39 protein-coding genes and 1 tRNA gene are annotated in these 48,945 nt (G+C 59.6%); 11 read left to right on the forward strand and 29 right to left on the reverse strand.

Annotated elements, in window-relative coordinates; genetic code table 11:
- Positions 1-154: 154 nt before the first annotated feature.
- From HMPREF2878_RS11080 to infC, 22 genes are all read right to left on the reverse strand, one after another.
- On the reverse strand, positions 155-529 hold the full coding sequence (locus tag HMPREF2878_RS11080) for a hypothetical protein (protein ID WP_126108062.1): 375 nt from the start codon (positions 527-529) through the stop codon (positions 155-157).
- A 244-nt stretch (positions 530-773) separates the two neighbouring features.
- A complete protein-coding gene (gene tyrS / locus HMPREF2878_RS00010; protein WP_070652650.1) occupies positions 774-2,078 on the reverse strand; it encodes a tyrosine--tRNA ligase in 1,305 nt (434 codons plus the stop codon).
- A gap of 12 nt (positions 2,079-2,090) precedes the next feature.
- Positions 2,091-2,741, reverse strand: a complete 651-nt coding sequence (locus HMPREF2878_RS00015; RefSeq protein ID WP_070652651.1) for a DNA-3-methyladenine glycosylase — start codon at positions 2,739-2,741, stop codon at positions 2,091-2,093.
- Entirely contained in the window at positions 2,742-2,915 is a 174-nt protein-coding gene (locus tag HMPREF2878_RS00020) for a Trm112 family protein (protein ID WP_016422889.1), read from the reverse strand. It abuts the gene before it with no gap.
- A complete protein-coding gene (locus HMPREF2878_RS00025) occupies positions 2,905-3,552 on the reverse strand; it encodes a hypothetical protein (protein WP_049189983.1) in 648 nt (215 codons plus the stop codon). The genes HMPREF2878_RS00020 and HMPREF2878_RS00025 overlap by 11 nt, the downstream gene beginning before the upstream one ends.
- On the reverse strand, positions 3,539-5,170 hold the full coding sequence (locus HMPREF2878_RS00030; protein WP_083229242.1) for a VWA domain-containing protein: 1,632 nt from the start codon (positions 5,168-5,170) through the stop codon (positions 3,539-3,541). Before HMPREF2878_RS00030 ends, HMPREF2878_RS00025 begins: the two co-directional genes overlap by 14 nt.
- Before the next feature lie 6 nt (positions 5,171-5,176).
- A complete protein-coding gene (locus HMPREF2878_RS00035; protein WP_069359382.1) occupies positions 5,177-6,328 on the reverse strand; it encodes a hypothetical protein in 1,152 nt (383 codons plus the stop codon).
- 516 nt (positions 6,329-6,844) lie between these two features.
- Positions 6,845-8,284, reverse strand: coding sequence for an argininosuccinate lyase (gene argH, locus HMPREF2878_RS00040; RefSeq protein WP_016422893.1), 1,440 nt, complete (start codon positions 8,282-8,284; stop codon positions 6,845-6,847).
- 45 nt (positions 8,285-8,329) lie between these two features.
- Positions 8,330-9,529 carry an argininosuccinate synthase gene (locus tag HMPREF2878_RS00045; protein WP_070652652.1) on the reverse strand — a complete coding sequence of 400 codons (1,200 nt, stop codon included), beginning with the start codon at positions 9,527-9,529 and terminating at the stop codon, positions 8,330-8,332.
- Between the two features lie 49 nt (positions 9,530-9,578).
- On the reverse strand, positions 9,579-10,061 hold the full coding sequence (locus HMPREF2878_RS00050; protein WP_005511719.1) for an arginine repressor: 483 nt from the start codon (positions 10,059-10,061) through the stop codon (positions 9,579-9,581).
- Between the two features lie 4 nt (positions 10,062-10,065).
- Entirely contained in the window at positions 10,066-11,007 is a 942-nt protein-coding gene (gene argF / locus HMPREF2878_RS11350; protein WP_070560044.1) for an ornithine carbamoyltransferase, read from the reverse strand.
- 6 nt (positions 11,008-11,013) lie between these two features.
- Entirely contained in the window at positions 11,014-12,219 is a 1,206-nt protein-coding gene (locus HMPREF2878_RS11355) for an acetylornithine transaminase (RefSeq protein ID WP_070560046.1), read from the reverse strand.
- A gap of 59 nt (positions 12,220-12,278) precedes the next feature.
- Positions 12,279-13,172, reverse strand: coding sequence for an acetylglutamate kinase (gene argB / locus HMPREF2878_RS00065; protein ID WP_005511727.1), 894 nt, complete (start codon positions 13,170-13,172; stop codon positions 12,279-12,281).
- A gap of 21 nt (positions 13,173-13,193) precedes the next feature.
- Positions 13,194-14,402: a bifunctional glutamate N-acetyltransferase/amino-acid acetyltransferase ArgJ gene (gene argJ, locus HMPREF2878_RS00070; protein ID WP_070560048.1), complete on the reverse strand. Its 1,209-nt coding sequence runs from the start codon at positions 14,400-14,402 to the stop codon at positions 13,194-13,196.
- The gene (argC, locus tag HMPREF2878_RS00075) at positions 14,399-15,439 is read right to left on the reverse strand and encodes an N-acetyl-gamma-glutamyl-phosphate reductase (protein WP_187406563.1); all 1,041 of its coding nucleotides are present in this window, start codon (positions 15,437-15,439) and stop codon (positions 14,399-14,401) included. The genes argJ and argC overlap by 4 nt, the downstream gene beginning before the upstream one ends.
- Positions 15,440-15,588: 149 nt before the next feature.
- A complete protein-coding gene (locus tag HMPREF2878_RS00080) occupies positions 15,589-16,428 on the reverse strand; it encodes a trypsin-like serine protease (protein WP_070652654.1) in 840 nt (279 codons plus the stop codon).
- 27 nt (positions 16,429-16,455) lie between these two features.
- Positions 16,456-18,948 (reverse strand): phenylalanine--tRNA ligase subunit beta, encoded by a 2,493-nt coding sequence (gene pheT, locus HMPREF2878_RS00085; protein ID WP_070652655.1) that lies wholly within the window; start codon positions 18,946-18,948, stop codon positions 16,456-16,458.
- 32 nt (positions 18,949-18,980) lie between these two features.
- The gene (pheS, locus tag HMPREF2878_RS00090; protein ID WP_049170371.1) at positions 18,981-20,030 is read right to left on the reverse strand and encodes a phenylalanine--tRNA ligase subunit alpha; all 1,050 of its coding nucleotides are present in this window, start codon (positions 20,028-20,030) and stop codon (positions 18,981-18,983) included.
- Between the two features lie 98 nt (positions 20,031-20,128).
- A complete protein-coding gene (locus HMPREF2878_RS00095; protein WP_016422903.1) occupies positions 20,129-20,959 on the reverse strand; it encodes a TrmH family RNA methyltransferase in 831 nt (276 codons plus the stop codon).
- Between the two features lie 183 nt (positions 20,960-21,142).
- Positions 21,143-21,526, reverse strand: a complete 384-nt coding sequence (gene rplT, locus HMPREF2878_RS00100) for a 50S ribosomal protein L20 (RefSeq protein ID WP_016422904.1) — start codon at positions 21,524-21,526, stop codon at positions 21,143-21,145.
- A 77-nt stretch (positions 21,527-21,603) separates the two neighbouring features.
- Positions 21,604-21,798 carry a 50S ribosomal protein L35 gene (rpmI, locus tag HMPREF2878_RS00105; protein WP_005511726.1) on the reverse strand — a complete coding sequence of 65 codons (195 nt, stop codon included), beginning with the start codon at positions 21,796-21,798 and terminating at the stop codon, positions 21,604-21,606.
- Positions 21,799-21,874: 76 nt separating this feature from the next.
- Complete coding sequence (infC, locus tag HMPREF2878_RS00110; RefSeq protein WP_172954614.1) at positions 21,875-22,426, reverse strand: translation initiation factor IF-3; 552 nt, start codon at positions 22,424-22,426, stop codon at positions 21,875-21,877.
- A gap of 411 nt (positions 22,427-22,837) precedes the next feature.
- Between infC and HMPREF2878_RS00115 the strand changes: the two genes are divergently transcribed.
- Positions 22,838-25,291, forward strand: coding sequence for a DUF2339 domain-containing protein (locus HMPREF2878_RS00115; RefSeq protein ID WP_070652656.1), 2,454 nt, complete (start codon positions 22,838-22,840; stop codon positions 25,289-25,291).
- A 1-nt stretch (position 25,292) separates the two neighbouring features.
- On the opposite strand, the gene uvrA is transcribed toward HMPREF2878_RS00115, so the two are convergent.
- Positions 25,293-28,145 (reverse strand): excinuclease ABC subunit UvrA, encoded by a 2,853-nt coding sequence (gene uvrA, locus HMPREF2878_RS00120; RefSeq protein ID WP_070437626.1) that lies wholly within the window; start codon positions 28,143-28,145, stop codon positions 25,293-25,295.
- Between the two features lie 139 nt (positions 28,146-28,284).
- Between uvrA and HMPREF2878_RS00125 the strand changes: the two genes are divergently transcribed.
- The 4 genes from HMPREF2878_RS00125 (at position 28,285) to HMPREF2878_RS00140 (ending at position 33,815) form a co-directional block, all read left to right on the forward strand.
- A complete protein-coding gene (locus tag HMPREF2878_RS00125; RefSeq protein ID WP_083295677.1) occupies positions 28,285-28,992 on the forward strand; it encodes an MBL fold metallo-hydrolase in 708 nt (235 codons plus the stop codon).
- 189 nt (positions 28,993-29,181) lie between these two features.
- Complete coding sequence (locus HMPREF2878_RS00130) at positions 29,182-30,051, forward strand: DoxX family protein (protein WP_016422909.1); 870 nt, start codon at positions 29,182-29,184, stop codon at positions 30,049-30,051.
- Positions 30,052-30,184: 133 nt separating this feature from the next.
- Positions 30,185-32,686, forward strand: coding sequence for a HelD family protein (locus tag HMPREF2878_RS00135; protein ID WP_070652657.1), 2,502 nt, complete (start codon positions 30,185-30,187; stop codon positions 32,684-32,686).
- Positions 32,687-32,720: 34 nt separating this feature from the next.
- Complete coding sequence (locus HMPREF2878_RS00140; RefSeq protein WP_065421639.1) at positions 32,721-33,815, forward strand: DNA glycosylase AlkZ-like family protein; 1,095 nt, start codon at positions 32,721-32,723, stop codon at positions 33,813-33,815.
- An 84-nt stretch (positions 33,816-33,899) separates the two neighbouring features.
- Here HMPREF2878_RS00140 and HMPREF2878_RS00145 read toward each other — a convergent pair whose 3' ends face one another.
- Both HMPREF2878_RS00145 and uvrB read right to left on the reverse strand, forming a co-directional pair.
- Positions 33,900-34,340 (reverse strand): universal stress protein, encoded by a 441-nt coding sequence (locus HMPREF2878_RS00145; RefSeq protein ID WP_005511992.1) that lies wholly within the window; start codon positions 34,338-34,340, stop codon positions 33,900-33,902.
- A gap of 132 nt (positions 34,341-34,472) precedes the next feature.
- A complete protein-coding gene (gene uvrB, locus HMPREF2878_RS00150; RefSeq protein ID WP_049193953.1) occupies positions 34,473-36,605 on the reverse strand; it encodes an excinuclease ABC subunit UvrB in 2,133 nt (710 codons plus the stop codon).
- Between the two features lie 397 nt (positions 36,606-37,002).
- On the opposite strand from uvrB, the gene HMPREF2878_RS00155 reads away from it, so the two are divergent.
- From HMPREF2878_RS00155 to HMPREF2878_RS00165, 3 genes are all read left to right on the forward strand, one after another.
- Positions 37,003-37,887: a DUF559 domain-containing protein gene (locus HMPREF2878_RS00155; RefSeq protein ID WP_049193954.1), complete on the forward strand. Its 885-nt coding sequence runs from the start codon at positions 37,003-37,005 to the stop codon at positions 37,885-37,887.
- 94 nt (positions 37,888-37,981) lie between these two features.
- The gene (locus HMPREF2878_RS00160; RefSeq protein ID WP_246821804.1) at positions 37,982-38,671 is read left to right on the forward strand and encodes a hypothetical protein; all 690 of its coding nucleotides are present in this window, start codon (positions 37,982-37,984) and stop codon (positions 38,669-38,671) included.
- A 104-nt stretch (positions 38,672-38,775) separates the two neighbouring features.
- Positions 38,776-39,990, forward strand: a complete 1,215-nt coding sequence (locus HMPREF2878_RS00165) for an aminotransferase class I/II-fold pyridoxal phosphate-dependent enzyme (protein WP_070652659.1) — start codon at positions 38,776-38,778, stop codon at positions 39,988-39,990.
- On the opposite strand, the gene coaE is transcribed toward HMPREF2878_RS00165, so the two are convergent.
- From coaE to polA, 4 genes are all read right to left on the reverse strand, one after another.
- Positions 39,923-40,564, reverse strand: a complete 642-nt coding sequence (gene coaE, locus HMPREF2878_RS00170) for a dephospho-CoA kinase (RefSeq protein ID WP_069359775.1) — start codon at positions 40,562-40,564, stop codon at positions 39,923-39,925. The two genes, HMPREF2878_RS00165 and coaE, sit on opposite strands and share 68 nt — an antisense overlap.
- Before the next feature lie 33 nt (positions 40,565-40,597).
- On the reverse strand, positions 40,598-41,707 hold the full coding sequence (locus tag HMPREF2878_RS00175) for a glutathione S-transferase family protein (RefSeq protein ID WP_371326175.1): 1,110 nt from the start codon (positions 41,705-41,707) through the stop codon (positions 40,598-40,600).
- Positions 41,708-42,085: 378 nt separating this feature from the next.
- Positions 42,086-43,549, reverse strand: coding sequence for a 30S ribosomal protein S1 (gene rpsA / locus HMPREF2878_RS00180; protein WP_005510285.1), 1,464 nt, complete (start codon positions 43,547-43,549; stop codon positions 42,086-42,088).
- 282 nt (positions 43,550-43,831) lie between these two features.
- Positions 43,832-46,462: a DNA polymerase I gene (gene polA, locus HMPREF2878_RS00185; RefSeq protein ID WP_070652663.1), complete on the reverse strand. Its 2,631-nt coding sequence runs from the start codon at positions 46,460-46,462 to the stop codon at positions 43,832-43,834.
- Between the two features lie 459 nt (positions 46,463-46,921).
- Between polA and HMPREF2878_RS00190 the strand changes: the two genes are divergently transcribed.
- The 3 genes from HMPREF2878_RS00190 to HMPREF2878_RS00200 all read left to right on the forward strand — a co-directional run bounded on the left by HMPREF2878_RS00190 (position 46,922) and on the right by HMPREF2878_RS00200 (position 48,823).
- Positions 46,922-47,512 carry a TetR/AcrR family transcriptional regulator gene (locus HMPREF2878_RS00190; RefSeq protein ID WP_070652661.1) on the forward strand — a complete coding sequence of 197 codons (591 nt, stop codon included), beginning with the start codon at positions 46,922-46,924 and terminating at the stop codon, positions 47,510-47,512.
- 209 nt (positions 47,513-47,721) lie between these two features.
- Positions 47,722-48,699: a DUF368 domain-containing protein gene (locus tag HMPREF2878_RS00195; protein ID WP_070652662.1), complete on the forward strand. Its 978-nt coding sequence runs from the start codon at positions 47,722-47,724 to the stop codon at positions 48,697-48,699.
- A gap of 50 nt (positions 48,700-48,749) precedes the next feature.
- Positions 48,750-48,823: transfer RNA gene (locus HMPREF2878_RS00200), tRNA-Leu, on the forward strand.
- Positions 48,824-48,945: the final 122 nt, after the last annotated feature.

The following is a 48,945-nucleotide window of genomic DNA, read 5'->3' on the forward strand; positions in this document are numbered from 1 at the left end:
TGGCCACGCTGACCTCCGAATACATTACACACACACCACCCAAAGACACAAAACCCCAGGTAGATAGATCTGATCTAGGGTTTTCCTGTGCAGTAGAGCGACTTACCAGAAGCTGCCAGTCCTCTCCTTTGATGAAACCCAAGAAGAGCTACAGCTACTGTCCACGAAGTCTTCGGTGATAATCCTCGAAGGCTTCTCTGGAAGAATGTATTCGCTCCTTTCGCTGACTGTCCGTGGTTTTCCTGACAATGACTTCACGGTCGTAAAAATTCCGCTGGAATTCATCCTCCAGTCCGACCATGTCGGAAAGGCCACCGATGAAGGCATCATATTCACGGATAACGATTTCGTTTTGCCTATCTTCAACGGTGTAGAACACATTTGGGTTTTCAACCGTCAATCGGCCTGGCGTGCTCTGCGGGCTCACCCGCCGAGAAGCAACCTCACCCTGAAAATCGTGGGCTTGTTCGGAGCCCGTTTCTGACGCACGCTGAGACTTCTTCGAGAAACGCGCGATAATCCGACCCATCAACGAGCCTCCCCGTCCAGCACGGTTTTCATGTCTTGGACTCATCGCTACCACCTTTGCTTCGGCTTCTACGCTCCCTTTAAAACAACTAAGGCTCCGGAGTGACCAGGAGTCAATGATTCTGAAATCATCAATCCCCTAGACTGCCCAGAGCCCTAGCCCAGCTACCTAAAAGGAATCAAGCTGCATAAACACCAATTGATCTAGAGATCAGCAGCGCGCCTACACAAAGACCAACCAGCGCCTACACGAACTTCACACCGGCGAAGTTCTTCTTACCGCGGCGCAGCACAATCCACTTGCCGTGCAGCAGGTCCTCGGCAGCCGGCTCCCACGCTTCGTCCTCGATGCGCTGGTTATTGGCGTACGCGCCACCTTCCTTAATGGTGCGGCGTGCCTCGCCCTTCGACTTGGCAAGACCCGCGGCGACGAGAAGGTCGACAACAGTACGCGGCTCGCCCTCAGCAATCTCCGCAACCTCAGTCTCCGAGACGGCACCTGCCAGGGTGGCCTCGTCCAGCTCGGTCAGCTCAGCACGCCCAAACAGGGCCTGCGCTGCCAGCTCAACTGCCTTGGTGGCCTCTTCGCCGTGAACCAGGTTGGTCATCTCCTGAGCCAGACGACGCTGCGCCTCACGCTTGAACGGACGCTCCGCAACAGCGACCTCGTACTCAGCAATCTCTTCCTGAGACAGGAAGGTGAACCAACGCAGGTAGTCAATAACAACCGAGTCACCAGCGTTGAGGAAGTACTGGTACCAGGAGTACGGCGAGGTCTTTTCAGCATCCAGCCACAGTTTGCCGCCACCGGTAGACTTACCGAACTTCTGACCCTGCGCATCGGTCACCAGCGGCACGGTCAGGCCGTGCACCTTGGCGCCGTCGATACGCCTGTTCAAATCGACACCAGAGACGATGTTGCCCCACTGATCACCGCCGCCAATCTGCAGCACGCAATCGTAGTTGCGGCGCAGCTGCACGTAGTCGTTGGACTGCAGCAGCATGTAGGAAAACTCGGTGTAGGAGATACCGTCAGACTCGAGGCGACGCTTCACAGTGTCGCGATCGAGCATGGTGTTGAGGGAGAAGTTCTTGCCGACATCGCGAAGGAAGTCAATGACGGACATGTTCATAGTCCAGTCCGCATTATTGACCATTGTCGCCGGGGCATCGCCCTCAAAGTCAATGAAACGACGCAGCTGGCCCTTGATGGCCTCCAGGTTGTGCTCGATGGCTTCCTGGCTGAGCATCGAACGCTCACCGACATCACGCGGATCGCCGATGAAGCCCGTAGCACCGCCTGCCAGTGCAATTGGGTGGTGACCGGCAAGCTGGAAACGACGCAACATGATCATCGGAACCAGGTGGCCCGCGTGCAGCGAATCGCCCGTTGGGTCAAAACCGCAATACAGAGTAATGGGGTTTTCGCACGCCTCGCGCAGCGCGTCAACATCGGTGGACTGATTAATCAGGCCACGCCACTGTAGTTCGTCGATAATGTTCTGTTCAGTCACGTCCACTATCGTAACGTTTCGCTTGCCGACGTTCACCGCGAGGGTGACCTAGAACTCCTCAACGGCCTTCTTGTGGCGACGATAGGCCGAGACGGAATCGTCTGGGAGCCACAGCCGCCACGGCCGATTCGCCGCTCGCCGAACGCCCACGCGCGGGCCTGCGTGGATATCTCTAACCGAATCGGCGTTCACTGGCTGCGCCACAAACACGCGTGACGACGGATCCAGCGCATCTGCCCCATAGTCATTTAAGTCAAGGCCAAGCGCCTGACCAACATTGCCTGGACCACGTCCGAGACCCGCAACTGCTGGCTTTTCACCGCGGCGACGGCGCACCGCATCCAGGCCCTGCTCAATGCGTACGGAGCGGACTAATACTCCCCCGCCCGTGCCGTCCGTAGCGCTGGTGATGTTGGCGCAAAAGTGGATGCCATAGGAGCGGTAGATATACCAATGCCCCGCCGGGCCAAACATGGCGCGATTGCGTGCGGTTGGCCCCATGAAGCAGTGCGCGGCCGGGTCAGGATAGCGCTGGTCAACTGGGCCACCATAGGCCTCGACCTCCGTGATGGTGGCGATAACATGCTCGGCGGGGATGACAATTACGCAGCCGAGCAGCGTCTTCGCAGCCTCAATCGGAGCTCCCGACAGCACAGTGCGGTCGAGGACGCTGTAGCCGTCGGGAAGCGGGAAAGGCAATTACTTGTCCCAGGCGATAGCTTCGTCGGAAAGCATGACCGGAATGCCTTCGTCGATGCGGTAGGCGATCTTTAGGCGAGGATTGACCAGCACCTGCTCGTCTTCGAGGTATTCAAGCGGCCCCTTGTCACGCGGGCAAGCGAGGATTTCAAGGAGTTTCGGATCAAGGCTCATAGTCCACTACCTTACCGAACTGAATTGCCAGGGTGTCACGCTGACCTTCCAAAGCAATCAGGTTGTCCTGACCGATTGCATCCTGGATCTTCTGAACCGCGGAATGCAACAGGTCGATGGACTCCCGCGCCGGATTCTCGGCCTTGTGACGCAGACGCTCCGGGACCGCGAGGTAGGAGTTGACTGTCTGCGGCAAGTACTCCTGGATAATGCCGCCGATGACCACCTTCTGCTCGGGATAATCTTTGAGGTACTTCCACTCGCTCAGGACGGATTCCAGCGTCGCACCCAGGTCATTTGCGGCGTTGCCAAGAGCTTCGCCAGGCTGGGCATCGAAAAGCCTGCCCAATGTCCGGTGAAGATTCCTACGCAGCTCAGATGGATTGAGCGGGCGACGCTGTGGGACCTCAGGCTTCGGCGCCGAGCTAACGGACTTCTGAGCCCCTTTGCTCTGCCTCGGCAACAAAGCAACCGACGCGCCCCAGGCGGCAATCGCAACAACCGGCCACAGGAAACCAAGCCCCACGGTCAGGTGCAGCAGCACGACGGCGATGGCAAGGATGAGCCCGACAATGTTGGCGGGACTGTTGAGAAAGCCACCGCCAGAAGAAGTGCCGGAGGATTTACTGGTAGCCACGAATCTCCTTGAACACATCAGCAAGCTCGGTCTCACGGGATTCAAAGACCTTACCACCAGTCAGGTTCGCAAGTTCCTGCATTTCTCCCGGATCCGCCTCTCCATAGCGGATGACGAATACCGGCGGCAGATTCCCGCCCTTGGACTGGTAGAAATCACGGAATTCCGCAAAGCTCTTGCCCGACGTCACCTGACCATCGGTCAACACCACGATAGACGGGATGGAGTTCTTATCCGAGCTGCCGAGAAGGTCGAAGGCCTGAATCAGTGCGTCGTAAAGCGCCGTCTCGCCCTCTGCGTACAGACCATCGACGGCGGCGGTGAGCTGCGCGCGCGATTCCGGGCCGTCAATTGTCGTGGTCGTGGGCTCGCCGACGCTCGTACTGAACGGCAGGATCGTCGCGATCTCACGGTTTCGCAATCCCACGCTTCCCGTTTCGGTGCGTGCACTGCCGTCGACGATTGCGCGCATTGTCGCCTGTAGATCAGCGATGCGCTCCCCGAACATTGAACCGGAAGTGTCGAGAACAAAGACCGACTCTCCGGGCACGCGCAGGTCATTGTCGTACGCCTCGATGAGACGATCCGTGACTGCGCGATCACCCGGGAACGGCAGCTCGATAATGACGCTGTTGGTCATGCTTTCCGGCAGGTTGGCGTCATCGGAGACCGGGCGAAGGAAGTGGTCGGCGAGAACCTGCGAGTTCGCTTCCAGCCACTGCCCGAGTGCCTCCGTCTGCCGCGCGGCAAGGTCGTTAGCCGGCTGAGCTAGTGGCGTCAGCGGGTAATCCGCACTGATGACACCGTCGCTCGGAACAACAACTTCCAGGTCAGCGCCCTCTTTATTCATCTGCTGCAACACAGCTTCATAGTTGATGAGCGCGTCGACGGAGTCCGGCTCATCCAGGAACTTGTCGCGCAGCCACCCCGACGAACCCGAGGTCATCTTCTGCCCCTCGAAGAACTTCTGCAGTTCAGGCGTGGTGCGGTTGATATCCCCCGTAGTCAGCGCCGATCCGGTGTCGGCGAACGCGGTCGCAACCGACACCACACCGGAAAAGCCCGAGTTCGATTCCGCGGGGTTGGTCATGCCGTAGGCCAATTTGCCTGACGACGCAGCCTCCGCGATCTCAGCCCACGTCGGCTGCTTGGTATCCCAACCGAGCTCCCGAGCCTTCGCCGAATGGATACCGAACGCTACGGGTGAGGTGGCGACTTTCTTGGCTTCGCCCAGCTTGTCAGCCCCACCGAGCAGATCAACGTACCGGTTGGTAGCAAACCAAGTGGCGTCAAATTGGTTGTCGAATTCGCCTGAGACAAGCGCGTGGCTGTTCTTCACGGTGCCGTCGAGAAGCTCAAGGTTAATAGTAAAACCGAGGTCGTCGGAGGCCTTTTGCATCAGTGGCTGGAGCTCTGCAAGCTCCGTGGCCCCGGCGATGCGCATAGTCGAGCCCTTGAGGTCAGAATCGACGTCGACTTTGTTGGTCTTCTCCCCGTCGGAGCCCAGCGGCAGGTTCAGGCCACCGTCGGAGCAGGCCGCGGCAGCGAAGATGCCGAGCACACCGACGAGGCCAAGAAGCATTTTGCGGAGGGCAGTTAGTGCCTTATCCATGTTCATTCGGCTTTACCCCTCTTCTGTTTCCGGCCTCGGTGGGCTCTGGTATCCACGGGACACACCCTCAATAAGCTGCTCGAGGATGTCGAAACTCGGCGGATCAATGGAGTCCACAAAATCGGTGGAGACCTCCTGGCCCGTCTTCAACTGCGTCTGGAATTCCTCCATCGCCTCAGGCTGGCTGGAGCGGTAACCGTGCTTGGCCGCCAGCTTCTGAAGCTCAGGGTCTTCGGCGAGGAGCCGTGCGACCGCAGCTCCATTGTCGTTAAAACCCAGCGCCACGTGAGTACTCAGAATCGTCGGCGATGGATACGCCAGGCGCATTTCCGACTTCAACCGGCTGTTCGGGGCACTGTTCTCCCCCAGGAACTGCGACTCGTAAACCATCACCATTGGCTTCGAACCGACACCCTGCGAGAGGTAGTCCGAAAATGGACCAGCCGACGAGGATTCCGTGTACCCCTGGCCGGTGAACAGAGGGGTGAGCTCCGGCAAGACCGCATTGACCTGCCCATTGTCAGACACAATCCGGCCTTCATTGGTAATCCAAGACATGAGCGACAAGTACATTGCGGCCGAGTTCGACGAACGAATGTCCGTTGTGGACATCTGCACCGTGCGCGGCGACGGATAATCGCTCTCCGCGAAGTCACGCCAGCGGACATTGTCGTGCTGCATCGTGGCCAGCGCTGCCATATCTACCTGCCACGTAGTGCCCTGTTGGCGAGCAACATTTTCCCGCGCCAATGCCTGCAAGATGTTGTCGAAAGTAGCGATCGCCATCGGTGTGTAGAAGACGTCGTACCGCTCAGCGCCACTCATTTTCTCGGCAATTTTCTCCGCTGCCGGTGCCGACGACGGGAATGCCAAGTCGAAGGAATCCAGATCCACATCCGTGGCCATCCGACGCGAACCCGCCGTCTTTACTTCCACCACATAGCCGTGAGAGGCAAGAGCCTTCTGGACCTCTTTGTCTTCGAAGAAGGGCTTTTTCTCAGAGCCAACAATCGCCTTGACGACGGTCTTTTCACCACCGAAGAAATCACGGTTTCCTCCGGAGCTGCCACCAGAAAAACCTGGAATACTACCGCCGCGACCGACATAGACTGCAACAGCCGCGATGACAATCAAAATGACTGCAAGAATTGCCCCCGGGCCCATGCACCCTTTCTTGCTACCACTCTGATTTTTATTTTTATCTCGTGAGCTGCGATTTCCACCGCTCGACCGCGTACTTTCCGCCATGAAATTATGGTAAGAGACCCGGCCAAACCTGGCAACAGATATAGAAATAATCAGTAATCTGCGTCACTTCGGGGGGGGGCACCCTGGCATTACAAGGTTACTGGTGGCGTCGGATCGATCCGAGTTACTGACTGCGTTTATGACTGGCGGCGGCGGGTCGAGCCGAGTTACTGACTACGTTTATGACAAAAATGGCCTGAAAAATGGCCTGAAAGTGTCATAAACTTACACAGTTTCACATTTGCAGCCCGTATTCGCACGTGGAGCCCGTAATTTTTCGGGTTGCTAGTTACCGGGTCATCAGTTGTCGGGTTGCTGGTTTTTCTACTCTCCCCCCCCCGGGCTGTAAAAAATCGGCGTGCGGTCGATTGACCGCACACCGATTAATTAGCCGCTTTAGCTGAGCTAGCAGGTTTGCTAGCTCTAGCAGCTTTAGCCGCGAACCGGCTTTTCAGCCCACTGCTTCAGCTCGGTATTCTTCTCGTCAACGCGAGCGAGCTGCTCTGCAACACGGACACCCGCGGTGCCGCCGCGAGTATCGCGGGAAGCGACAGCGCCGTCAATAGTAAGCACTTCACGGACCTTCGGAGTCAGTGCCGGGTGGACACCGGCGAGGTCCTCGTCGGAAAGCTCGTCCAGACCGATACCGCCCTTGGACTCTGCGATGCGGACACACTGGCCGGATGCCTCGTGAGCGTCGCGGAACGGTACGCCCTCGCGGACCAGCCACTCAGCCAAGTCCGTGGCCAGGGTGTAGCCCGCCGGAGCGAGCTCGCGCAGACGGTCTTCGTGGAAGGTCAGCGTTGCCACCAGGCCGGTCAGGGCCGGCAGCAGCAAGGTTAGCTGCTCAACCGAGTCCACCAAAGGCTCCTTGTCCTCCTGGAGGTCACGGTTGTAGGCCAGCGGCTGCGCTTTCAGCGTGGCCATAAGACCAGCGAGGTTACCGATCAGGCGACCGGTCTTACCGCGGGTCAGCTCTGCCACGTCCGGGTTCTTCTTCTGCGGCATGATGGAGGATCCAGTCGACCAGGCATCAGCCAGAGTGACGTAGCCGTACTCCGGGGTGGCCCAGTAGATGATTTCCTCTGCCAGGCGAGACATGTCCACAGCAATCTGGGCGAAGACAAAAGCCGCCTCAGAGGCGAAGTCACGCGAAGAAGTGCCGTCAATGGAGTTGTCCGTGGCAGAGTCGAAGCCGAGCTCCTCCGCGATGGCCTCCGGATCCAGGTGCAGCGAAGATCCCGCGAGCGCACCGGAACCGTACGGGGACACAGCCAGTCGACGGTCGAGATCGCGGATGCGGTCCAGATCGCGCAGCAGCGGATGCGCGTGAGCCAGCAACTGGTGGGCCAGCAATACCGGCTGCGCTGCCTGGGAGTGGGTCTTGCCCGGCATGATGGCATCCGGATGTGCCTTGGACTGAGCCACCAGGGCGGCAACCAGGTCAGTGACATCCAGTGCAACGCCGCGCACGGCATCGCGCAGCCACATGCGGAACAGAGTTGCCACCTGGTCATTGCGGGAACGACCAGCGCGCAGGCGACCGCCGACCTCCGGGCCGACGCGATCAATCAGACCGCGCTCCATGGCACCGTGGACGTCCTCATCTGTCGGCTCTGGACCAAATTCGCCGGAGGCAACGTCGCGACCGAGCTGATCAAGGCCTTCGATCATGGTGTCAAAGTCGGCATCGCTGAGCAGCCCACGGGCATGCAGCACTCGGGCGTGGGCCTTGGACGCAAGAACGTCGTAAGGCGCGAGCACCCAGTCAAAATGGGTGGACTTGCTCAATGCGGCCATCGCCTCGGACGGGCCACCGGCAAAGCGGCCGCCCCACAGGGAGCCTTCGTTGGTACCGTGCTTTTCGACCATTGTCTTTTCCAATAGGCCTTTCGCTCTAGTCGCTCTGGAGAATCTTTACAGTTTGAAGTCGCGCTTTGCGGCCATCTTCGAGGACAGGCCGTGCAGCTCGACAAAACCGCGAGCCAGGGTCTGGTCGAAGGTGTCGCCCTCGTCGTAGGTAGCCAGGTTGAAGTCGTACAGCGAGGTGTTCGAACGACGACCGTTGACGTTGCAGTGACCTGCGTGCATGACCATGCGGATGTCACCGGAAACGCCCTTCTGGGACTCCTCGATGAAGGCATCCAGCGCGCGCTTCAGCGGCGAGAACCACAGGCCGTCGTAGACCAGGTTGGCCCACTCGCCCTCGACCTGACGCTTGTAACGGGCCAGCTCACGCTCAACGGTGACGTCCTCGAGCGCTGCGTGTGCGGTCATGATGGCAACTGCGCCCGGAGCCTCGTAAATCTCGCGGGACTTAATGCCGACCAGGCGGTCTTCAACCATGTCCAGACGACCGATGCCCTGAGCACCAGCGCGGCGGTTCATCTCTTCGATGGCCTCAAGCACGGAAACCTTCTTGCCGTCGATGGCAGTCGGCTTACCGTCCTCGAAGGAGATGATGACCTCGTCCGGGGAGCTGAAGTTCAGGGTCGGATCCTCGGTGTACGCGTAGACATCCTTGGTTGGTGCGTTCCACAGGTCCTCCAGGTAGCCGGTCTCAATGGCACGACCGAAGAGGTTCTGGTCAATGGAGAACGGAGAGGACTTGGACTGCTCAATTGGCAGACCCTTTTCCTCAGCGAAGGCAATAGCCTTGTCGCGGGTCCAAGCGAAGTCACGAGCCGGTGCAATAATCTTCAGATCCGGGGCGGTGTTGGCGAAACCGACCTCGAAACGGACCTGGTCATTGCCCTTACCGGTGCAACCGTGAGCAACGTGGGTGCCACCGAACTCCTCTGCAGCCTTCGCCATGTGCTTAACAATCAGCGGGCGCGACAGTGCAGAAACCAGCGGGTACTGCTTCATGTAAAGACCATTGGCCTTAATGGTCGGCAGGCAGTACTCCTCGGCGAACTCGTCCTTGGCGTCGACAACGACAGCTTCGACAGCGCCGGCGTCCAGAGCGCGCTGACGCACGGACTCCATGTCCTCGCCGCCCTGTCCGACATCGATAGAAACTGCGACGACCTCGCCGTCCGTCATTTCCTTGAGGTACGGAATAGCAACGGTGGTATCGAGGCCACCAGAGTAAGCAAGAATAACCCGGTTGGTCATAGGGTAAGCGCTCCTTTAATCGGTGCTTTAAAGCATTTCGTGAAATAGTTTACTGGTTCGTTCCGGCGGCTAGACGCTGGGCTAGGTCAGCGCCGGAAAGTGGTTCTCTAGCCAGGCACATTACGGTGTCATCTCCCGCAATTGTGCCAACGATTTCTTTGAGTCCCGCACGGTCAATCACACTGGCTAGATACTGTGCGGCTCCCGGTGGTGTACGCACAACCGCGATGGTGCCCGAATGATCAATGGAGACCAGCAGCTCGTCTAAAACGCGCCGCATCCTGGCCACTGCCCCGCTGGAGACAGCGAGTGCATCTTCGACGATGGAATAACGCGAACCGTTGGCTCCATCGCGAATCTTTCGGGCGCCCAGCTCATCGAGGTCTCTGGACAACGTCGCCTGCGCAATCTCAATGCCTTCGTCGGCAAGCAGCTCGACGAGCTGAACCTGACTGGACACGTGATGCTGCGCCAACAGGTCAGCGATGCGCGTCTGCCGAGCTGTGCGAGAACCTGGTTGTGCTGCGGTCATGACCTTACTGCCTCTCCACCAGCCAGGTCAGCAACGCCTTCTGAGCGTGCATGCGGTTTTCCGCCTCGTCAAAGACTACCGACTGCGGGCCATCGATGACCTCGGCAGTAACTTCGTTGCCGCGGTATGCCGGCAGGCAGTGCAGGAAGATGGCATCCTCATTTGCCTTCGCCATCAGCTCAGCGTTGATCTGGTACGGCAGAAACGGAGTGCGACGATCCAGGCCGTCGTTCTCCTGCCCCATGCTGACCCAGGTATCGGTGATGACAACGTCGGCACCGGCAATGGCCTCATCGACGTCTGCGGTCACGGCCACGGCCGCACCGGTCTGCTCCGCGACCTTCTTGGCGCGGTCGACGTAGACCTGCTCCGGCTGGAAGGTCTCCGGTGCACAGATGGTGACGTCCAGCCCTGCGGTGGCGAAGCCTACTAGGTAGGAGTTGGCCATGTTGTTGGCACCATCGCCGAAGTAGACAGCCTTCTTGCCACGCAGTCCCGCCTGGCCTTCTTCCGGGCACTTGTGCTCGATGATGGTCTGCAGGTCAGCGAGAATCTGGCACGGGTGGAACTCGTCGGAAAGTGCGTTGACAATCGGCACCGTCGCAGTTTCAGACATGGCCTCCAGCCCTGACTGTGCGTAGGTACGCCACACGATTGCCGAGACAAAACGGCTGAGCACAGCAGCGGTGTCCTGGTAGGTTTCGCCCTTGCCCATCTGCGAGTTTCCGGTTTCGACCACAATCGCGTTGCCGCCCAGAGCCGCAATACCAGCGTCGAAGGAGAAACGGGTACGAGTCGACGTCTTGTCGAACAGCACCGCAACCGACTGCGGCCCCTCAAACGGCCGGCGGGAGTACGGTGCTGCCTTTAGCTCTGCAGCCAACTGCAGCACCTCAGCCTGCTCCTGCGGAGTCAGGTCATCATCGGCGAGAAAATGACGGAGCATCAGTTCCTAATTCCTTCCATTGTTTGCGACAGCCTCAGCGGCGTCGTTCAGGCAGGTATCAATCAACTCGACGGCACGGTTGATTTCCTCATCGCTAAGATTCAGCGGCGGCACGATGCGCAGCACATTCGCCTGTGGTGCATTCAAAATGACTCCGTGCTCATAGCCGGCGTTAACCGCTTCCTTAGCCAGGTTCTCGCACAGCACCAGCCCAAGCATGAAGCCTCGACCACGCACGTGATCGACATGGCTTAACGACGCAAGCTTGCGAGCCAGAACCTTGCCCTTCTCGGTGACTCGATCGAGCAGCTTTTCTTCTTCCAGCGTCTCGATAACGGACAAACCAGCGGCGGCACAGACCGGGTTGCCACCGAAGGTGGTGCCGTGCGCACCTGGGGTGAACAGTTCTGCTGCGCGGCCGTTAGCGATGACAGCGCCCAACGGCAGTCCGCCGCCGAGCCCCTTAGCCAGGGTCATAACATCCGGCACGATGCCATCGTGCTGATGGGCAAACCACTGGCCGGTACGGCCAATGCCGGTCTGCACTTCGTCGACAATCATGAGGACGTCGAAGCGCTTGGTCAGTTCGCGGACGTCGGCGAGGTATCCCTCTGGCGGTGCGACCACGCCGGTCTCACCCTGAATTGGTTCCAGAATCACCGCTGCGACACCCAACGGATCGGATTCGATGGTCTTGGTAAGGAAGTCAATGTCACCGTAGGGCACGAACTCGACTCCACCCGGCATCGGTTCGAACGGGGTGCGCTTGTCCGGCTGACCGGTCATGGCAAGTGCTCCCATGGTGCGGCCGTGGAACCCGTGGTGGGTCGCGATAATACGGTTGCGCCCCGTCAAACGCGCCAGCTTGAATGCAGCCTCGTTGGCCTCGGTGCCGGAATTGCAGAACATAACCCGGGTGTCATCGGTGTCCCAGCCAGTGAGCTCAATGAGCTTCTCACCCAGTGCCAGTGGCGGCTCAGAGGCGAAGATGTTGGACACGTGCCCCAGCGTGGAAATCTGCTTGGACACGGCTTCCACGATCGCCGGATGCGCGTGACCCAACGCGTTGACTGCAATACCGGCGAGCAGGTCCAGGTATTCCTTGCCCTCGGAATCCGTGACAATAGCGCCCTTACCCTGCACAAGCTCAATGCGCGGCGTGCCGTAATTGTTCATCATCGTGTGTTGCCACTGCTGCTTGAAGTCGCTCATGTCGTCTTTCGACCTGCCTAACGTGTGTGTAGGTAAATTCTTGTCCGTCTTTTTCTGCCTTATCCGGGCTCTACCATTGTGCCGATACCGCCGGAAGTCATCAGCTCCAGCAGCACCGAGTGTGGCTGGCGGCCATCGATAACGTGGGCCGCAGGCACTCCCTGATCCACTGCGTTCAGGCAGGACTCCATCTTCGGAATCATGCCCGAGTCCAGCGTCGGAAGGATTTCTCGCAGGTGCGAAGTGGAAATCTTGGACACCAGCGAATCGCGGTTCGGCCAATCCGTGTAGAGACCCTCGACATTAGTCAGAATCACCAGACGGTTCGCGTTAATTGCCGATGCCAGTGCACCTGCTGCCGTGTCGGCGTTGATGTTGTAGACCTCTTTGCCGTCAGCGGACGGCGCAATCGTGGAGACCACCGGAATACGGCCGGCATCAATCAGGTCCAATAGCGTTTCCGAGTGCACCTCGGTGATATTGCCAACCAGCCCGATATCTGTCTCCTTGCCACCGACGTTTACCGTGCGTCGAGTACCGGTGAACAGGCCACCGTCCTCACCAGAGGTACCTACCGCATACGGCCCGTAGGCGTTGATGAGGTTCACTAGTTCGCGGCCGACCTGCCCGAAGAGAACCATGCGGACAATTTCCATGACCTCCGGAGTCGTGACGCGGAAACCGCCTCGGAACTCTCCCTCCAGCCCCAGGCGCTTGAGCATCGACGAAATCTGAGGACCGCCACCGTGGACAACCACCGGCTTCACACCCACGGTGCGCAGGAAAACCATGTCCTGCGCGAAGGCCTTCTTCAGTTTCAGGTCGGTCATCGCGTTACCGCCGTACTTGACCACCACAATCTTGTCACGGTGGTGCTGCAGCCACGGCAGGGCTTCCGCCAGCACATGTGCCCGCTGTTCGAAGGACAGCCCTTCGGTCAACTGGTGAACCATTGCAGAGTCTCCTCAAAACCTTTAGGACGAATATGCCGAGTTGATGTGAACGTAATCGTGGGAAAGGTCCGTCGTACGAATCGTGGCCTCTTCCGGATTACCAGTACCGAGGTCAACCTCAACGGCGATGTCCTTGCCGGACAGATCCACTTCACGAGCATCAGGCGTGCCACCAGTATCGCGACAGACTACGTGACCGTTGAAGGAAACCGTGATGTGCTCCGGATCCATATCCACCGGCGCGGTGCCGACAGCCGCCAACACACGACCCCAGTTCGGGTCCGAACCGAACATCGCACACTTGAAGAGGTTGTCGCGGCCGATAATGCGAGCAGCTACCAGGGCATCTTCAGCGCCACCGGTGCCACGCACGGTCACCGACACACGTTTGGTCACGCCTTCGGCGTCCGACTGCATCTGGCGTGCGATGGAATCACACACGCTGAGCACTGCCTGATCGAGCTCCTCCTGCGAGGGCTTCACGCCAGAGGCACCGTTGGCCAAAATGATGACGGTGTCATTGGTGGATGTGGAGCCATCAATATCTAGGCGGTTAAACGTAACCTCGCTCGCCTTGGCAATAGCCTCGTGCGCCATTTCTGCGCTTACCGACGCATCCGTCGTAATCACACCGAGCATCGTGGCCATCGACGGGCTAATCATGCCAACACCCTTGCCCATAGCACCGACAGTGAATCCGTCACCATGCGCAACGGCCTGCTTTGCCACCAAGTCAGTGGTCAAGATGGCCTCTGCTGCAGCCGTACCTGCGGCGACATCGCCGCCCAGTTTCTCAATCAGCTTCGGCACACCTGCCAGCACAATGTCCATCGGCAACCGGTCACCAATCAAGCCAGTGGAACAGGCGCCAATCTCGGTAACGTCGACGCCGAGCCCATCTGCGACCTTTTGGCAAACTTCGAGGGCGTCGGCAATACCCGGCTGACCATTGCAGGCGTTGGCATTGCCGGAGTTCAGCACCACTGCCGACAGCTTGCCGTCAGCGATGTGCTTCTTGGATACCGTCACCGGCGCAGCCTGGACACGGTTGGTGGTAAAGACAGCCGCCGCGGTCTTCTCCGGCCCCTGGTTTACGATGAGCGCCATGTCCGGGTTTCCGCTGACCTTGATGCCGGCAATGACACCGCTGGCCGCGAACCCCTGAGGTGCACATACGCCGCCTTCGTCACCAGCGACGTTGACAAGACCTTCTTTTTCTTCCTTCATCATGGGGCAACTCCTACCAGGGGAAGTCCTGCAGTTTCATTCTGTCCAGTAACCAAATTCATGCACTGAACTGCGGCACCACCGGTGCCCTTTGTCAGATTGTCAATCGCCGAGGTCAGCACCAGGCGCTTGGCGCGTTCATCTACCTCGACCTGAATCTGAACCAAGTTAGAGCCAATTACCGACTGTGTCTGCGGCAGCAGCCCTTCGGCCAACACCTGCACAAACGGCTCATCCTTGTAGAACTCGAGGTAGGCTTCCCGTGCGGCTGCCTCCGTAACCCCGTCGACAAGCGGGGCGGTAATAGTGGTGAGAATGCCGCGCGACGTCGGGGCGAGTACGGGCGTGAAGCTGACGGTGAGATCCTCTGCGTACGGTTTGAGGTTCTGCAGGAACTCTGCGGTGTGGCGGTGCCTGCCCGCAGTGTTGTAGGCGCGGAGATTGCCCATAACCTCGGACCCGAGCAGGGGCACAGCCGCCTTCTTGCCCGCACCGGAGGTACCGGTGATGGAAACAACGGACAGGTCCGGCTTAACCAGGTTCTTTGCAACTGCCGGCAGCGCCGTAATTGTACCCCCAGTGGGGAAACAACCCGGCACAGCAATGCGCTTCGAAGCAGCCACTACTTCCCTGTTGCCCGGCAGCTCTGGAATACCGTAAGTCCAGGTACCGGCGTACTCCGAGCCGTAGTAGTGCTCCCACTCAGCGGCATCCTGCAGGCGGAAATCCGCGCCGCAGTCAATAATCACCGTGTCATCCCCCAACTGCTCTGCAATCGCAGCCGAATGACCGTGGGGCAGACCGAGGAACACCACGTCATGTCCAGCGAGTGTGTCACCATTAGTCGGCTCAATACGACGGTCAGCCAAAGGTGCCACATGAGGCATAATGTCGCCCACACGAGCACCCGCGTTGGATGCTCCCGTCAGTGCGCCGATGGTTAGTTCGCCGGAAAGGTACGCCGGGTGCGACAACAGGATGCGGAGGATCTCTCCTCCTGCGTAACCGGTCGCACCGGCAATGGCAACGGAAATACTCATGTCAAACATTCAACACTTTTATTCACTGCGTTGCAAGATATTCATAGAATTCGTTGCCAAAGTGCTGGAATCCTACCAATGTGACGTGAGTGATTTATGAATATAACGCCGTCGTCGGTACATACATCGCGTTCGCCGAGCACGGCAGATTACTCAACGAACGCGACGCTTGGCTCCTGACTCATCACGCCATCTGCCCACTGCGCCACCGATGACGTCGTGGTGTAGAGATAGTAACCTGACTCCTCCGGTGCGACGCTGCCATCAAAAGCCACCGCGCCCGAGAACACCGCCGCTAGCTGGCCGTCGATAAAAAGCGGTCCGCCCGAATCGCCTACCTGCAACGCCGCGGGGCGCTCCATGCGCGCCAACACCGAGTCTTCCCGCACGCACTGTTGATACTTCACCGGACACATCGAAGCGGTGACGGTCGCCGACGGCAGCGTGCCATCCGCAACATCGCCGAGCAGCGATCGCCCATAGACCGTGCCTGCCGTTTCTTGCTCCGAAAACGCTTGACGACGTTCCATTGCGGGATACCCCGGAAGAGCTGCGTCGCCCGCAAGGTGAACAAGCGCTACGTCACCGGTGGGCGCAATTTCCCAGCTATCGATAGGAACACGGTGGGAATCCTGACCGAAACCGACCTCTACTTCCCCAGCCTGCTGCGGGACATCACGCACGCAGTGGGCGGCGGTCATTACCCACTGCGGGGCGATTGCAGTTCCTGTGCAAAAGTTTCCGGTATGGGGACTGGTCCGGACCATGATCGCCACCACGGAGTCCGCCGCCACACTAGGCGCAGCAGCCTCCCCGCCAACCAGCGCAGCCGCACTCGGCGCGCCGGTGAGCAATAGACCTGCCGTGACAGCAGCTGCAGCCACAGTCGCCGCAGGCTTCGCGCTGCTCACAGCGCACGCCCCAACGCGCTGCTCTCGCGCCTCTGCGCTATTCAGCCTGTTGCCGCGGTGCCGCAAGATGCCAATCATGGGTATCTCTCCCTGTGGTCTCCCCTTTTAGCCGCGCAACTGAGCGCCATGACGGGTAGTGGCCAGCTCAATGGCCGCTTCACGAGCTGCGGAAGCTTCCTCTTCCTTCAGCGTACGGTCCGGTGCGCGGAAACGCAGGGAGTACGCCAGTGAGCGAACGCCTTCGCCCATCTGCTCGGAACGGTAAACATCGAAGATACGAATGGATTCGAGGAGCTCACCGGCACCTTCCACCAGAGTCTTCTCCACCTCTGCGGCGGAGACCTCATCGCTGACAACAAGCGCGACGTCCTGGTGGACAGCCGGGAACGGGCTGAGTACCGGCGCCGGCAGGTGCTCCGTCACTGGCAGTGCATCGAGATTAATCTCCATCGCGCAGGTGCGCTCCGGCAGACCAGCGTCCTTGCACACCTTCGGGTGCAGCTCACCGGCGTGGCCGACGACCTCGCCGTCGACAAGCAGCTCAGCGCAGCGGCCCGGGTGCCACGGCAGCACCTCAGCGTTGCGGATCTCCAGCTCGACGTTGGCAGCACGGGCTACGATTTGCGCGGCTTCGATGGCGTCCGCGACGGTGTACGCGGCCTCGTCACCCCACGGGCTATCCAGGCGGATACGACCGCAGGCGACAGTGGCGACGTGCAGCGGCTGCTCCGGCAGCGAGTCCAGCAGCTCGGCGCGCTCGGCCTCGCTCGGCAGACCCGCGGTAGACGGCATCGGCGAGACACCGTTACCGCGCTCGATGGATACCTGCTCCACACCGTAGAGCGACAGGTCGACCTGGCCGCGAGCAACATTGCGCTTCAGCGATTCAAGCATGGACGGCAGCAGAGTCGTGCCCAGCTGAGCGTGGTCGGACTCCAACGGGTTGATGACCTTGACGGTGTTACGACGCGGGTCATCAGCGTCCAGGCCCCAGACGTCGAAGACATCGTTGGCAATGAACGGTGTCGGCAGAATCTCCAGGTAGCCATTGTGAGCCAGCGCGTGGCCGACGAAGCGGCGACGCAGCTGACGCTCGGTCAGACCGCGACCGGCCGGGGCGATTGGGAGGATAACCGGAATGTCTTCCAGGCCCTCCAGACGTAGGATTTCCTCAACCAGGTCAGCGGACATGGTCAGGTCCGAGCGCCAGGTCGGCGGAGTGACAGCCAGGCGGTCACCGTTGTCGACGACCTCGCAACCGACCTCGCGCAGGCGTCCAATGACGGTCTCACGCGGGTAATCAACGCCCGCAACTTCGCTGGCGCGGTTGACGGCAAAGTCAATAGTCGGCATGGCGGCAACCTCACCGAGCAGGGTGCGACCAGTGTCGATAGTGCCGCCGGCGATGTCAGCGAGCAGCTGGCAGGCCAGATCCAAAGCCGGCTCGACCAGAGCGGTGTCCACGCCGCGCTCGAAACGTCGTGAAGCCTCAGAGCTCAGCTTGTGGCGGCGACCACTGCGGAAGACGTGCAGCGGCGACCAGTTGGCGGCCTCGAAGACAACATCGGTGGTGTCGTCGGCGATCTCGGAGGTGAGACCACCCATGATGCCGGCCAGCGACTGAATACCGTTGTCGTCGCAGATGACAACGTCCGCCGGGTCGAGCTTGCGGTCCACGTGGTCGAGAGTGGTCAGAGTCTCGCCGGCCTTAGCGTTGCGGATGTGCAGGCCACCAGCGATCTTGGAACCGTCGAAAGCGTGCATCGGCTGACCGAGCAGTAGCATCACATAGTTGGTGACGTCCGTGGCCACGTTGACCGGACGCTGACCAGCCAGCAGCAGGCGGCGACGCATCCACCACGGGGTCTCGGCGTTCGGGTCGATGCCGGTGACTCGGCGCAGACCAAAGCGGCGGGTGTCGGTGTCCTCGTCGATAGTGACGTTCAGGACCTCACCTTCGACCGGCAGCTCGTTGACCTTGGCTGGATCGGCGAAGTCGAGGTTGAAGGCGGAGCAGATCTCGCGGCCCAGACCGCGGGCCGACAGCGCGTAACCGCGGTCCGGGGTGATGTTGACCTCGAACTTCTCGTCATCGAGACCGATGAATTCCTTAGCGCACGAACCCAGCTCAGCTGGGGCCGACGGCAGCGTCAGAATACCGGCGGAGGAATCGGTCATACCCAGCTCAGCTTCGGAGCAGAGCATGCCGTTGGAAACCTTGCCGTAAGTCTTCCGTGCGGAAATCTCGAACCCACCCGGCAGCACGCAGCCCGGCAGCGCGACGATAACAATGGAGCCCTCTTCGAAGTTGCGGGCACCACAGATGATCTCCTGCAGCTCGCCGGTGCCATTGGCATCACCGACATTGACCTGACAGAAGCGAATTGGCTTCTTAAAGCCCTCGAGCTCCTCAATGTGGTCGACGCGACCGAAAACCAGCGGCCCCTCGACCTTCTCCAGCGGCTCGTGCCCCTCGGTTTCAAAACCAACGCGGACAAAGCCCTCATCCAACTCGTCCGGGGTAACGGACCAGTCCGGGTTGATGGTGTTCTCTGGGCCGCGAACGATTTCAGTGACCCACGACTGTGGAATGAACATGTAAGTAAAACTCCTATCTGTAGGTCAGTGAATTAGCCGCGGATACCGAACGGCTGCGTGAAGCGGACGTCGCCTTCGACCATGTCGCGCATGTCAGTCAGGCCATTGCGGAACTGCAGGGTGCGCTCCAGGCCCATGCCGAACGCGAAGCCCGAGTACACCTCCGGGTCAATGCCAGAGGCCCGCAGCACGTTCGGGTTGACCATGCCGCAGCCACCCCACTCGATCCAGCCTGCGCCGCCCTTCTTATTCGGGAACCAGACGTCAACCTCAGCGGACGGTTCAGTGAACGGGAAGTAGTTGGTGCGCATGCGGGTCTTGGTCTCCGGACCGAACAGCGCCTTTGCCATGTGATCCAGCGTGCCGCGCAGGTGCCCCATGGTCAGCCCCTTGTCCACAGCGAGTCCCTCCACCTGGTGGAAGACCGGGGTGTGGGTGGCGTCGAGCTCATCGGTGCGGAAGGTACGGCCCGGGCAGATAACGTAAATCGGCAGGTCACGTGACTGCAGAGTGCGAACCTGGACCGGCGAGGTGTGCGTACGCAGCACCTGCTTGGATCCTTCCGGCGCAATGTGGAAAGTATCCTGCAGAGTACGAGCCGGGTGATCCGGCAGGAAGTTCAGCGCGTCAAAGTTGAAGTACTCGGCTTCGACCTCTGGGCCCTCGGCGATTTCCCAGCCCATGCCCACGAAGATGTCACCAATCTGCTCGGACAGGATGGTAATTGGGTGCATACCGCCACGCTGACTCTGCGTGGTGTCCACCGACACGTCGATACGCTCCGCGACCAGGCGACGCGCGTTTTCCTCTTCCTCCAGCACTGCAAGACGCTCAGCATAGTGCTTTTCGACGGCTCCGCGAACAACATTTACGCGACGACCAGCATCCTTGCGCTCAGCCTTCGGAATGGAGCCCAGCGCGCGGCGAGCCTGCGGAATGTAGCCTTCATCCCCCAAGTGCTCACGGCGGGCGGCAGAAAGCTCATCCAGGTTGCCGGCAGCATCAAAGGCACCCGTGGCCTTCTGCGCAGCCGCCTGGAGGGCTTCCTCGGAAAGATCGATAGGATTTGGCGAATCGCTCACGTGTCAACCACTTCTATATAGGACTATCAGTTCTTGTGATGGAACAATCATAGTCGAGGATAACTGCACACGTGCATGCACCTCACCATCGAGGTTTCCTACTTACCCCGAACCGTCTCCCACAGGCACATGGCCGCTGCGGTGGCGAGGTTCAACGACTCTGCCTCGCCCTTAATCGGGATGGACACACTTGCCCCCGCCGAGGCCGTAATCTCCTCCGACAGGCCATGGGCTTCGTTGCCGAAAAGCCAGGCGACGGGACCGTCGGGAAGCGCATCAACGCCGAGCGTGAGAGCGCCATCCATCGCCGTGGCGAGGGTGGTAAAGCCCGCTTCCCTGACTTTCTCCATAACGACATCAATATCGCGCTCGCGTGCGACAGGGGTATGAAAAACAGAACCTGCCGACGAACGCACGGCCTTAGAATTCAACGGGTCAACCGAATCGCCAGCAAGGATAACCGCACCAGCTCCGAGAGCATCAGTCATACGCACAATCGTGCCGACATTACCCGGGTCATTGCACTCCACCGGAATCACCAGACAGCCGGACTGCTTTCCAACCTCAATGGCCTCTTCCAACGAAATGGACACCGCACCTGTGTCGCAGACAGCGAAGAGTCCGGTGGTGGTGACAGTTTCACTTAAAGAGCGGGCGGCGGCGGCGTCGATAAGCGAAACAGACTTACGCTGCGTCCCCGATTCGAGATACCCCGTGAGCAGCTCGCGGAACTGCTCGGCGGCGGCAGCGGTGACGAAAATTTCTACGACAGCCTCTGCGCGGATAGCCGCATCGACGGAATTGAAGCCCTCGATGAGGAAGCGCCCGGCCTTCTTCCGCTTGGCCGCACGGTGGAGCTGAATAGCCGCCGAGACTCGCGGGGTGCGAGGAGTAAACGGCTCGTCGTTGAAGTACAGCGCAGAGTTCATAGTGATTAATCCTAGTGATGCGGCTCGGGATTCATAACCGCCAGCAGGCCAGTGCGGATACGAAAAACCACCGTCGAGGTTATTCGTTAACCCAATCGACGGTGGTTTTTCAAAGATGTTGGCAGGCGCACTGCCGGTCGCAGGCGCTTGCCGACGCTACGTACGAGTTACCTCGTAGCTGCTTTACTTAGCAGCAGGAGCGTTGACGTCCTCCGGCAGAGCATCCTTAGCGACCTTGACCAGAGCAGCGAATGCCTGCGGGTCGTTGACAGCCATCTCAGCCAGGTTCTTACGGTCAACCTCAACGCCAGCCAGGTTCAGACCCTGGACGAAGCGGTTGTAGGTGATGTCGTTAGCGCGGGCAGCAGCGTTGATGCGCTGAATCCACAGACGACGGAACTGACCCTTACGGTGGCGGCGATCGCGGAACTCGTAGGTCTTGGAGTGGAGCATCTGCTCCTTGGCCTTGCGGTACAGGCGGGAGCGCTGACCACGGTAGCCCTTTGCGGAATCGAGAACTTCGCGACGCTTCTTCTTAGCGTTAACAGACCGCTTCACACGTGCCACGGTGATACTTCCTTTTCGTTGTCTTTAAGAACTAGTGAAATTAAGAGGGCGATTGCCCTGGGACGAGACTTGAAAAATTAAGCCTTGCCCAGCAGACGCTTGACGCGCTTGACGTCCGACTTAGCAACGTCCGTGGTGCCCTTCAGGCGACGGGTACGAGTGGACGGCTTGCCCTCCAGGAGGTGGCGGCGGTTAGCCTGCTCGCGGCGCAGCTTGCCGGAACCGGTAACCTTGATGCGCTTTGCGGTGCCCTTGTGGGTCTTCTGCTTCATGTTAAAACTCTCCCCTACCGATCTTTGACGCTCGTGGCGCAAAAATCTCGTTTACAACCATTTCTGGTCAGGTCGGTTACTTCTTACCCTTATTCCGAACCGGCCCCAGGACCATAGTCATGTTGCGACCGTCCTGCTTCGGGCGAGACTCGACAATGCCGTACTCTTCGACATCGGCGGCCAGACGCTCCAACAGGCGGAATCCCAGTTCTGGACGAGACTGTTCACGGCCACGGAACATAATCGTGACCTTGACCTTCGAACCCTTCTCCAAGAAACGAACAACGTTGTTCTTCTTGGTTTCGTAGTCGTGGTCATCAATCTTCGGACGGAACTTCTGCTCCTTGACCACAGTCTGCTGCTGGTTCTTTCGAGCCTCGCGTGCCTTCTGGGCTTGTTCGTACTTGAACTTGCCGTAGTCCATAATCTTGGCGACCGGCGGCTTTGCTCGCGGAGCAACCTCAACCAGGTCAAGGTCTGCTTCGTAAGCGAGCTTGAGTGCGTCACCGGTGCGGACAACGCCCACCTGCTCACCATTCGGTCCTACAAGGCGGACTTCCGGTACTCGAATATCCTCGTTAATACGAGCTTCAGCGCTGATGTGGCCTCCTAGGTTGAACCTGAACAATCTTCGTTTCAAACCGCGATAGCAAGCGGGAAAGGAAGAAAAGCCACGCGTCTACAGCGGATTACTACACACTGTATAAGGACGCCTTCCAATCGTGCGATGTGACATCACCGATTAGGGTGGACCCCGGCGCTACCGTAATTCTTTGGCGCACCTAGGGTGGGACTTAAATCCTCTTCGCTGCCGAATGCAACTAAATGCTCCCCGAAGGCAGCAAGCATCGCATTCTGGCGGTCGTAGACGAGATGTTAACACAGCTGTTCTCGCACACCAAAACCGACTCTTATGCCAGGTTATTTACCATCAGCTCCCCGGCGCGAAACCGAGCGCTAAATAGCGCAATCCGAATTGTAATCAGATTGGTAGATTCTCTCCATAGTTTTTAGGCCAAACACGATTAAAGTCGTCACAATGAATACTGGCTCCAACGGCTTTGGCCCTAAAGCCGAGAACACCAATCCTAATCAGCATTCCGCCCGATACGGCAAGCCACCGACCGGCGATTTTGTCCTGACCGGCGACTCCGTCTCAGAGCTTTCCCATGCTCTGGCAGATCTCGAGGCTAGCTCGCTTCGGCTGGCTCAGCTCACCCATACTTGGCAGGTACGCCTTTCCCAGGCAAGCGAGCACGAGCCGACCGTACCGCGCTCGCCTCAAACTATGGGCACGGAATCTGCGCCAGCACCTCAAGCGCCGCCCCATGCTGCACCTCAAGGGACACCTCAACACAATCCGCAACCGCCGCCAGCACACAGTCCGCCACTAGAGCAGGCGCCTCCTCCCCGTTGGGAACCGCAGGCTGAGCAGGCACTGACCACACCGCAGTATCCCCAGCAGTCTCAGCAGATGCAGGTGCCACCACCGCCAACGCAAGCTGACTGGCGGAACCAACCAGCACCCCTGCCACAGAGCGACGCAACTGCGCAGCCGATGTTCGGCTTCCCCTCTGCCCACCAATGGCGGCGGGATTCGAAGTCGCCACAGTCTTCTCCCACAGACTCCACCCCGCCACCGAAGCTGCCAGAGGCATCGCGCGAACCTCGCGAGCCCTGGTGGCGCAACGAGAAGGCAATCATCAGAATCATCGCCATCTTCGGTGGTCTCATCACCGCTGCCGGTATCGCGTTTTTCGTCGCGGTCGCAATCCAATCCGGCCTGATTGGACCGGCCGGTCGTGTGGTCCTGGCTTACTTGTTGGCCGCTGTGCTCGCGGTCGCGGCTGTGCGAGCGCACCGTCGTCAAGCACCGCCTGCTGGTGTGACGGCGTTGATTGCGACATCACTAGCCGCTGCGCACCTGACAACGATGTCGATGTCCTACCTCCTCGACTGGATTCCGGTGGCCGCGACGCTGGTCATCATGCTGCCTTTCGCCGCAGTCGGTCTATACGGCGCGCGGTGGACGAAGTCGAGTGCAACCGCGGCGTGGACAATCACAATCAACACCGGATTAATGCTGTGGGCGACGATCGGCCTCAACTTCCACGCCCGCCCGCTGAGCTCTTCGCTCGCGCAAATCACCCTTCAACTGATGGTCATCGCCGCTATCGTCTGCCTCCTGAACGTCCCCTTCCGGAAGTACGTAGTCGCATTCCTGCTCGGCGCAAACGTTCTCATCGGCGTAATCACGACCAACAATGCACTGGTGATGCCCGCAATCGCCGCACTCACCATTGCCCTTTTCGTGTTTGCCCAGTTCGGTCCGCTGGCGTTGACTCGCCAACTCACTCCCGAGCTTGACGACGAGCCTTCGGAAACCAGCACTTGGGAAGACGATCTGGTCACCATCACGTCAGTAGTTGCCTTCTCGACTCCGGTTGTAGCTGCAGTCCCAATGGTCAACGCCGCACAGTCCGCCTCCAGCCTCTGGCTGCTGTTCTACGGCGGATTCGTGCTGTTCATCGCAATTGCTGCAGTATTCCTTTGGAACCGTGCCATCTTCCGCTATCTCGCCCCAATGGCCTTGGCCACGGCAATCCTGCCCTGGCTAGCGCTCGCGGTGGCAGGCCCGGAAAGGAGCTCAGGAACCGATACTGGAACCCACACTTGGGGTCTCATCCCAATCTCCATCGGTGCCGCGCTTTTTGTCTGGGCGCTGGCCACAGCACCGAAGCACGGCGCGATTGGCGCACGACTACAGGCTCCTGAACCAACCCGGGATGCCGTGGCACCATATACAAAGATTGCGGCACTGACCTGGCTGCTCGGCGCAACGGTAGTACACCTCTACATCCTGCCCGCAGCATTGAATGCCGGTGCTGCGGACGACTACTCGGCAACGTGGGCAGAAATGCTTTCGCTGTTGTTCCTGCTGTGCGCCGACGTCGGCCTGGCCGTGACGGCAGCGAGGTCGCAGCTACCGCCAGCTTTTGCACTGATTGGCCTGGCTGCACTGGGTATGCCATTTATCGTGCTGCTCACAACTATTGGCGTGAGCTTCAATGCTGCACACATGTTGCTGAGTATTTTCTGGGCCACGATTGCCGGCATGCTGGTGCTATCGAAGAGGTTCCACCACATTCCGGCGCGACTGGCAGCGGGTTTGACGATTGCGGCGCTGTCTATCGTCAAGCTGATCTTCTACGACATGGCAACACTCGATGGCGTTATCCGCGCCTTGGCGTTCCTCGGCTGTGGTTTGATTCTGCTGGCCATGGCGGTCTCCGGGGCGAAGCAGAAGAGTGCCGAGGAGCCGGCGGCACCGGAGCGTGACGGCACCGCCAGCGATACTGACGCTGCCGGCACTGCTGCCGACGCTGCCGGCGCGAGCGGCGCAGCAGATGCCGACCCCGCTGCTGACAGACTGGAAGGCTTCACCCGCACCGGCGGTCCTGGAATTTCCGACGGAAACGAGCCGACTACCTAAGCTACTTAAGCAGCGGCTTCAGGTACTGCCCGGTGTGGGAGCCGGAACAGTTCGCGACATCCTCCGGCGTGCCCTCTACAACCACGGTGCCACCGCCGGAGCCGCCTTCCGGCCCCATGTCGATGATCCAATCCGCAGACTTGATGACATCCAAATTGTGCTCAATGACAATGACGGTGTTGCCCTTGTCCACCAGGCCCTGCAACACCAACATGAGCTTGCGGATGTCCTCAAAATGCAGCCCCGTGGTCGGCTCATCCAAGATGTAGACCGTCCGGCCATTGGAGCGCTTCTGCAGCTCACTGGCCAACTTCACGCGCTGAGCCTCACCACCCGAGAGCGTGGTTGCCGCCTGCCCGAGACGGACATAGCCCAGGCCGACGTCGACAAGCGTATTGAGATAACGCGCAATCGACTGAATCGGCTCGAAGAACTCCGCTGCCTCGGAGATGGGCATGTCCAGAACCTCAGCGATGGTCTTGCCCTTGTAACGAACCTCCAGCGTTTCGCGGTTGTAGCGCGCGCCGTGGCAAACCTCGCAAGGCACATAGACGTCCGGCAGGAAGTTCATCTCAATCTTGATGGTGCCGTCGCCCTTACACGCCTCACAGCGGCCGCCCTTGACGTTGAAGCTGAATCGACCGGGCTTATAGCCACGAACCTTGGCCTCTTGCGTCTCGGCGAAGAGGTTGCGGATCTTGTCGAACACACCGGTGTACGTCGCTGGGTTGGAACGCGGGGTGCGACCAATCGGCGACTGATCAACTTGCACCAGCTTGTCCAGCTGATCCAACCCCTCCACGCGGCTGTGTCGACCCGGCACCTGACGAGCACCGTTGAGCTCGTTGCTCATCACCTTGGCCAGGATTTCGTTGACCAAGGTGGACTTGCCGGACCCGGAAACACCCGTAACGCAGGTCAACACGCCGAGGGGGAACTTCACGTCAATCTTCTTCAGGTTGTTTTCGCGAGCGCCCTTGACCGTCACCATGCGCGACTTATCAATCGCACGACGGTTCTCCGGCACCGCCAATACCCGACGACCCGAGAGATACGCACCTGTCAGTGATTCCTCGCAGTCAACGATGCCAGACGGTTCACCCTGGTAGACGATTTGTCCACCGTATTCACCGGCCTTTGGCCCAATGTCGACCAGCCAATCGGCCTCGCGAATCGTGTCCTCATCATGCTCGACCACAATCAGGGTATTGCCCAGGTCGCGCAGGTTTTTCAGAGTCTTGATTAGACGGTTGTTATCACGCTGGTGAAGACCAATCGAGGGCTCATCCAAGACGTAGAGCACGCCAGCGAGCCCCGAACCAATCTGTGTGGCCAGACGAATTCGCTGCGCTTCACCACCGGACAGCGTGCCTGCCGAACGAGACAGGGACAGATAATCCAGGCCAACGTCAAGCAGGAATTTCAGACGAGCCTGCACCTCACGCAGAACACGCCCGGCAATCATTTCCTCGCGCTTGCCCAGAGTCAGCGAATTCAGGAATGCCGAGCCATCGTGAACCGATAGCTCTGTCAGCTCGGCAATATTCTTCTGCCCGAACTCCGCCGAATCCAACGTCACCGAAAGAATCTCCGGACGCAAACGAGTACCGCTACATGCCGGGCACGGCACCTCACGCATGTACCCCTGGAAACGCTCCTTCTGAGAGTCGCTCTCCGCCTGTGACAGCTTGCGGTGCAGGTACGGCATCACGCCTTCGAAAGGTGCGGTGTACTGGCGAGTACGGCCGTAGCGATTGCGGTAACGCACCGTGACCTTGTGGCTGGAACCATGCAGCAGGGCCTTGCGCTGCGGCGCTGTGAGGTCTTCGAAAGGCGTGGTCGGGTCGAAGCTCATCTCGGTGGCGAGGCCTTCAACCAGCTTTTCAAAGTACTTCTTGTTCAGCGTCTGCCGCCACGGCGCAATCGCCTCAATCGTCGGCAGCGACGGATCTGGAATCACCAGGTCCGTGTCCACCTCCAGCTTGGTACCGATACCGTCACACTCCGGGCACGCACCATACGGCGAGTTAAAGGAAAACGACCGTGGCTCCAACTCATCGATAGCAATACGGTGCCCATTCGGGCAGGCCATCTTCTCCGAGAACCGCTGGGTTCGACGCGGGTCGTCCGCCTCTAGCCCGACGGCGTCGATGACCACGACGCCGTCGGCAAGCAGAAGCGCCGTTTCGACGGAATCGGTGAGCCTGCGCTGCTGCGACTCCTTCACCTGGAGACGGTCAATGACCACGTCAATGTCATGCTTGACCTGCTTCTTCAGCTTCGGCGGATCCGTTAGACGGTGCATTTCACCATCGACGATGACACGCGCGTATCCCTCGGATGCGAGGCGTTCAAACAGGTCGACGAATTCACCCTTGCGCGTGCGCACGACGGGTGCGAGGACCTGGAATTTGGTGCCCTCCGGCATTTCCATGACCTGATCGACGATCTGCTGTGGAGTCTGTGAGGAGATTACTTCCCCACAGGTCGGACAGTGCGGAGTACCGGTGCGCGCGTAGAGAAGACGCAGGTAGTCATACACTTCAGTGATGGTTCCGACGGTCGAGCGCGGGTTGCGGTTCGTCGACTTCTGGTCGATCGACACCGCCGGCGAGAGCCCCTCAATCATCTCTACATCGGGCTTTTCCATCTGCCCCAGGAACATGCGCGCATAGGAGCTCAGCGACTCCACGTAACGGCGCTGGCCCTCGGCGAAAATTGTGTCAAATGCCAGTGACGATTTACCCGACCCCGACAGACCGGTGAAAACCACCATCTTGTCTCTGGGCAAATCGATGTCAACACCCTGCAGGTTATGCTCGCGGGCGCCTCTGACCACTAGACGTTCAGCCACAGTGGGAAACCTCAATTCGTCGACGATTCACTGCCGACTAGTCTACAGTCCACAACCAATTTTTCGCACATGTGTTCAGAGATTCGCGGTTACGTTGCGTTCCTAGCGCGCCGACAGACACCTCATTACCCTGGGGCGCATGAACGACGACATTACAATCAGCCCCTACTCCAACTCGCCGAGCACGCGCGGCGTTGAGCGCATTGACTACGGCAATGTCACGATTTATAAGACCTCCGTCGGACCGATGGACAACAACGTCTACCTTTTGGTCGACTCCCGCGAGCCCGACAGTTCTCTACTTATCGACGCCGCCACCGACGCCGAGCACCTAATCCGCCTGGTTGAGCACGTCGGCGCGCAGGTGCGCACGATTGTCACCACGCACTCCCACGGCGATCACGTCCAGGCGCTCGGCGAACTTCTACAGGCATTCCCGGCCCGCCACATCACGTCCAGCCTCGACGCTGCCGACATTCCCGAGCCCGCCGACCAGCAGCTCGACGGCGGCGAGACCATCACGTTCGGCCAGGGCATCACGCTGCCCACGTTCATCCTGCGCGGACACACCAAGGGCGGTCTCTGCCTCGACCTGTCCGCCAAGGAGGCCGGCGCGCTTTCCGACGACACCCCGTCACACCACCTCTTCGTCGGTGACAGCATCTTCCCAGGCGGTGTCGGCAAAACGTACTCGCCCGAGGATTTCACGCAGCTTATCGACGATGTCGAGAGCCGCCTCTTTCACGTCTACCCCGCCGACTCGGTGATTCACCCCGGCCACGGCAAAGACACCACAGTTGGTGTCGAGAGCCCCGAGGTCGAGAACTGGCGCCAGCGTGGTTGGTAGCGCTGGATGAGCGTGGTCGGTAGTGCTGGATGAGTGTGGTTGGCAGCGCTGGATGCAGCCGGAGCTTCTGAAAAACTCGTCATTCCCGCGACATAAATAGGCCGGGCTGCGTAGGATTAATAGTGAATTACAGCGACCAGATGGCCAAAAACACGGTTTCACCTGGACGACAAAGGAGATGGAATTTAGATGATTCGCAAGTTTGCCCGACCAATGCTGGCCTCGGTTTTCGTTGCCGACGGTGTCGACACGCTGATGAACCAAAAGGATCATGAAGAGGGCGCACGCGACCTAATTGCCCGCGTCCGCTCCGTAACCCCGAACCAGTACAACAAGTACGTGCCAAATAGTGAGAAGCTGGTTGTCCAGGTCGTCGCTGGTACCAAGGTTGCTGCGGGTTCCCTCTACGCTCTGGGTAAGGCTCCACGCCTGTCCGCCACCGCTCTGGTCGCTGCACAGGTTCCGACGATGCTGGCTCGCCACGCATTCTGGGAGACCCAGGATTCGAAGGAGAAGGCAGCTCGCCGCACTGGTTTCCTGACCGACATCGGTCTGCTGGGTGGCCTCTTCCTGGCTACCGCTGACACCGACGGCAAGCCGGGTGTCGCTTGGCGCGCTGAGAAGGCAGGCAAGCAGCTGAACAAGAAGGTTCAGGCTGCCCTGCCGACCAAGTCTGAAACCGAGCAGCGCACTGAGGAAATCAGCGCAGCCTTCGCTTCCGCCGGCGAGAACGTCCGCGAAAAGGCTGGCCTGCTCCGTGACCGCGCTTCTGAGGCCACCGATGGGGCTCGTGAATACGTCGAGGACAACAAGGACGGCTGGCGCGAGCAGCTCACCGACGCCTTCGACACCGCTAAGAGCTACGTCGAGGACAACAAGGACGACTGGATTGCCAAGGCTACCGAGCTCGCTGAGGACGCTCGCGACTACGCCGAGGACCTGGGCAAGGATCTCAAGAAGGACACTCGCAAGCAGCGCAAGGAACTGCGCAAGCGCGCAGCCAAGGCTTCCAAGGAGGCCAAGAAGTCCGCAAAGAAGGCGCAGAAGCGCCTGCAGTAAGTTTGCTGCCGCAGTTAAAGCGGTATACTTAAACGCTCCCCACGCCACTACGCGTGCGGGAGCGTTTTCATATTTTTATATTCATTCAGCACATCAGTTAGCACTAATTTTGCGATTCGTTGAGGAGACCAGGTTGGCGTCGCGCGCATCCGAGCCCGGGCAGGACCAGACAGGCCGCATTGGCCGCACTGGCCAGGCAGGTCTGCCGGACCAAGCAAGTTCAGCACCACAGCGAGAAGAAGAAAGCATCCTCGCTGCAGAACAGGCCTACGTCGATCGTGCGTTCAGCTTCCTCGACCGGGCACGCGAGCGCGACCAAGAGTACCTGCGCCAGGTCATGCTCATCGACGACCCAGACCCGCAAGCCCGCGTTGAACGCGAGGTGGAATACCACCGACTACAGGCTAATCTGGACCGCTACCGCTCAGCCGAGATTGGCCTGGTCTTTGGTCGAATCGATATCGATGACACAGACCCCGACAATCCTTTGGCAGAGGAAGGGCCGGGGGCGACCGTCGATAAGCGATACATCGGGCGAATCGGCCTGTCCGATGAAGACGACGACTACCGCACGGTCATCATGGATTGGCGTGCCGACGGTGCGCGCCCGTTTTACCTGGCCACGACCGCGCATCCCGAGGGAGTCAGCCTGCGCCGACACCTGCGCACTCACGGCCGGAAGGTCCGCAGCATTGACGACGAATGGCTCTCCGGCGAGGAAGCCGACAGCGCACACGAGACCGAAGTTGAAGCGGGCGTCGGTGGCGAATCGGTGCTGCGGGAGGTCATGAATCAAGCGCGCACCGGCCATATGCGCGGCATTGTGGAGACCATCCAGCGCGAGCAGGACCTCATCATCCGCGACTCAACCCGCGGCACCCTGGTCGTCCAGGGCGGTCCCGGCACGGGCAAGACGGCGGTGGCGCTGCATCGCGTCGCGTGGCTTCTCTACACCTACCGCGATCAACTGGCGAAAACCGGTGTCCTCATCATCGGCCCGAACACAACCTTCCTCGACTACATCTCGCGCGTGCTGCCGAGCCTCGGCGAAACGGGCGTGGTACTGACCACCATTGCCGATCTCTACCCCGGCGTGCGCGGTTCCGACGCGCTTATCGACGGACACAACCCCGAACCCTTGGTTGCGCAGGAAGTTAAGGGCTCGATTGAGATGCTCACGATCCTGCGTGAGGCCGTGCGGGCCTACCAGGAGCTGCCCGCGGAACCTCTTGAGGTCCGGAACGACAACATCACTCTGACCATCACGCCGGAGATGGTGAAAGCCGCGCGGACGCGTGCGCGGAGGACTCGTAAACCCCACAATCTGGCTCGCCCGATTTTCCGCGATCACGTGGTGGAACTGCTGGCCGCACAGATGGCCGAGGTCATCGGTGCCGATCCGCTGGGCGGCGAAAACCTCCTGTCCGTGACCGACATTGCCGATCTACGCGACGAAATCGACGAATCCGGAGCAGTTGCCGACATCCTCGATGAGCTGTGGCCTGCGCTTACGCCCGAGCGGGTGCTGTCGGAGCTGCTGAGCTCTCGCGAGGCCATCGACTACGCCGCCACCGATTACGACGAGCTGACGCGCGAGGCTCTCTACCGGCCGGAAGGCACCGACTGGATGCCTTCCGACGCCCCGCTTCTCGACGAGCTGGCGGAACTCCTCGGCCCAGTTGGTGACGCGGAGGCCGATGAAGAGGATTGGCAGGCCCGCGTCGAGGAAGCGCAGGGCGCGTTGGATACCCTGTCCAGTTCTGCGTCCCAGGATCTTGACGACGGCTTCGAGGCCGAGATCTTGTCAGCGTATGACGTCATCGATGCCGAGGCACTGGCCGAACGCCACCGTGAGCGCGACCTGCGATCCACCGCCGAGCGGGCGGCGGCGGATCGCCTGTGGGCCTACGGCCATGTCATCGTCGACGAGGCTCAGGAACTCTCCGCGATGGCCTGGCGAATGCTGCGCCGCCGCAGCCCCAACGGCTGGATGACCCTCGTCGGCGACGTGGCCCAGACGGGCTCCCCCGCAGGTGCCGCGACCTGGGATGATGTGCTGGAACCCATCATCGGCTCGAGGTGGCATCTCCACGAGCTGACCGTCAACTACCGCACCCCAGCTGAGGTGATGGAGGTCGCCGCCAGCGTCCTGGCCGAGATTGATCCGGAGCTGGAGGCACCGCAGTCGATCCGCGCGACCGGCCGCAAGCCTGTCCAGGCTCGCACCGTGACGGAGGCTCTGGCGCATGTGGAGCAGGTTGCGCAGCCGGACCGCCTGGTCGCTGTGATCGCGCCCGCCGAGTTGCTCGAAGCCACGCGCGCGGAGGTGCGGGATTTTCTCGGTGGTGGAGCTGATGGAGATGGTGACCCTGATGGTGCTGGCGGGGCTAGTGCCGCCGATGACGCACCTGCTACTCGCCCCAGCAAACTCACCAACTGCGCGGTCTACGACATCACGACCTCAAAAGGCCTGGAATTCGACGAGGTCATCGTCGTTGCGCCCGACCAGATTGTGGCGCAATCCCCACAGGGGCTACAGGACCTGTACGTTGCACTGACTCGTGCGACCCAGGGGCTAATTGTTGTGGCGCCTCAGCAGTCGGGCGTTTTGCCGGAGCTGCAATGGTTAGAATGACGAGGATAGTGCCGTACAGAATGAGTGAGACATTATGTCCCAAAACTATCTACCTCAGCTAGCTGAACTTCGCGCACGCCGTCTCATTGCCCAGGGGTTAGCTGCAAGTCAAGCACGCAGCGATTGGAATACAAACCTCAACTCGCCTGCATTATCAGCAACGCATGGCATGGTCGCTCTACAAGGGCAGAATTATTCGAACGGTGTTAATGCCATCGCCCTACGCAGTGGCAGCACCACCGACGATGTTTTAGCAGCCATTTCTTCTTACGACATCGTTCGCTGTTGGTCTCAACGAGGCACCCTGCACTTTGTTTCAGCGCAAGACGCGGGAGCAATTATGAGGTTGACGAATCCGCGCATCGAAAAGGCAGCAGCAAGACGTCGTACGACACTCGGGCTTTCTCAAGATGATGTGCAGACCGCAAGGGCAGCATTTCATTCCGAATTGCGCTCACGTGGCCTGTCCGACCCGCTGACTCGGACTGAAGCCTATGAGGTTTTCGCAGATCATGGAATAGACCCCACGGAACAAAGAGGTCCTCACCTACTGCGCACATTCGGCGGCGAAGGCGCTGTCGTCCAAGGGCCACGAAAAGGATCCGAAGATACCTTCGTCCTGCTTGCCGACGTAACTTTCAAAGGCGGCCTCTCAGCAAATACCACGGAGGGCTCCAGCACAGAACACTCAGCTGAATCCACGCTGGCCGACATTGCCTGGCGCTATGTTAATTCCCGCGGACCTATCTGTGTAGCTGACTTCGCGTGGTGGCTGGGGCTGACGAAAACTCAAGCGAAAAAGGCCTTTAAGCTTATCGACCACTTAATAGCTCCTTTCTCCCTCGATTCCTCTGCCTCTCCGCACACGCCAACTGACACAGAATTCACCGGCGAAGGACTCGCACAAAATGAGTACTTCATGCCGGCATGGCAGCAGAACGTAGCTGAGGCCGAGCTTGAAGCCGCGCTTTCACTGACGCTTCGACTGCCCGCTTTTGACGAGTACCTCATGGGCTATGGCAGCCGTACCGAAGTTCTTCCTGAATCCCTTCGCAACCAGGTCTTAACCAGAAACGGAATTAGCTGGCCTTTTGTAGTTGAAGAAGGGGTTATCACCGGCCGACAATAGAAAAACCGGCACCTCAACTAAGAGATGCCGGTTTAAAACGAAAGCTAAATTGTTAGCTGACGGTCTTACTAGCTCACCGTTTTGTTAGCTCACAGTGTGAACAATCATGACGTCACAGTCCGACTGACGAGCAACATCAGCCGGCACGGAGCCCAGCAGACGACCAGTCAGCGAGTTAATACCGCGGTTGCCAACCACCAGCAGGTCAGCGCGACGGTCAGTGACCAGAGACATCAGAGCCTCAACCGGGGAGCCGGAACGAACCTCGGTCTCAACCTTGGTAGCGCCGACGGCCTCTGCGGCCTCCTTAGCAGCAGCCAGGTTCTTCTGAGCCGGGTCATCACCGAGGACCTGAACCGAATCCTGGCGCAGGGTCTTGGACGCATCCTCTGCAGTCTCGTAGTAAGCGCAGCCGATAACCAGGGTGGCATCGAAAGCCGCGGCAATCGAGGCAGCGCGCTCTACTGCGAGCAGCGACGACTTAGAACCATCCGTGCCGACAACAATGGTCTTGTAATCACTCATGAAAACTATCCCTCACTGTGGAAGTTGCATTAAAACAGTTCATCGTGCGTAACGCCGTCGTTGCCCCGAACCCACTGGCCAGAGGCACTTTCGCGAATACACTGTTTTACTTCCCACAACAGTAGCAAAAAACTACTCGACACCGGCCTCAATCATCCCCTTTAGTTCCTTCTTGAGGTCGAAAATCTCATCGCGCAAGCGCCCCGCGAGCTCGAACTTCAACTCTCGCGCAGCCGCGGCCATCTGCTCCGACAAATCCGCGATAAGCGCCTCGAGCTCCGCCCTCGGCATCTGCTTACCGCTAGCACCACCGGCCGCGCCCGAGCCGTCGGCACGCGAGAGCAGCGCATCAGCGGCCGCACCGGTCTTGCCTTCGTAATCGGTGTCAGCGTTGTCGTAGACCTGATCCAGAATGTCCGCAATCTTCTTGCGCAGCGGCTGCGGATCGATGTCATGCTCAGTGTTGTACGCGATCTGCTTTTCGCGGCGACGCTCCGTCTCATCGATGGCGAACCGCATGGAATCGGTGATCTTGTCGGCGTACATGTGCACCTCGCCGGAGACGTTTCGCGCGGCACGACCAATCGTCTGAATCAACGAGCGCTCCGAACGCAGGAACCCCTCCTTGTCGGCGTCGAGGATTGCCACCAGCGAAACCTCGGGCAAGTCCAGCCCCTCGCGCAGCAGGTTAATACCGACCAGCACGTCGTACTCGCCGAGACGCAACTGCCGCAGCAACTCAACGCGCTTGAGCGTATCAACATCCGAGTGCATGTAGCGCACCTGCACGCCATTTTCGAGCAGGTAGTCGGTCAGATCCTCCGCCATCTTCTTCGTCAGGGTGGTCACAAGAACGCGCTCGTCACGCTCGGTGCGCTTTCGGATCTCGCCGATCAAATCATCGATCTGCCCCTCAGTAGGCTTAACGACGATCTTGGGGTCCACCAGCCCAGTCGGACGAATAACCTGCTCCACATACTCGCCACCGGTCTTTTCGAGCTCATAGTCACCCGGCGTTGCGGACATGAACACGACCTGGCCCACTCTGGCATCGAATTCGTCGAACGTCAGCGGGCGGTTATCCAGCGCCGATGGGAGGCGGAAACCGAAGTCGACGAGGTTGCGCTTACGGGAAGCGTCGCCTTCGAACATGCCGCCAATCTGCGGCACGGTGACGTGCGACTCATCGATGATGGTGAGGAAGTCCTCCGGGAAATAGTCAATGAGCGTCGCGGGGGCCGAGCCCGGCGCGCGACCATCGATGTGGCGCGAGTAGTTCTCAATGCCGGAGCAGAAGCCGACCTGTTCAATCATTTCGAGGTCGTACTCCGTGCGCATGCGCAGACGCTGTGCTTCCAGCAACTTGCCCCGGTTTTCCAGATCCGCCAGGCGTTCGGCGAGTTCGGCCTTGATGTCCGCGACGGCCCGTTCCATCCGCTCCGGGCCTGCGACGTAGTGCGTAGCTGGGAAGATGCGCAGCTCAGGGACTTGGTCGATGACGTCGCCTGTGACTGGATTGAGGTAGTACAGCGAATCAATCTCGTCGCCGAAGAACTCCACCCGCACGGCCTTTTCTTCGTAGGCCGGGATGATATCGACCACGTCACCTTTTACTCGGAAGGTGCCGCGGGTAAAGGCAATGTCATTGCGGGCGTACTGAATGTCCACCAAAAGGCGCAGGAACTGGTCGCGGTCGACTTCCTCGCCCTCCTTCAGCCACACCGAACGGTCGAGGTATGACTGCGGGGTACCCAGGCCATAGATGCAAGAAACAGAGCTGACGACGACTACGTCGCGACGCGACAGCAGCGCTGAAGTAGCCGAGTGGCGCAGGCGCTCCACGTCCTCGTTGATGGAGGAATCCTTTTCAATATAGGTATCGGTCTGCGCGATGTAGGCCTCGGGTTGGTAGTAGTCGTAGTACGAAACGAAGTACTCGACCGCGTTGTTTGGCAGCAGGCTGCGGAGCTCATTGGCCAGCTGGGCCGCAAGCGTCTTGTTCGGTGCCATGACGAGGGTTGGCCGCTGCACCTTTTCGATCAACCACGCTGCGGTGGCTGACTTACCGGTGCCCGTGGCACCCATCAGGACTACCTCGCGCTCGCCTCTATCTAGGCGCTCCGACAGTTCCGCGATTGCCTGCGGCTGGTCGCCCGAGGGCTCGAACTCGCTGATGACCTCGAAGTTTCCCTCAGCGCGCTCGACTTCACCGACGGGACGGAACTCCGAGTGCGCGAGGACGGGTTGCTCTGCTGCAAATGCCATAGTTCCCAGCGTAGCGAAGGCTGTCTTGAAAGCGGCTGGTTACGTTACTTCCTGGGGCTTTGGGCTGTCCAGGGCTAGGGTCCAGAGCCTAGGAGCGGCTGTCGAGTTCCGGACCAACATTAAAATCGGTACAGATTTGGACAAGGCTGGCATAAAGTCGGTGCCAGGCCAGCAAAGGCGGGTTCCGCTTCACCAGCTGGCCCTTAGTGCGCATGGACTGACTCCTGGTGAAGCGCAAGCCGTCTTATCGATGGTCCGCGGCTGCGGCTGCGAGGCTGCAAGGCTGCAAGGCTGCGGGAGGCCTGGGTTATCCACACCCTGAAAGTTGTCCACAGATTGGACGTGGAGCCTCTCTCACAGAAAATCCCCTGGGCCGAAAAAGCTTAGAGTCCCGACCATGGGAAGTTTCACCACGGCCGAGTTGCGTGCACTCGGCATCGGAGAGAAAAAGACCAGAGCCCTCCTACAACAAGGCAGGCTAATTAAATTGGTACGTGGCCTCTACATTGACGACCACTCTCCCGCCTCAGTCGCCCGAGCAATCACGGGGCATTACAAAAGCATTGCGCTAACCGGTAAAAGCGCAGCTCAAATCCACTTGAGACTTCCCCTGACACTTCCTATCCAGGCAGAAGGCGCGGGATCAGTTCAGGCCGAGACCTTCTCCATTAGGCACAGCCGCCTACCGTCCTACACCAGCATCAATGGCCTCCCAGTTGTCGAAGCACTCTGGGCAGCACGAGCTTCAAAAGACTATGCACGCAGAATCCTGGAAACACACTACGCCGGCCGGGACGGCGAGAAGCGACTCAACCACGACCTCAGCCGGATGCGGAAAGTTCCCGCCTGGCTGCGTGAAACCATCGCCACCACGCCAATCGGCTCATGCAGCGAACTCGAGCGCAAGCTGGCCCGTCCACTAATCAAGCGCGGGTACCGCATCCGAATGAACCAGTACATCGGCCCCTACTGCTTCGACATCCTGCTTGACCAGTGGAAAATAGCTATCGAAGTCGACTCAGAGACGTACCACGCTAACGAGGACTCGTTCATCGCAGATCGCTGGAAGGCCAACTCCGGCACGCTGCACGGCTGGATAGTCCTGCGGTTCACAGACTCATGCATCAATTGGAATCTCGACAGTGTCCTCGACGAAATCGAGCAGGCAATTCGATGGGTGCAAAAGCGCCGTCCCCGCGTGGACTATAAACCAGGATGGCCTGCCTGTCAGAAAGTTTGGGAATGGAATCCAACGGTTGGCTACGCCAATAAGCAGCGATAAACAGCCGATATCGCGAGATAAACAGCCATCCACTTGCCAAATTGTTATTTATTTTGTAATGAAAACTGACCGAACAGCAACTAGCCTGGCGCCTATGAACACTTCGCGCCGCACACCAGTCCACACGCCCGCTACGACTCGCCCAGGTTCCACCACTCGAAAAGCAACCTCACACCGAGCCCTTGTGGCCGGCATCCTCGCTACCACCGCATTGGCTTTCACCGCCTGCTCAACACAGGAAACTGAAGCAGCGCCCGAATCTGCTGCTCCGGTTGAAACCACTACCGTTACTCAGACCGAGGATGGCGTGTCTGACAAGAGTTCGGGCAACACGCCAAACCCAACCGGTTCTGCACCGGACCAGGGAGGCGATACATCGACGGCGGAGACTGGTGGCGCGTCGACGTCGTCAAGCGAAAGAGGCGACAACGGCGACGGGAGCCGGCTTCGTCAGGACATGACCGCTGAAATCTACAACAACCCCTCGCCGGGATCTACCTTCATGGCGGCCGGCGAACAGGCAACCACCTGCATCTACGGCGATGGGTACGGCCTCAACCTCATCGCGGCGGGCCCGAATACCAGCTGCGACTTTGCGAAGGCCGTTTTCAACCAGCAGACCGAGGGGCTTAACGCCTCGGAGGACAATATCCGCGACCACCTGCAGCCAAACATCAAGGCCAAGAGTCCCGCGACCGGGAAGACCTACGACCTCAGCTGCAGCACACAAGACGACGTTGTCGTGTGCACCGGCGGCAACAACGCGAAGTTTTACATGTACTAGCGCACCAGGTGGCGGTCGGCAGTCGGTGCAACTGCTGGCCGCCAGCCGCGATTCGCCGATGGGGAATCGCAACAAGCCCGCAAACTCCCGCCTACAGTGAAACCATGACTGTTTCCCGCTTGCGCCCCTTCGGCGAGACCATCTTCGCCACCATGTCCCGCCTCGCTACCGAGCACGAGGCAATCAATCTTGGGCAGGGCTTCCCGGATTGGGATGGGCCGGACGAGGTGCTCGCGGAGGCGCGACATCAGATAGCTGGAGGAAACAACCAGTACGGCCCCGGCCGCGGTATGAAGGTGCTCCGTGATGCCATCGTCGCCGATCGCGCCCGCCGCACGGGGCAGGTCTACGACGCCGACACCGAATGCCTCGTCACGGTCGGCGCCACGGAGGCGATTGCCGCCACCGCCTTGGGGCATCTCGAACCCGGCAGCCACGTCATCGTCATCGAGCCGTACTACGACTCGTACAAAGCCGTCATCGCACTGGCTAACTGCACATATACCGCGGTGCCGCTCATCCCCGCAGCTTCCGGCACGGCACGCTCCTGGTCGCTCGACCGCAGCGCGCTTGCCGATGCCGTCACCGCTAAAACGGCCATGATTATCATCAATTCGCCGCACAACCCCACCGGCACCGTCCTCACGGAGGAGGACTTGCAGGCCATCGCCGATGTCGCCATCGCAAACAATCTACTCGTGCTTGCCGACGAAGTCTACGAACGCCTGTACTTCAACGGATTGTCACACTCTTCCATCAGCGCTCTGCCCGGCATGCGCGAGCGAACCATTGTCGTGTCCAGCGCCGCAAAAACCTTCAACGTCACCGGATGGAAGATCGGCTGGGCGCTGGCCCCGACCGAACTACTCGATGGCGTCGTCAAGGCCAAGCAGTTCTTGAGCTATGTCGGCGCCACTCCCCTTCAGCCCGCAGTCGCCCGTGGCCTGCAGGAATGTGCCCCATGGGTGGACGAGCTGGCGGGTCAGCTCGAGGGCAACATGCGGCTCCTCGCCGATGGGTTGGAGGGCCTTGGCGCCGACGTCTTCACGCCGCAGGCAGGGTATTTTGTCGTCGCCGATGTCTCGAGCTGGGGGCTTGGCGACGCCCTGGAGACCTGCACCCTGCTGGTCAAGGAATGCCGCGTCGCAGCCATCCCCGTCACCGCTTTTGTGGATGACCCAGAGTCAGAAAAGTACCGCTACCTGGTGCGGTTCGCTTTCTGCAAGCGCGCCGAGGTGATTGAGGAGGCTATCATCCGGCTGCGGGATTATCTTGCTGCCCGGCCTGCAGCTGGCGAATCTGATTCAGCGGCTGAATAATCCGCTCCCAAATCCGGTCGACCTGGCGCACGAGGTCCTCCTCGGTGCCTGAGTTTTCCAGAACCACGTCGGCGAACTGCAGGCGCTTGTCATCGCTGATTTGCTTAGCGATGCGCTGCTTCGCATCCTCTCGGTCTACACCGCGGCTTTCCACCAGACGGTCGAGACGGACCTCCACCGGGGTATGCACAACTACGACGAGGTCCTGTGCTTCCGACTGCCCCATTTCAATCAACAGCGGAGAGTCAAAAACAATGATGGCGTCACCTGCCGCGTTGAACTGCTCTTCGGTGCGCTGCTCAATACGCGGATGGGTGATGGAGTTCAGCAGCTCCGTCTTCTCCGCGGATACGAAGGCCCGCTTCGCAAGTTCGCCGCGGTTGAGGGAGCCGTCGTCAAGCAAAATGCCCTCGCCGAAAGCTTCGGCGAGTTCGGCCAGCGCCGGTTCCCCGGGTTCGACGACATCGCGAGCGATCTGATCAGCGTCGATGATGACAGCACCGAGCTCGGCAAACCTACGGGCGACCGTAGATTTCCCACTGCCCATGCCACCGGTTAGTCCTACTTTGAGCATGTCTCTAAGGGTACGTGGACACGCCCCCGCACGTTAGTGCTTTACGACGAGATCCTCGATGCGGTGACCCTCTTCAACGGGATCTGGGTTGACTGGGGCCGGGGCGGTGCCGTTACCGAATGGGCTGCCACCAAGGGCCTCACGGCCGTGCGGCTGGAGCAGGTCAGAGAGCTCCGGCCCCTTCGGGACAATCCCTAAAGGATTGAGGTCGCAGTGGACCTCGTAGTAATGGCGCTTGATATCGACGAGGTCAGTGGTGTCGCCGAAGCCCGGAGTCTGGAAGAGATCACGCAGGTAGTTGTATAGAACCGGCATCTCGGAGATCTTGCTCCGGTTGCACTTGAAGTGGCCGTGGTAGACGGCATCGAAGCGGATGAGGGTTGTGTAAAGGCGAATGTCGGCCTCAGTGATGTGGTCGCCCATGAGGTAACGGCGGGTCTCCAAGCGCTCAGAAACCTTGTCTAGGGCATTGAACAGCCGGTCGTAAGCTTTGTCGTAGGAGTCCTGCGAGCCTGCGAAGCCGCAGCGGTAGACACCGTTATTGATCTCGGTGTAGATGAACTGCATAAGCTCATCCATTTCCTCGCGCATCTCCACCGGGTAAAGATCCGGGGCGCCTTCGCGGTGGAACTCGGTCCACTCGGTAATGAAGTCCAAGGTGATCCAGGGAAAGTCATTGGTCACGACCTCGCCCGACTCGATCTCGACGATGGCCGGAACAGTAATGCCGCGCTGGTAGTCCGGGAAACGCTTGAGGAATGCCTCCTGGAGGCGCTCGTAGCCTAGTACTTCGTCACGGCCACCTGGTCCCTTGTCGAATGCCCAGGAGCGGGCATCGTGCACTGGCCCTGGAATTCCGACTGAAATTGCATCTTCCAAGCCGAGCAACCTGCGAACAATAAGCGTGCGATGCGCCCACGGGCAGGCGCGAGCTGCAACAAGGCGGTAGCGACCGGCTTCAACGGGCCACGTCTTAATTCCGTCGCCTACCTCGCGACCGTTCTTAACAATGCGGTCGTTGATATAGCGGGTGTCGCGGTTAAAGTCCTTGCCCTCCTGGGAGTACACACCACCGGTGGAGTGGGAGGAATCCTCTACCTGGTTAGCGTTATCTACCTGCTTGGCTTCGCCCTTTGTTGTCATGTCATCAATCATATGGGCAGAAAGATAGGCTGTCAACGGCAGTAAGGGCAGCCAGAGCCACCAAAATCGACAAGGCCACCAGGACATTAGAGCCCTTAGGGCCAATAGGACGGCTTGCGCTTCGCCAGCAGCCCGTTACTGTGCAGCAAGCCACTTCTGGTGAAGCGCAAGCCCGCTTTAGGCAACAGCGGCGCCACCTTTATGGCCCAAAGCTCCATCACCCGGACCAAGGATGCAGCAAGCCCTCAAGCCGCCGATATAAGAACAAGGCCGAGCAGGTGCCCGTCGTAAAGCAAAGAAGGCACGAAAAAGCCCCAGCGAGGAAAACCTCGCCGGGGCAATTTCTCAAAGGGACGTGTAAGCCCTTAGCGGTCTAGCTTAGTTGCCAGCCAGCTTCTCGCGCAGAGCAGCGAGCTGCTCGTCGGAAGCCAGGGTGCCGCCTGCATTGTCTGCAGCCGGTGCGGCCGGAGCAGCCGGAGCTGCCTCGCCGGACTCGGAGGAGTAGTTCGAAGCGGTCTCTGCAGCCTCGGCAGCTGCAGCGCGGTGACGCTCGATCTGGGCAGCGTGCAGCTGGTGGTGACGCTCTGCCTCTGCGTAGCGAGCCTCCCACTCTGCGCGCTGGGTCTCGAAGCCCTCCATCCACTCGTTGGTCTCCGGGTCGAAGCCCTCCGGGAAGATGTAGTTGCCCTGCTCGTCGTAGGAGTCGCCCATGCCGTACTTGGTCGGGTCGAACTCTTCGGTGAAGTCCTCGTCAGCCTGCTTGAGGGACAGGGAGATACGACGACGCTCGAGGTCGATGTCGATGACCTTGACCATGACCTGCTCGTCGACGGAGACGATCTGGTCCGGAACATCGATGTGGCGGGAAGCCAGCTCGGAGATGTGAACCAGGCCCTCGATGCCCTCCTCGACGCGGACGAACGCACCGAACGGAACCAGCTTGGTGACCTTGCCCGGAACAATCTGGCCGATTGCGTGAGTGCGGGCGAAGACGCGCCACGGATCTTCCTGAGTAGCCTTCAGGGACAGGGAAACGCGCTCGCGGTTCAGGTCGACCTCGAGAACCTCGACAGTGACCTCGTCGCCAACCTGGACAACCTCGGACGGGTGGTCGATGTGCTTCCAGGACAGCTCGGAAACGTGAACCAGGCCGTCAACACCGCCGAGATCGACGAATGCGCCGAAGTTGACGATGGAGGAAACGACACCCTTGCGGACCTGGCCCTTCTGCAGCTGGTGCAGGAACTCAGAGCGGACCTCAGACTGGGTCTGCTCGAGCCATGCACGGCGGGACAGAACGACGTTGTTGCGGTTCTTGTCGAGCTCGATGATCTTGGCCTCGATCTCCTGGCCGATGTACGGCTGGAGGTCGCGGACACGACGCATCTCGACGAGGGAAGCCGGCAGGAAGCCGCGCAGGCCGATGTCGAGGATCAGGCCGCCCTTGACGACCTCGATGACGGTACCGGTAACCGGTTCGTCGTTCTCCTTGAGCTGCTCGATGGTGCCCCAAGCACGCTCGTACTGAGCGCGCTTCTTGGACAGGATGAGGCGGCCTTCCTTGTCTTCCTTGGTCAGGACCAGCGCGTCGATCTCATCGCCAACTTCGACCACTTCGTCAGGGTCGACATCGTGCTTGATGGACAGTTCGCGGGAAGGAATGACACCTTCAGTCTTGTAGCCGATGTCGAGAAGAACCTCGTCGCGGTCAACCTTAACGACGGTGCCTTCAACGATGTCACCATCGTTGAAGTACTTCATCGTCGAGTCGACAGCGGCCAGGAAATCCTCAGCGGTGCCAATGTCGTTGATGGCAACCTGAGGGACGTTAGAAGTGGACATATAAGATGTGCTCCGAAGCGGATAGAAATCGAAAAACGGACAATTTCGGCCTTGCCCCTCAAAGAAACCCCTGGACAACCGGGCCAAATCCGCTTTCGGCGAATCTCACCATTGGCAATTAGTTAACCCGATGTCCATGAAGCTCGAGGCTGCAAAGTCGGCACGCTAATGCATACCTAGCGAACAATACCGATTTGAGCTGCGACATTCAAGTCCGCAACACATCCGCGGCAAGCCCGCAACAAGTCCGCCGACCAGCACTACGGCCCGACCTTCGCACCACTAATGCGCAGCAGTATCCCAATTCACACCAGCACCGATAGAAACATCCAACGGCACCAACAATTCAGCCGCCGAGTCCATCTCCCGATGCAGCAGCTCCTTGATGGCCGCCTCTTCCCCATCTGCAACTTCAACAACCAATTCGTCATGAACCTGCAGGAGGACACGTGAGCGCAACCCGCCCCGTCGTAAAGCATCGTCGACCCGGAGCATTGCAATCTTAATAATGTCTGCCGCCGAGCCCTGGATCGGCGAGTTCAATGCCGCGCGTTCCGCGTTATCGCGAGCGATGCGGTTGTCGGCGTTGAGTTCCGGCAGGTAGCGACGACGATCGAACATCGTGGCCGTAAAGCCGTCCTTGCGCGCCCGCTCAACAACCTTGTGCAGATAATCGCGCACACCACCGAAGCGCTCGAAGTAGTCCTCCATGAGCTTCTTCGCCTCGCGCTGCGGAATGTCGAGCTGCTGAGCCAGACCAAAAGCGCTCAGACCATAAGCCAATCCGTAGCTCATCGCCTTTACACGACGACGCAGCTCAGGCGTAACCTCATCGATGCCGACGCCGAAGACCTTCGAGCCGACGTAGTTATGCAGGTCCTCGCCCTGGCGGTAGGCCTCAATCAGCCCCGGATCCTGCGATAGGTGCGCCATCACGCGCATCTCAATCTGCGAGTAGTCCGCGGTGATCAGCTGCTCATAGCCATCGCCGACCACGAACGCCTCACGAATCCGTCGCCCGAACTCCGTGCGCACCGGGATGTTCTGCAGATTCGGCTCCGTCGACGACAGACGCCCCGTCGCCGCGACCGCCTGATTAAAAGTCGTATGAATACGGCCATCATCAGCGACAGCCTTAATCAGCCCCTCCACGGTCGACTTCATCTTCTGCGACTCGCGGAACTTCAACAGGTAATCCAGGAACGGATGCGGGTTGACCTTCGCCAGCCCCTCAATTTCCTTCGCCGCCGTGGAATAGCCCGTCTTCGTCTTCTTTGTCTTGGGCATTCCCAGCTGGTCAAACAGGACCTCTTGCAACTGCTTCGGCGATCCGAGATTCAGCTCAGGCTTATCGACGAGGTTGCGAGCCTCACTCTCCGCCTCATCGGTAGCCGCCTGCGCCTGCTTTCGGAGCTCCTCGAGCGCATCAACATCGACAGCGATACCGGCACGCTCCATCCGACCCAGCACTGGGGCGAGCGGGACTTCCAGGTCGGCGTACACACTGTAGAGCCCGGCCTCGTCGAGTTCGACAGCCAATCGCTCAGCCAGGTCGATGACGGCGGCGACATGGGAAGCGTCTTCGGCCGGGCCATCGAGCAGGGTCATCTGGCCCTCGGCCTGCGAAAGAGTCTGGCCCAGGTGACGCTGGACGACGTTGTCCAAGCTGTAGCTGCGCTGGCTTGGGCGCAGCAGATACGCAGCCAGGAAGGTGTCGTGGATGACCCCGGCCAGCTCGAAGTCGTAGTTCCAGAGTGCATGCATGGCCGTTTTAGAGTCATGCACCAGCTTCGGATGGTCGCCAGCGAGCCACTCGCGCAGTGCGTCGGCATCTTCGGCGGAAAGATCACCCAAGTCGAGAGAAACAGCCTGGCCGGAGGTCTTGCCCTTCTCATCTGCGGAGCCAATCATCAGGGTGTGCTCCCCGACCTGCAACGCGGCCGGCTCGTGCAGATTATCGAGCCAGGCAGCCAGGGCGCCGTCGTCAAGCGAAACAGCCTCGAGCTTTGTCGCACTGTCGCTGGTGGAGGCGGTGACGCCCGCGCCTTCGATGGAAAGGGTGCGGAACACGCGCTCGCGAAGGTTGTCGCCGAATTCGAGGCGGTCGAAGAAGTCGATGATTCCCTGGGCGTCGGCGGGACGGAGCTCGAGCTCGTTCGGACCGTATGGCAAGGGCAGGTCCTTGACCATTTCGGTGATGTCGCGGTTCAGCTGGACGTTTGCGACGCGCTCGCGGAAGTTATCGCCGACTTTGCCGCGGATTTCGTCAGCGTGGTCGATGAGGTTTGCCAGCGTGCCGTACTGAACGATCCACTTCGTCGCGGTCTTCTCGCCGACCCCCGGAATGCCCGGGAGGTTGTCGGAGGGGTCGCCGCGGAGAGCAGCGAAGTCCGGGTACTGAGTCGGCGTCAGACCGTACTTCTTCTCGATAGCAGCAGGCGTGAAGCGATGCAGCGTGGTGACGCCGCGCATTGGATAAAGCACCGTCGTGGTGTCGTTGACCAACTGGAACGAGTCACGGTCACCAGTGACGATGAGCGTTTCGAAGCCCTCAGGCTTGGCTTGGGTAGCCAAAGTCGCGATAATGTCGTCGGCCTCATAGTTGTCCTTTTCCAGCGTGACGATGCCCATCTCTTTCAGCACCTGCTGAATAAGCGGCACCTGACCACGGAATTCCTCAGGAGTCTTCTCACGCTGAGCCTTATACTCCGGGAAGATCTCGTTGCGGAAGGTCTCGCGGGCGACATCGAAGGCGACCGCCACGTGCGTGGGCGTTTCCTCGCTGAGGATATTGGACAGCATAGAAAGGAAGCCGTACACCGCGTTCGTTGTCTGACCACCGGTAGTTGAGAAATTATCCACCGGAAGGGCAAAGAACGCGCGGAAGGCCATGGAATGACCGTCGATAAGCATGAGGGTCTTCTTCATGACATCCCAGTGTAGGAAAATATTGAACAGCGTAGGAAAACTGAGATGCGCGCTGAGGAATCGCGAGCTGCGGAGGATGAGCTGTTGGCCGGTCAGCTTCAGTGAACAATAATTACGGTAATCAGGCTGCATTTTGAAACGGATTCAGCAGCCCCTTAGTCCACCTGAACAGTGATTCGCAAGAGTGAGCCTCTCGAGCGTCGCTTGGCACCTGGTTTCAGTTTCCGAAATGCTGTAATCCAACTTTAATATTCGCCTTATTTTCCTGGAGTTTTTCCATATTTTCCAGCGATTGTTCAACAGCATGCACGGAACCTGCCCCAAATGAGGCACCTAGAAATTACCCCCTCTTTGAGGTGGCCGCGAAAACATATCACCACGTCCTGCGCATGCCTCTGAAATCAATTGGCGTAGTTACGCTTTCATGGCTTTAGACTCTTCAGCATGAGTGAGTTCGATTCGACCGATTTCCAACGGAGCGCCCAGTCCACCCGCGACCGCATCATCGCGGCTGCAGCTCGGCACTTCGCGCGCAAGCCTTTGCGAAGCGTGCCGCTGAAGGAAATTGCCAGCGATGCGGGCGTTAGCGCGCCGCTCATCATCAAGTACTTCGGCTCCAAAGAAGGTCTCATGGCCGAACTGATTGACTTCAGCCAGTTCAAAGGCACACTCAGCCGAGCTCCCTTCAATGAACTTGGCCAGCGGATGGCCAGCGCTATTTTGACTGGTCAAGGAATGGCCGGACAGTCCATGATTCCGCTGATTGTCGGGTCCCTCGACTCCGAGGAAACTGCAAAAGTCATCGCCGAGCGGTTCAATGAAGCTGTTGCAGATGACTTGATTCGCCGCGTCGAAGAGGACGGACCGGAAGACGTTAGCCACGATGCTGCTGTGCACCGCAGCCAAATGGCTATTTCCCTCTGCGTCGGATACCTAGTTCTTTCTGATACTGGCCTAATCGATGAGGCCAACGCACCGAGGATTTCGGTGGAGGCCCTGGGCAGCTGCCTGCAGCAGATCATCGAACACGGCTAAGAACTGAGCACGGCTAAGAAAGCAGCTCCACTGCCCACCGTCTACTGCCCCCCCCCACTGCCACCGACTACTCCTGCGTAACTCACTGAATCAGCAGCGCCACCCCAGGCGCTGCTTTTTTGTTTTGTGTCTTTAATCGCACCCCGAAGCTACTAATACACACACGGAAATACGCTTCTTCTCAGGTGGAAGACATACAATGGCCTGCGATGTCTACTGAAAATACGAGCGCTCCTGGCGCAGAGTCGACCACGCTGCCGACCACGAGCCCCTACTCTGAAATCCCGAAGCCGACCCCGCTGGGTGTCATCGCCAACGCAGTTCGCGGTGGCCTCATTGGTCTCGCCGAGACGATTCCGGGGGTCTCCGGCGGCACCCTTGCGCTGATCACGGGCATCTACGGACGCCTGATTGAATCGGCAAAGCGCATCACCGACCTGCCGCGGGCAACTTCGAAGGGCACCTTCAAGGAGGACCTTCGCAGAATCGACTGGTGGCTGCTCATCCCGGTGGCTATCGGCATGGTTGCCGTGGTCTTCTCCATGGCAGGCATCATGGAGAACTTCGTCACCAACCAACCAGTCGCTTCTCGAGCACTGTTCATGGGCATGATCGCCGCCTCGATTACCATGCCGCTGAACGAGCTACCGCCAGGCGCTCTGCGTCAGCCGGGCATGCGCGGCAAGGCCATCGCCGTCTTCCTGTTCTTCAGCATCGCCCTGTTCGCGCTTACTTCCCTGCCACAGGCCGCGCCGACGCAGCCGCCTCTCTGGCTTGTACTCATCGCCGCCTCGATTGCCGTGTGCGCACTGGTTCTGCCGGGCGTTTCGGGCTCTTTCTTCCTGCTGGTCATCGGACTCTACGCACCGACCATGGGCGCAATTCACGACCGTGACTTCGCCTACATCGGCACGTTCTTCGTCGGCGCGCTGATCGGCATCGTCCTGTTCATCCGCCTCCTCGAATGGCTGCTGAGTACGCACCAGGCGCTCACGTTGGTCGCCATGTCCGGCCTCATGCTCGGTTCGCTGCGCGCTCTCTGGCCGTGGCAGACCGAAAACAACGAGCTCCAGGGCATCGGCTCCGACTGGGGACTCGCCCTCGGACTGTTCATTCTCGGCGCCGCAATCGTCAGCGTCGTCGCTTATGCGCAGCGCCGTTTTTCTAATTCGGGGTCGATGGACTAAACTAGTCAAAGTCGCTTCGATAGAGCATTTTCGCTTATCGACGGCTTTGCGCCCCTGTAGCCCAATTGGCAGAGGCAACGGATTCAAAACCCGTCCAGTGTGAGTTCGAGTCTCACCGGGGGCACGATTTTAAAACCCGCCTTCACCTGACTTTTAGCCTGGTGGGGGCGGGTTTTTGATTGGGTTAGTATTCACTATCTTTCACTCTTTTTCGGGTTAAGTAAAGAAAAGTGTGTCTTTTCCGGG

Source organism: Corynebacterium sp. HMSC065H09, from assembly GCF_001812845.1.
Classification (GTDB): domain Bacteria; phylum Actinomycetota; class Actinomycetes; order Mycobacteriales; family Mycobacteriaceae; genus Corynebacterium; species Corynebacterium jeikeium_D.

Bases quoted from the DNA above. Each gene is read 5' to 3' on its own strand.
- HMPREF2878_RS11080 (WP_126108062.1), bottom strand. From the start codon at position 529: ATGGGTCGGATTATCGCGCGTTTCTCGAAGAAGTCTCAGCGTGCGTCA.
- HMPREF2878_RS00020 (WP_016422889.1), bottom strand. From the start codon at position 2,915: ATGAGCCTTGATCCGAAACTCCTTGAAATCCTCGCTTGCCCGCGTGAC.
- HMPREF2878_RS00030 (WP_083229242.1), bottom strand. From the start codon at position 5,170: ATGAACATGGATAAGGCACTAACTGCCCTCCGCAAAATGCTTCTTGGC.
- HMPREF2878_RS00035 (WP_069359382.1), bottom strand. From the start codon at position 6,328: ATGGGCCCGGGGGCAATTCTTGCAGTCATTTTGATTGTCATCGCGGCT.
- argH (WP_016422893.1), bottom strand. From the start codon at position 8,284: ATGGTCGAAAAGCACGGTACCAACGAAGGCTCCCTGTGGGGCGGCCGC.
- HMPREF2878_RS00045 (WP_070652652.1), bottom strand. From the start codon at position 9,529: ATGACCAACCGGGTTATTCTTGCTTACTCTGGTGGCCTCGATACCACC.
- HMPREF2878_RS00050 (WP_005511719.1), bottom strand. From the start codon at position 10,061: ATGACCGCAGCACAACCAGGTTCTCGCACAGCTCGGCAGACGCGCATC.
- argF (WP_070560044.1), bottom strand. From the start codon at position 11,007: ATGCTCCGTCATTTTCTCGCCGATGATGACCTGACTCCGCAGGAGCAG.
- HMPREF2878_RS11355 (WP_070560046.1), bottom strand. From the start codon at position 12,219: ATGAGCGACTTCAAGCAGCAGTGGCAACACACGATGATGAACAATTAC.
- argB (WP_005511727.1), bottom strand. From the start codon at position 13,172: ATGGTTCACCAGTTGACCGAAGGGCTGTCCTTCGAACAGCGGGCACAT.
- argJ (WP_070560048.1), bottom strand. From the start codon at position 14,402: ATGATGAAGGAAGAAAAAGAAGGTCTTGTCAACGTCGCTGGTGACGAA.
- argC (WP_187406563.1), bottom strand. From the start codon at position 15,439: ATGAGTATTTCCGTTGCCATTGCCGGTGCGACCGGTTACGCAGGAGGA.
- HMPREF2878_RS00080 (WP_070652654.1), bottom strand. From the start codon at position 16,428: ATGATTGGCATCTTGCGGCACCGCGGCAACAGGCTGAATAGCGCAGAG.
- pheT (WP_070652655.1), bottom strand. From the start codon at position 18,948: ATGTTCATTCCACAGTCGTGGGTCACTGAAATCGTTCGCGGCCCAGAG.
- HMPREF2878_RS00095 (WP_016422903.1), bottom strand. From the start codon at position 20,959: ATGAACTCTGCGCTGTACTTCAACGACGAGCCGTTTACTCCTCGCACC.
- rpmI (WP_005511726.1), bottom strand. From the start codon at position 21,798: ATGAAGCAGAAGACCCACAAGGGCACCGCAAAGCGCATCAAGGTTACC.
- HMPREF2878_RS00115 (WP_070652656.1), top strand. From the start codon at position 22,838: ATGAATACTGGCTCCAACGGCTTTGGCCCTAAAGCCGAGAACACCAAT.
- HMPREF2878_RS00125 (WP_083295677.1), top strand. From the start codon at position 28,285: ATGAACGACGACATTACAATCAGCCCCTACTCCAACTCGCCGAGCACG.
- HMPREF2878_RS00130 (WP_016422909.1), top strand. From the start codon at position 29,182: ATGATTCGCAAGTTTGCCCGACCAATGCTGGCCTCGGTTTTCGTTGCC.
- HMPREF2878_RS00140 (WP_065421639.1), top strand. From the start codon at position 32,721: ATGTCCCAAAACTATCTACCTCAGCTAGCTGAACTTCGCGCACGCCGT.
- HMPREF2878_RS00145 (WP_005511992.1), bottom strand. From the start codon at position 34,340: ATGAGTGATTACAAGACCATTGTTGTCGGCACGGATGGTTCTAAGTCG.
- uvrB (WP_049193953.1), bottom strand. From the start codon at position 36,605: ATGGCATTTGCAGCAGAGCAACCCGTCCTCGCGCACTCGGAGTTCCGT.
- HMPREF2878_RS00155 (WP_049193954.1), top strand. From the start codon at position 37,003: ATGGGAAGTTTCACCACGGCCGAGTTGCGTGCACTCGGCATCGGAGAG.
- HMPREF2878_RS00160 (WP_246821804.1), top strand. From the start codon at position 37,982: ATGAACACTTCGCGCCGCACACCAGTCCACACGCCCGCTACGACTCGC.
- HMPREF2878_RS00165 (WP_070652659.1), top strand. From the start codon at position 38,776: ATGACTGTTTCCCGCTTGCGCCCCTTCGGCGAGACCATCTTCGCCACC.
- coaE (WP_069359775.1), bottom strand. From the start codon at position 40,564: ATGCTCAAAGTAGGACTAACCGGTGGCATGGGCAGTGGGAAATCTACG.
- HMPREF2878_RS00175 (WP_371326175.1), bottom strand. From the start codon at position 41,707: ATGACAACAAAGGGCGAAGCCAAGCAGGTAGATAACGCTAACCAGGTA.
- rpsA (WP_005510285.1), bottom strand. From the start codon at position 43,549: ATGTCCACTTCTAACGTCCCTCAGGTTGCCATCAACGACATTGGCACC.
- polA (WP_070652663.1), bottom strand. From the start codon at position 46,462: ATGCTTATCGACGGTCATTCCATGGCCTTCCGCGCGTTCTTTGCCCTT.
- HMPREF2878_RS00190 (WP_070652661.1), top strand. From the start codon at position 46,922: ATGAGTGAGTTCGATTCGACCGATTTCCAACGGAGCGCCCAGTCCACC.
- HMPREF2878_RS00195 (WP_070652662.1), top strand. From the start codon at position 47,722: ATGTCTACTGAAAATACGAGCGCTCCTGGCGCAGAGTCGACCACGCTG.